Source organism: Ruegeria sp. HKCCA5929, from assembly GCF_013034525.1.
Taxonomy (GTDB): domain Bacteria; phylum Pseudomonadota; class Alphaproteobacteria; order Rhodobacterales; family Rhodobacteraceae; genus Ruegeria.
In genome coordinates, this window is the sequence record NZ_WQGE01000006.1 from 170,147 (window position 1) to 224,867 (window position 54,721).

Here is a 54,721-nt window from a genome sequence, read left to right on the forward strand (position 1 = left end):
GAAAGGTCGGCGGCGCCCAGACATAGATGAAATCGGTCATGCGATAGCCGAAGATCATCAGCAGAATCGACGCGACCAGAGCCAAGGCTACTGCGCCCTTACCACCGTTGCCCATCGCGGCCCGGCGTTCAGGTGCCATGCGTTTGAACAGGTGCGCCGCCCACCACAGCGCCACGCCGAGAATTAGAAGAACAAAGCCCATGCTGGCTTACCCCGCTTGCAAAGCTGAAATCGCCTCTGCTTTTGCCAGAATTTCGCGGGCCGTTGCAACGTGCAGATTTTCAACAATCTTCCCATCCACAACAGCAACACCCTGACCCTGTGCTTCGACTTCTTCAAAAGCCGTAATCTGACGGCGGGCCAAATCGATCTCGTCGTCAGACGGCGCGTAGGCGGCATTTGTGATTTCCACCTGAGCCGGATGAATCAGTGTCTTGCCATCGAAGCCCATATCGCGGCCTTGCGCACATTCAGCGGCCAGACCGTCACCATCTTTGAACGCGTTGTACACGCCATCAACGATGATCAGACCTTCGGCCTTGGCAGCCAGCAGGCACAGACCCAATGACGTCATAAGCGGCAGACGGTCCGGGCGGAAACGGGTTTGCAGCTCTTTCGCCAGATCATTGGTGCCCATGACAAAGCCAGCCATCAGAGGATGAGCGGCAATCTCTGCCGCGTTGAGCATCCCGCGCGGTGTTTCCATCATGGCCCAAATCGGCAGATCTCCGGTGATCGCTGCAAGTGCATCCACGTCGGCCGCCGAGTTTACCTTGGGCAACAGAACAACGTCAGCATCCATGTCACGCACAGCCTCGGCGTCGGCACGACCCCATTTGGTGTCCAATCCGTTGATCCGCACGATCTTGACCCGCGCCCCGTAACCACCAGTGGCCAAGGCTGCCTTGAGCGTTTCGCGCGCGTTGTCCTTCTCATCTGCTGCGACGGCATCCTCCAGATCAAAGATGATCGCATCCACAGGAAGGGTCCGTGCCTTGTCCAGAGCCCGGTCTCTGGAACCTGGGATGTAAAGAACCGAACGATAGGGGCGCTGACGAGGATCCATGGACCACTCCCATTGAAATAAAGTTGCGCGGAATGGGGCATTTTTTGCCGGAAAGTTCAAGGAGAAATTTGCCGCAGCGCAGCAAAAGCGACGCAACGTGCTTTGCCTTAACCGAATTTCGCCACCTCGGCCCCACCCTGAGCAACAGATGGAATCGAAGGGGTACGGGATGGACAAGACACTGTTCAAGATGACGATGGGCTTGGGAATCATGGCGCTGGCGGCACAACAGGTGCAGGCTGCGGGCCAGAACTGCGCACCGCGAGAGGACGTGTTGACACGGCTTCATGAAACTTATGGCGAAACGCGCCGGGGCCTTGGGCTGGCCCGGCAAGGCGCGGTTATGGAGCTGTTCGCTTCGGGCGAAAGCGGCAGTTGGACGATCACGGTGACTCTGCCGAACGGGATCACGTGCTTGGTGACCTCCGGTCAGGCTTATGAGGAAGTCGCGGACGCCTTGCCACCGAATGCCTGATTACGTAAGCGCGTCCCAGATCAGTTTGCTGCCCGTTAAGGTCAACAACACGTAGGCAATTCCAAAGAACAGGCGTTCGGACATCATGAAATGCGCCCGAACGCCAATCCATGCCCCAAGAATAGCAAAAGGTGTCAGCAGCAAATCCGCCAGTGCCGTATGCCATGTGAACAAACCCAAAAATGCGTAAGGCACAAACTTTGTGATGTTGATGACCCAAAAGACCAGCACAGTGCTGGCCTGAAACTCGGTTTTCGACAGTTTTTGTGACAACAGGTATACAGCGGCCGGCGGACCCCCGGCGTGGCTGACAAAGCTGGTAAAACCGGCTACCAGCCCCGCAAACAAACCGGCCGAAGGGGGTAGACGGTTGGCAAAACCGCGCACCCACCCTTTGGTCTGCGCGACGTGCCAGATGACGAAACCAACCGAGATGCCGCCGATCAGTAACCGCAGCAGATCGTCGTCCGTTGCCCGGTAGAGCCATGCACCCAGCGCAACACCCGGTACACCCCCTAAAATCAGCAGCCACGAATCTGCCCAACTCCAACGCTTCCAATAAGGTCCCAGCGTGGCCACATCGATGACCATCAGGATTGGCAGCATCAGCGCCAAAGCCTGTCCGGGTTCCAGGATCAGCGCCAGAATCGACGAAGACGCAAAGGCCACGCCCGAGCCGAAACCGCCCTTTGAGATACCTGCAAATATCACCGCAGGGATCGCCACAGCAAAAAACATCAGGTTCAATTCGAACATGCACCGATCCCGGTTTTGGCTTGTCTCAAAGGCCCTTTAGCGCAATCACACATGGATCCGCAAACGGTATGCGGTTGTATGCCACGTCGCAGAACCCTTGCCTATTGCCGTTTTAGCGACTAGCACGACCGCGATTTCAAAACCGACCGGAGATATTCCAAATGGCCAGACCCAAGATTGCGCTGATCGGCGCGGGGAACATCGGCGGCACGCTTGCGCATCTTGCAGCTGTCAAAGAACTGGGTGACGTAGTCCTGTTTGACATCGCTGACGGACTGCCGCAGGGCAAGGCGCTCGACATTGCCGAGTCCGGCCCATCCGAAGGCTTTGACGCCTCGATGAAGGGCACCAGCGATTATGCCGATATCGCCGGAGCGGATGTATGCATCGTGACCGCTGGCGTGGCCCGCAAGCCAGGCATGAGCCGCGATGACCTGCTGGGCATCAACCTGAAAGTCATGAAGTCGGTGGGTGAAGGCATCGCCGCGCACGCACCCGACGCGTTCGTGATCTGTATCACCAACCCGCTGGACGCGATGGTGTGGGCTCTGCGCGAATTCTCGGGTTCGCCGCACAACAAGGTTTGCGGCATGGCTGGTGTTCTGGACTCGGCGCGCTTCGCACACTTCCTGTCGGAAGAATTCAACGTCTCGATGCGTGACGTCACCGCATTTGTGCTGGGTGGTCACGGCGACACCATGGTGCCTTCGGTACGCTATTCGACAGTTGCCGGCATCCCGCTGCCCGATCTGGTCGAAATGGGCTGGACCACGCAGGAAAAGCTGGACGCCATCGTTCAGCGCACCCGTGACGGTGGCGCGGAAATCGTTGGCCTGCTGAAAACAGGTTCCGCTTATTACGCGCCTGCCACTTCGGCAATCGAAATGGCCGAAGCTTATCTGAAAGACCAGAAACGCGTTCTGCCTTGCGCTGCCTATTGCAGTGGTGAGCTGGGTGTTGATGGTCTGTACGTTGGCGTCCCAACTGTGATCGGTGCAGGTGGTGTTGAACGTATCGTCGACATCAAGCTGAACGAAGACGAGCAGGCCGGTTTCGACAACTCGGTCAACGCCGTGAAAGGCCTGATCGACGCGTGCAAAGGCATCGACAGCTCGCTGGCGTAAAACTGCGTTCAGATTGGAACTTAAGACCGGCCCGTTTTTGGGCCGGTTTTCTTTTGAACTGCGTTGACCCGGGTCGCTCATGTTGGCGCAAACGTCGCAAATCCCTTTTTTGAATGTGATTTTCGGTCCTCGTTCAGATTTTTCGAATCAATTCACCCGCTGGTTATTTTTGTGATCACACCCTAAAAACCCGTGATCACAAATAGCGAAAATCTTCGCTAAAAACCCATTGGACATCAAAAAACCCTTTAAACTTGACCGCTAGACACCCCTATAACGGTTAAACGCAGTCAGACGGGACAATTTCGATGAACATTCACGAATATCAGGCCAAAGCTCTTCTTCGCAGCTATGGCGCTCCGGTCTCCGATGGTCGCGCCGTGCTGCGCGCCGAGGAAGCCAAAACCGCAGCCGGCGAACTGGACGGCCCGCTTTGGGTAGTCAAAGCGCAAATCCACGCAGGCGGACGCGGCAAGGGTTCCTTCAAAGAAACCGACGCCGGTGAAAAAGGCGGCGTGCGTCTGACCAAATCGGTCGAAGAAGCCGCCGAGGAAGCCAAGAAGATGCTGGGCCGCACACTGGTCACGCATCAGACCGGCCCCGCAGGCAAGCAGGTCAACCGCATCTATATCGAAGCCGGTTCGGGCATCGAACGTGAACTGTACCTGGCCCTTCTGGTAGACCGCCAGACCAGCCGCATTTCGTTTGTCTGCTCGACCGAAGGCGGCATGGACATCGAAGAAGTGGCCGCTGCGACGCCCGAGAAAATCCTGTCCTTCTCGGTTGACCCTGCGACTGGGTATCAGCCCTATCACGGTCGCCGCATCGCGTTCTCGCTGGGCCTGCAAGGCGCTCAGGTCAAGCAATGCGTCAAACTGATGAACCAGCTCTACAACGCCTTCGTCGAGAAGGACATGGAGATGCTGGAGATCAACCCGCTGATCGTCTCGGACAGCGGCGACCTGAAAGTGCTGGATGCCAAGGTCGGGTTTGACGGCAACGCCGTTTACCGCCACCCGGATATTGCAGAACTGCGCGACACGACCGAGGAAGACCCCAAGGAACTGGAAGCTTCCAAGTACGACCTTAACTATATCGCGCTGGATGGTGAGATCGGTTGCATGGTCAACGGCGCAGGTCTGGCGATGGCCACCATGGACATCATCAAGCTGTACGGGGCCGAGCCTGCCAACTTCCTCGACGTTGGTGGCGGTGCCACCAAAGAGAAAGTGACCGAGGCGTTCAAGATCATCACCTCGGACCCGCAGGTCAAAGGCATTCTGGTAAACATCTTCGGCGGCATCATGCGCTGTGACGTCATCGCCGAGGGCGTTGTCGCCGCGGTGAAAGAGGTCGGTCTGCAGGTTCCGCTGGTCGTGCGTCTGGAAGGCACGAATGTCGAGAAAGGCAAAGAGATCATCAACACCTCTGGCCTGGACGTGATCGCGGCAGACAACCTGAAAGACGGTGCCGAGAAGATCGTGAAGGCCGTTAAGGGTTAAGCTGCTTGCGGTGGGGTTGGCTTAAAGCCCGCCCCACAGCGCGAACAACTCAGCAAGTGTTTTTTGTTGAGAGGAATCGAAAGAAGCAATCGATCTGATGACCATCCCCATCTTCCTCATAGGTCTTGAACGCGCCATCGGGCGGGCGCGTTTGATGGAGCAGGAGCTGCAAAAAGCAGGCCTGTCGGCGACGCGCGTTAATGCTGTTGATTGCGACGCCGCCACCCGTGAGGATTTCCTGCGCGAATGCAAACCCGAGGGGCCGTGGGGCTATTTCCATACCAAGGATATGGCCTGCACCCTCAGCCATGCCAAAGCGTGGGAAGCATTGATCGCCTCGGGCGCGGAACAGGCGTTGATCCTTGAGGATGACGTGTTCCTGAGCCCGGAACTGGCCGATTGGTTGAATGACCCCTCCTGGTGGCCCGCAGATGCCGATATTGTGCGGTTCGAACGCTGGCGTAGCACCAAGCTCTATGTCGCTCTTGGGCGCAAGCGGTTGATCCATCTGGGGCGCGAGCTGCGCCTGATGCGGTCACGCCATCCCGGAGGCGCGGCATACGCGCTGACACGGCAAGCGGCACAGCATTTTCTGGCGCAGAAACCCTATGATATCACGTTGGACGGGCTGTTGTTCAACCCGTCAGCCTCACCAGCGGCTCGTCAGATCAACATCTATCAGGTGATCCCGGCCATGGTCGAACAGGGCAACGAAGCGCCCGGCGAATACAACATGGGGGCACCGCGCAGTCGGCCCAAAGGCTGGCCATTGGTCCGGCAAAAGATCCGGCGCGGCATTGCTGAAATCAGCAGCGGGCTGCGCACCACGGCCAATCTGGCCTTGGGTCGTGCCACGCTCGAAAAAATACCTTATGCGCCGCAGGTTCTGCCGGCGACTGAACCCAATCAATCCAACACCGCCTAGAGAAAGGGACAAAATGGCAGTCCTCATCGACGAAAACACCAAAGTGATCTGTCAGGGCTTTACCGGCTCGCAGGGCACATTCCACAGTGAACAGGCCATTGCCTATGGCACCAAAATGGTCGGCGGCGTGACCCCTGGCAAAGGCGGGATGGAACATCTGGGCCTGCCCGTGTTCAACTCGGTCCACGAGGCCAAGCATGTGACCGAAGCCAACGCTTCGGTAATCTACGTGCCCCCGCCCTTCGCGGCAGACTCGATCCTCGAAGCGATTGATGCCGAGATGGAGGTGATCGTCTGCATCACCGAAGGCATACCGGTTCTGGACATGATGAAGGTGAAGCGTGCGCTGGAAGGCAGCAAGTCACGCCTGATCGGCCCGAACTGCCCCGGTGTCATCACGCCCGACGCCTGCAAGATCGGTATCATGCCCGGCCACATCCACAAGCGCGGCTCGGTCGGCGTTGTGTCCCGTTCGGGTACCCTGACCTATGAGGCCGTCAAGCAGACCACCGATGTCGGTCTGGGCCAGTCCACCTGCGTGGGCATCGGCGGCGACCCGATCAAAGGCACCGAGCATATCGACGTGCTGGAATGGTTTCTGGCCGATGACGAAACCACATCGATCATCATGATCGGTGAGATCGGTGGCTCGGCCGAGGAAGAAGCGGCGCAGTTCCTGGCGGATGAGGCCAAGAAGGGCCGCAAAAAGCCGACCGCCGGTTTCATCGCAGGCCGCACAGCCCCTCCCGGCCGCCGCATGGGCCATGCGGGCGCGATTGTCGCCGGTGGCAAGGGCGGTGCCGAGGACAAGATCGAAGCCATGCGCTCGGCCGGTATTGTCGTAGCCGAAAGCCCGGCGCAGCTGGGTGAAGCTGTGCTGGAAGCGATTGGCTGATATAGCAGCTTCGGCTGTCTAATTGGGGAGGAACGGAACACATGACCTTTAGTGAGGCTGTCAGAACGTGTTTCTCCAAATTCTTCACTTTTTCGGGCCGTGCATCGCGGCCCGAATACTGGTTCTTTTTCCTGTTCGTCGTGATCTGGGGCTTCATCGCCGGGATCATCGACTGGCAGTTCTTCACGCAGGTCTCGGTCACCGAAAGCGATGAGGTGAAATCCGTCACTGCCACGTCCAGCCAACCGGTCCAGAGCATTGTCGGCCTGATTGTCTTTTTCCCCCATCTGGCCGTCGCATGGCGGCGGATGCATGACACCGGGCGCAGCGGCCTTTACGCCTTACTGCCGATCCTTCTGATCCTTGGGGCCTTTGCGGTCCTGATCTTTGGCATCGGTATTGCCAGCCAGTTCCATGGCGGGACGCTCGACATTTTGTTTACCCGCGCAACATTGCTGATCGTCATTCCGACACTTATCGTTCTTTTTGTGTCGCCCCTCCTGGTTCTGTGGTGGCTGACCCGCCCCAGCCAACCAGGCACCAACCAATACGGTCCCAACCCATATGAGGTAGCCCAATGACCGAACACTCGCCCAACTCTGCCTTTCATGCCTCAAGCTTCATGCAGGGGCACAATGCCGAATATCTGGAGCAGCTTTACGCCCAATACACCAAGAACCCCGGTGCCGTAGACGCGGCCTGGGTTGAGTTCTTCAAGGCTATGGGTGACGCCGCGCCGGATGTGCAGCGCGAGGCCGAAGGGCCGTCTTGGGCGCGGACCGACTGGCCGCCCATGCCTGCCGATGATCTGACAGGCGCATTGACAGGGGAGTGGGCCGAGATTGACGCCAAAGCGGCGGGCAAGAAGATCAAGGACAAGGCCGAAGCAAAGGGCGTTGAGGTTAGCGATGACCAGATCAAACGCGCCGTTCTGGACAGCCTGCGCGCCCTGATGCTGATCCGGGCCTATCGGATCCGGGGCCATCTGGCCGCAGATTTGGACCCGCTGGGGATGCGCGCGGCATCCAATCACCCAGAGCTGGATCCAAAGACCTACGGCTTTACCGACGCCGACATGGACCGGCCGATCTTTATCGACAACGTTCTGGGGCTTCAGGTGGCCTCGATGCGGCAGATCGTCGAAATCGTAAAGCGAACCTATTGCGGCACATTTGCGCTGCAATACATGCATATTTCGAACCCCGAAGAAGCCGCTTGGCTGAAAGAGCGGATCGAAGGTTACGGCAAGGAAATCGCGTTCACCAAGGAAGGCCGCAAGGCGATCCTGAACAAGATGGTTGAGGCCGAGGGTTTTGAGAAATTCCTGCACGTCAAATACATGGGCACCAAACGCTTTGGTCTGGACGGCGGTGAAGCGCTGATCCCTGCAATGGAGCAGATCATCAAGCGCGGTGGTGCTCTTGGCCTCAGCGACATCGTCATCGGGATGCCGCACCGGGGGCGTCTGAACATTCTGGCCAACGTGATGGGCAAACCGTACCGCGCCATCTTCAACGAATTCCAGGGTGGCAGCTTCAAGCCCGAGGATGTGGATGGTTCAGGCGACGTGAAATACCACCTCGGCGCATCCAGCGACCGTGAATTCGATGGCAACTCTGTGCACCTGTCGCTGACCGCCAACCCCTCGCACCTTGAGGCGGTGAACCCGGTGGTTCTGGGCAAGGTTCGCGCCAAACAGGATCAGCTTGGTGACACGGATCGCACCAAAGTCATGGCCATTCTGCTGCATGGCGACGCGGCGTTTGCCGGTCAGGGTGTCGTGGCCGAAGGGTTTGGTCTGTCTGGTCTGCGCGGTCACAAGACCGGCGGCACTATGCATATCGTGGTAAACAACCAAATCGGCTTTACCACTGCGCCGCACTTCTCGCGCTCGAGCCCCTATCCGACGGATATCGCGTTGATGGTTGAAGCGCCGATCTTCCATGTGAACGGGGATGACCCCGAAGCCGTGGTACATGCCGCCAAGGTGGCGACCGAGTTCCGTCAAAAGTTCCACAAGGACGTAGTTCTGGATATCTTCTGCTATCGCCGGTTTGGTCACAACGAGGGCGATGAGCCCATGTTCACCAACCCGATCATGTACAAAAAGATCAAGACGCACAAAACCACGCTGTCTCTGTACACCGAGCGTTTGGTCAAAGACGGCCTGATCCCCGAGGGTGAGATCGAGGACATGAAGGCCGCCTTCCAGGCACACCTGAACGACGAGTTCGAGGCCGGAAAAGACTACAAGCCCAACAAGGCTGACTGGCTGGACGGGCGTTGGTCGCATCTGGACAAGAACAAAGACGAATACATGCGCGGCGAGACAGCGATCACGCCCGAGACTCTGGCCGAGGTTGGCGGCGCGCTGACCCGCGCCCCGGCTGGGTTTGCATTGCATAAGACAGTCGGTCGTCTGCTGGACCACAAGAAGCAGATGTTTGAATCCGGCACGGGCTTTGACTGGGCCACCGGTGAGGCACTGGCCTTCGGATCGCTGTTGACCGAAGGCTACCCGGTGCGTCTGTCAGGCCAGGACGCCACGCGCGGCACGTTCAGCCAACGCCATTCGGGATTCATCCATCAGGAAACCGAAGAACGGTATTACCCGCTGAACAACATTCGCGCAGGTCAGTCGCATTACGAAGTGATTGACTCGATGCTGTCCGAATATGCGGTGCTTGGGTTTGAATACGGTTATTCGCTTGCTGAACCCAATGCCCTGACCCTGTGGGAAGCGCAGTTTGGTGACTTCGCCAACGGCGCGCAGATCATGTTTGACCAGTTCATCAGTTCAGGTGAATCGAAATGGCTGCGGATGTCCGGTCTGGTCACGCTGCTGCCGCACGGGTTCGAAGGCCAAGGCCCCGAACACTCATCCGCGCGTCTGGAACGGTTCCTGCAAATGTGCGGTCAGGACAACTGGATCGTGGCGAACTGTACGACGCCCGCAAACTATTTCCACATCCTGCGCCGTCAGCTGCATCGCACCTTCCGCAAGCCGCTGATCCTTGTGACACCCAAATCGCTGCTGCGCCACAAACTGGCCGTCAGCACCGCCGAGGATTTCACAACCGGTTCCAGCTTCCACCGGGTGCTGTGGGATGACGCGCAAAAAGGGAATTCGGACACCAAGCTGGTAGCGGATGACAAGATCAAGCGGGTCGTCATGTGCTCGGGCAAGGTCTATTTCGATCTGCTGGAAGAACGTGACGCGCGCGGCATCGACGACATCTACCTGATGCGGATCGAACAGTATTACCCCTTCCCTGCACATTCGTTGATCAACGAGCTTGAGCGCTTCAAAGGGGCCGAGATGGTCTGGTGTCAGGAAGAGCCCAAAAACCAGGGTGCCTGGTCCTTCATTGAACCCAACATCGAATGGGTTCTGACCCGGATCGGCGCAAAACACAAACGTCCGGTCTATGCCGGTCGTGCAACATCGGCCTCGCCCGCGACGGGTCTGGCCAGCCAACACAAAGCCCAACAAGAAGCGCTGGTGAACGAAGCGCTGAGCATCAAAGGAAAGTAAGCGATGACGATTGAAGTTCGTGTTCCCACGCTTGGCGAGTCGGTCACCGAAGCCACTGTTGCCACATGGTTCAAAAAACCCGGCGATGCGGTCGCCGTGGATGAGATGCTGTGTGAGTTGGAAACTGACAAGGTCACAGTGGAAGTGCCTTCTCCCTCTGCGGGTGTGATGGCAGAGATTGTAGCCGCCGAAGGCGACACCGTTGGCGTTGATGCTCTGCTTGCGACCATCACGGCTGGCGAAGGCGCAGCTGCTGCCCCGGCTTCAGCACCGGCAGCAGCGGCCCCTGCTGCCGCCCCCGCAGCTGCGGGTGGGTCTGTTGATGTGATGGTTCCTACACTTGGAGAATCCGTCACGGAAGCCACCGTTTCAACTTGGTTCAAACAGGTTGGCGACAGCGTTGCGCAGGACGAAATGCTGTGTGAGCTGGAAACCGACAAAGTCTCGGTCGAGGTTCCGGCCCCGGCTGCGGGTGTTCTCGCTGAAATCGTCGCGCCGGAGGGTGCAACTGTGGATGCAACCGCCAAGCTGGCGGTAATTTCTGGCGCTGCGGCAGGTGCGGCACCTGCACCTGCTCAGGCGGCAGCAGCGGCCCCGGCAACCGCAAGCACCGGCAAGGATGTTGCCAATGCTCCATCTGCTGAAAAAGCGATGGCCGAGGCCGGATTGTCAGCAGATCAGGTCACTGGCACCGGTCGCGATGGTCGCATCATGAAGGAGGACGTGGCAAAAGCAGTCGCTACGGCTGCGGCTCCGACGCCAGCACCAGCCCCAGCCGCTCAGGCTCCGCGTGCGCCGGTTGCGGCTGAAGACGAGGCCCGCGAAGAACGCGTGCGCATGACCCGTCTGCGTCAGACCATCGCCAAGCGTCTTAAGGATGCGCAAAACACGGCCGCGATCCTGACCACCTATAACGAGGTGGACATGACCGAGGTGATGGCCCTTCGGAACCAGTACAAGGACCAGTTCGAGAAGAAACATGGCGTGCGTCTTGGTTTCATGTCGTTCTTCACCAAGGCCTGCTGCCATGCGCTGAAAGAAGTGCCCGAGGTGAATGCCGAGATTGACGGCAATGACATCGTCTACAAGAACTTCGTCCACATGGGCGTCGCCGCTGGCACACCGCAAGGTCTGGTGGTGCCGGTCATCCGCGATGCGGACAGCATGTCCTTTGCCGCGATCGAAAAAGCCATTGCCGAAAAGGGCAAGCGCGCCCGCGACGGTAAACTGTCCATGGCTGAAATGCAGGGCGGCACGTTCACCATTTCGAACGGTGGTGTCTATGGCTCGCTTATGTCCTCGCCGATCCTGAACCCACCGCAGTCCGGCATTCTGGGGATGCACAAAATTCAGGATCGTCCGATGGTCATCAACGGTGAGATCAAGATCCGCCCGATGATGTATCTGGCGCTGTCCTATGACCACCGGATTGTCGATGGTAAAGGCGCGGTGACCTTCCTTGTTCGCGTGAAAGAGGCGCTGGAAGACCCACGCCGCCTGCTGATGGATTTGTAACCATGGCGACACATGTACTCTGGCAGGCCGATGTGGCCGATTTCGACGTCTGGCTGAAAGTCTTCAAGGAAGATCGAAAGATGCGTGAGGCCGCGGGTATTCGCGACCTCCACATCTGGCGCGACCCTGAGCAGAAAGATCATGCCGTGGCATTGTTCGAAATCACCGATTTGGAGCGCGCGCAGAACTTTATCGAGTCAGAAGAGCTCGCCATGCACCATGAACGTGGGGGCGTGGCCCATATTCACACAAAAGTTCTGACACCCGTCTGAACATGATGGCGGAGCATCAGGGGTGACACACCTTTTGCATACGCTCCGCCACAGAACTCATACGTACTCAACACGGCGTCTTGCAATGAATGCAGAACTGACAGCACTGACCATGGCCGCCCTTCTACAGGTTCTGCAGTTTGTTCTTATGGCAGTCCCTGCAAATCTGGAATTGGGTCCGGGCAAAACCATGTCACCCCGTGACAGGGCCAGATTCGGCGGGACGCTAGAAGATCAACTCTCGGATGGGACAGCGCGGCTCTACCGTGCCCTCAACAACCATTTCGAAGGCTTGATCCTGTTTGCCATAGCTTGTGTCGTCGTCACCGTTTCAGGCAAGGAAAACGCACTGACGGCCACCTGCGCCTGGACCTATCTTGCCGCGCGCGTGCTGTATGTTCCTGCATATTATTTCGGTTGGAAACCGTGGCGCAGCGTCATTTGGTTCTTCGGGTTTCTGGCCACAACCCTCATGCTTTTGGTGGTTTTGCTATGAGACCGCCAACCCATATCCTGTTCAGAGGTTCCTGCCCTGCAACAGCCCGAATTCTCAAGGAGATCTTCCATGGCAAACTATGACGTTATCGTAATCGGCGCCGGTCCCGGCGGCTATGTCTGCGCCATCCGCTGCGCTCAGCTTGGTCTGAAAACCGCCGTGGTCGAAGGGCGCGATACGCTGGGCGGCACCTGTCTGAACGTGGGCTGTATCCCGTCTAAGGCGTTGCTGCACGCCTCGCACCAGCTGCACGAGGCCGAGCATAACTTTGCCAAGATGGGTCTTAAGGGCAAAGCACCTTCGGTCGACTGGAAACAGATGCAGGCCTACAAGGACGAGGTGATCGAGGGCAACACCAAGGGCATCGAATTCCTGTTCAAGAAGAACAAGATCGACTGGCTGAAAGGCTGGGGATCGATCCCTGCCGCTGGTCAGGTCAAGGTTGGCGATGAGGTTCACGAAACTAAGAACATCATCATTGCGTCTGGGTCCGAACCCTCTTCGCTGCCGGGTGTCGAAGTAGACGAGAAAGTCGTTGTGACCTCAACCGGCGCACTGTCGCTAGGCAAGATTCCGAAAAAAATGGTTGTCATCGGCGCGGGTGTGATCGGTCTTGAGCTGGGCTCGGTCTACAGCCGACTGGGGGCTGAGGTGACTGTGATCGAGTTCCTCAAGGAAATCACACCAGGCATGGACCCCGAAGTGCAAAAGACGTTCCAGCGCATATTGAAAAAGCAGGGCCTGAACTTTGTGATGGGTGCTGCGGTGCAAAAGACCGAAGCGACCAAAACCAAAGCCAAGGTCACCTACAAACTGCTCAAGGATGACAGCGAGCACGTGATCGACGCCGATACCGTTCTGGTCGCCACTGGGCGCAAGCCGTATTCCGACGGTTTGGGACTGGACGCCTTGGGTGTTGAGATGACCCAACGCGGCCAGATCAAGGTGGGTTCCGACTGGCAAACCAACGTGCCGGGCATCTATGCCATTGGCGACGTCACCGAAGGCCCGATGCTGGCGCACAAAGCTGAAGACGAAGGCATGGCCGCAGCCGAACAGGTTGCGGGCAAACATGGGCATGTGAACTATGGCGTTATTCCAGGCGTAATCTACACCTGGCCTGAAGTCGCAAATGTGGGTGAGACCGAAGCAACGCTGAAGGAACAAGGGCGCGCCTACAAAGTCGGCAAGTTCATGTTCATGGGCAATGGCCGCGCCAAGGCCAACTTTGCCTCGGACGGGTTCGTGAAGATCCTCGCCGACAAGGAAACAGACCGCATTCTTGGCGCTCACATCATTGGCCCGGCTGCGGGTGATCTGATTCATGAGGTCTGCGTTGCGATGGAGTTCGGCGCTTCGGCAGAAGATTTGGCCCTGACCTGTCACGCGCACCCAACCTATTCAGAGGCCGTGCGCGAAGCCGCACTGGCCTGCGGTGACGGACCAATCCACTCCTGATCCGATACTTGTGAAACCGGAGTATTGCGAGGCTCTGCCTCGCGCTCCGAGGTATTTTGAGCCAGATGAAGCGGGGGATCCCGACTTTGTCTGGCTCATAGTTTTCCAGAACAGGTGTGGCAGGGCAGAACCGCTGTTACCACATGGTTTTCCGGGCGCGCCCATGCCATTCCGCATCATAATGTGCGCCACCTTCGTCGTCGCCGGATGCCTCGGCAAGCAGCTCGCCCACGGTTGGAAGCTGCGCGCTTTCATCCTCGCTGGTCCAGGTTCGAGCCCGCATCAAAGCGCGCGCGCATTGGCTGTAAATTTCGCTGATCTCAATCAGAATAACGGTCGCCGGGCTCTTGCCATGTTTTTCAAACCGGGCGCGTAGCTCTTCGTCAGCCGTGAGTTTTGCGGTTCCGTTCAATCGAATGACTGTGTTCGATCCGGGTACGAAAAACATCAATGAAACACGTGGGTCGCGCACGATGTTCCGCAGGGAATCCAAACGGTTGTTGCCACGCCAATCTGGCATGGCCAGTGTTCGCGGGTCCAATTCCAGCACAACCGGGCCATCATCGCCACGCGGGCTGCCGTCCACGCCTTCCGGACCGACGGTACTGAGCACACAAAGGCGCGATGCCATAATCCATTTGCGATACAATGGTGTCAGATGACGAACGACCTTACGCAAAGATGGTGCGCCGGGTTTCCCATAGTGGGTTTCCAGCGTTGCAATGTCGTCAATGGTGTCCATCAGGATCAAACCCCACTTCGCGCATCAGTTCATTCGAGCGTGTTTCAATCACATCTTCCAATCGACCAAGAAAATCTTCCCGCTCAACCCCGGGTTCAATTGGCTCAAGAAAATCCACGATCGCGAGGCCGGGTTTGCGCATGACCCCGGTCCGGGGCCAAAACACTCCGGCATTTGTAGCCACTGGCACACAGGGAACTCCGAGACCTTCATAAAGAACGGCTGTACCGATCTTGTACGGTTTCTTAACCCCTGGTGCGACGCGCGTGCCTTGAGGGTAGATCACCAGTTGCCCAGGTTCTGAAAACTCTTTCGCCACGTCCTTAACCATCTTCGCAACCGCTGCGCCGCGCTTGCCGCGATTGACCGGAATACAGCCAAGCCGACGGGCATACATTCCGATGACCGGTGTAAACAGGAGTTCACGCTTCATGATGAACTTCCCATGGGGAATAGCGCTGAAGATCATGATGATATCAAGGAACGACTGATGCTTGGCACCCACGACCACTTCATTGGTTGGCGCGGTGCCCCGAACCTCGCACCGAATACCCACCATCCAACTGGCCAGCCACATGGTGCTGTGTGCGTACGTTTTACACGCCCTCAGAGCCCCGAGTTTCGAGAACAGGGCGTAAGGCAGAAATACAATGCCAAGGATCAGCATCCAGGCGTAGATCACGATCATAAAGACCAAAGAGCGCACCCACTGAACGGCTTTGAACATCAGGAAAGTTCCTTCAACTTGCGTCGGGCCGCAGCCCAGGTGGCGAAAAAGGCGACAGCCGCGCCAAGAATGGGGATGAGAATTGGCAGCAGCCAATCGGTGCCCTGAAAGCCCACCCCGCTGAGAAAGCCGCCGGCATCCGAGGCTTCGGGCAGCAACAAAACGCCCGTCATACCCAGCAAGGTCCCAACAAAGGCGCCGAAAAAGGCGCGATAGGTAAAGCGCCGGACAAAAGCCCCGGCGATAAATCTGTCGCGTGCGCCAACCAGACGCAACACCTCGATGATCTGAGCATTCGCCGCCAGAGACGCATTTGCCGCAAGCGTGATCATGGCGGCGGTCGCCCCCCCGATCAGCAGGATCGAGATCCACCCCAAACGCCGTAGCGACATAGCCGCCTCGACAAGAGGTTCACGCCAACGCGTATGATCATCCAGCACCGCGCCCGGCACTTCGGCTCCCAGACGCAAACGCAGACCCGCCACATCCATTCCCGGTTCACCTTCGGTGATTTCGATGAGCTGCGGGATGGGCAAACTATCCAAAGGCAGGTCCGGTCCGAACCACGGCGACAAAAGCGCGGCCTGTTCCTCGGCACTTAAGGCGCGAGCAGACGCGACGCCAGGTGTCTGGCTGAGCACCGACAAGGCTGCTTCAGTCTGCGCAGCAAGCTGCTCTGCGGGGGCATTGATCCTCAAGGTGGCCGCTCCCGCCAGTTCCGAGGCCCAACGGTTGGCGATCCGGCCAGACGCAAGCGCCAACGCCAGTGCAAACACCACCAGAAATGCCATCGCCCCGGCAACAAACAAAGTCAGATGAGCGGTGTATCCGGTTGGCGGAACGACACGGTTCGCCCGCGAATCGCCACGCAGCAGGGTGTTTACCTCAGCTCTGGTCATAGGTCGGCCCCCGCCAGATGCAGCTTGCGCTGAGAGATGCGCAATACGCGTGCCTGAACCTGGCTTTTGGCCGCGCGGATCAGGCTCATGTCATGGGTTGCAATCAAGACCGTCTTGCCCATGCGGTTCAACTCGATCAGCAGGCGTAGCAGACGTTGGGACATTTCCCAATCCACATTGCCAGTGGGCTCGTCCGCCAAGACAACATCAGGCGACAGGATGACAGCGCGGGCCAAGGCAGCGCGCTGACGTTCGCCTCCGGACAATTCAGGCGGGTGTGCTTCGAGCCGCGCGCCAAGCCCCACCCAACTGAGCAATTCGTTCAGATTGTCCTGTTCTGACGTTTCAGATCGCCCGGACACCATCAGCGGCAAAGCCACGTTTTCCGCAAGCGTCATATGGTCCAAGAACTGACAATCCTGATGTACGACACCGACACGACGACGCAGCACAGCCAGTTGATCCCGGTCAAGTGAGGAAATGTCCTGATCAAATACGCTCAGACGCCCCGAGGTTGGCAGCAGGGCCCCATAACACAGTTTCAGCAGCGTTGTTTTGCCCGCCCCGGACGGGCCGGTCAGAAAATGAAACGACCCCGGCTGCAATTGAACCGAGACGTCGCTCAGCAACTCGCCGCCACCATAGGTGTAGCTGACATTTTCCAGCTCGATCACACGTGCCCCCTTTATTTGCCGCTCTTCTTGCCCGAGCAGGGTGGCGGATTCAATGGCTCTACCGAGTCCAATTGGTGACACTTGGCCCATGAAACCGAAAACGCCCTTTGCTGACGGGTCTTAACGGAATATCATCCCTGAAAAAACTATTATCGGCCCATCGCCCGGCCGGGGAGGCAGCATGCGTCTTACATGTCCGAATTGCGGTGCGCAGTACGAAGTTCCTGACGAGGTTATCCCCGAGGAAGGTCGTGACGTGCAGTGTTCCAACTGCGATCAGACCTGGTTTCAGCCGAAGCACCCTGAAGGATCTGTAACCGCGCCAGTCGAAGACGCCGAAGCGCCGGAACAGGAACAGGAACAGGAACAGGAACAGGTTGAAGCGGCGGATCAGCCGACAGAAGAGCCTGAGACCACAGAAGCGGTCACCTCTGACGTTGCGGACACTTCGGCATCTACGGGCAACGTCGATCCGTCAGTTGCCAATATTCTTAAAGAAGAAGCCGAGCGTGAGGCGGAGTTGCGTGCGCAGGAAGGCAGCAACCTGGAAAGCCAGCCCGATTTGGGATTGGATCAACCGCCAGAGCCCAAGGTCAAGCCCAAGCGACCAGCCGCCTCGGAGACCGCTGTTGACGCTGGTCAAAAAGATGCGCTTCCGGATGTCGAGGCGATCAATTCCAGTATGCGCACGGATGAGACAGAAGACGCAGGACCCGCCCCGCGCAAATCAGGCGGATTCCTGCGCGGATTTGCGCTGATGCTGATCATCGGTGTGGTTCTGTATCTGATCTACGGCAACGCGCAGCAGATAGGTGAAGCCGTGCCACAGGCCGACCCACTGCTCAGCTCGTATGTGTCGCTGGTAGATCAGGCACGGATCTGGCTTGAAGCTCAGGCTGGCGCTCAGAACTGAAGTTAAAACCGCTCCAACAGACGCTTGAGGTATTCCAACTCAATCTCGGGGCGGTCCGTTTCTCCGGTCCGGCGGCGGATTTCATCCAGTAACTCGCGCGCCCGGCGATAAACGTCTTCGCCCTGCAGCAGGTTTTCGTCGGTTGAGATCGAACCACCGGCCCCCGGGTTGCGGCCCAGAGGATCGCGATTTTTGGCTTGCGCCTCGCCTTCCTGTGTACCCTGACCCGGCTGGTTTTGCTGGTTCTGGGCCATGGCCTCTCCCAATGAGCGCATCCCCTCGCGCAGCGCTTCCATGGCTTCGGACTGCCTATCAATGGCTTCGGCCAGATCATCCCCGCGCAGGGCCTGTTCTGCCTCGTCCATGGCGCGACCGGCGCGGCCAAGCGCATCCCGGGCCGCGTCACCTTCAGGTGTACCGGCGCCGGGCAGATTTTGCTGCTGGCGGTTCAGTTCATTGCGCAGGGCCTGCTGACGGTCCGCCAGTGATCCCTGCCCCTGCTCGCCCTCTCCGGCCTGATCCGAGCCTTGGCCCTGACCACCCTGACCTTCGTGGCTTTGACCCCGGCCGAGCCCGCCATTGCGGCCTTCATTGCCCTGACTTTCACCGGATTGCGCACCGGGGTTGAACTGTTCCTGCAAGTCGCGGAACGCCTGATCGCTCAGACCTTGCTGTTCGCGCAGGGTTTCAGCCAGACCTTCCATCGCCTGCTGCCCTTCGGATTGTTGGCCTTGCCCCTGGCCCTGGGTCACGCGCATGTTTTCCATCATCTGCTGGAACTCTTCCAGCGCCTGCTGGGCCTCGGCCATCCGACCTTGCTCCATCAGCTCCTGAATGCGGTCCATCATGCGCTGCAGGTCGTCCTGCGTCATCTGCAGGGATTCACCGCTCTGTCCGGGCTGGTTTTCGCCTTCCTGACCATTCTGCTGAGCAAGACGTTGTAGCTGCTGCAGGTAATCTTGCGTCGCTTCGCGCAATTCTTGCATAAGCTCGGCGATTTCTTCGTCGCTGGCCCCGTTTTGCATCGCTTCGGTCAAACGCTCTTGTGCGCGCCGCATACGTTCCAATGCGTCCGCCAAGGTGCCATCCTCGATCAACACGGCAAGCTCCCACAGGGCTTGCGCGATCTCTTCCTGCTGCTCCGGGTTCAGCGCTCCGTAGGTCTGGAAGGCTTCCAGCCGCCGTAAGGCCACCCGCAAGCGCAGGTAAGCAGTGTCCGACCGAAACAGATCCTCTGGCAGATGAGAGACAGCCCGCAACAGCTGCGCCACGCGCGGCGTATTGGACCGCGACCATAGCAGATCACGCCGCTGTTCGATCACCGCTGCCGCCAGCGGGTCAAAGAATCGACGGGCTGGCAAGGCAGTCATAAAAGGCTCGGACGCCGACTGCTGATCTGCCGCATCCACGGCCATCAATGTGATCTTCACTGGCAAATGGGCCCAGGGGTGCTGTGAAAAATCTTCGATCAGATCTTCGCTGAAATCCGCACGGTCACCGGTGATCGGCATTGGCAATTCGATCTCAATCACCTCTCGCGGCTCAGGCTTGATCGTCAGGCCATGACGGCGATCCACCGCCGCCAGATCCAGTTCGATCCGGGCTGATCCCGAGACTACGCCATAATCGTCGCTGGCGACATAGGGCAGCTTCATTTGCCCGCCCGCCTCGGCTTTGGCAGATCCGGCAACGGCGATCTTTGGTGTTGCATCGTCGATGACCTGCACGGCCCATTCGCGGCCTGCAGGGCCATCAATGCGCATTTGGCCTGAACGTTCAGCCACGAACTCCTGTTCGGGATCGATTGCAGCCTCAGTCCCCAAAGTCGAACTGTTCTCGGTCAGGCTATGTGCGCCGACCTCACCATACATCCGCAAGGTAATGCGGCTGCCTTTGGGGACTGACAGCTCTGTATCGGCTTGATCCGCAAGATACAGCGTTGGCAGGCCGGTGTATCTAGGGGGTTCAACCCAACCTTCCCAGGTCGGGCCTTGTCCCGCATTTGCGGTTCCCGGCGCCATATCGGCCACCGAACCTACGCGCCATAATGAGCCGAAGAGAACCGCCACCACAAAAGCCAACAGCGCTGCATAGCGCAACGCGTAAGGATCACGCGACGCCAGCCGCAAGTCAGGTTTGGCGGGTGCAGCAGTTGCGGCGCGCTGCGCCATCCGGTGTTTGTGGGCCTGCCACAGTGCGACCGAGTCCTGATCTGTGGACCCAATCGCTTGATCATCCATCAAGGCTTGTATCGGGCGACCGGGCAGCGTCTCATCCAACCGCATGAGCGCATCTGCACGAGACGGCAGGCTAACTCTTTTCAGCCCCCAAACACCCGCCACAACGATCGAAATCAACGACAGCGCGCCCGCGCCCCAAACGACCTCAACGGCAAATTGGTCTTGCAGACCCAGCATCAGCGCCGCAAGCAGGACCATCAGGATCGAGAACAGCGGCCAGAACGCACGCAATACCTGTTCAGCCACCATGCCCATGTGGGTCAACCACAAGGACAGGCGCGGAATGGGCAGGTTTGATCTGTTGGTCACGGCGGGCCTCCGGGGTTGGGCCCGCGCGGTTATCGCATCAGAGCCACGAAGGTATGGTATCGCGGTTTATGATTTCGTCAAAGCTTGGCCGTTCACGAATGACTGCAAATTGATCACCATTCACCAAAACTTCGGGGATCAGCGGGCGGGTGTTGTATTCGCTGGCCATAACCGCTCCGTACGCGCCTGCGCTGCGGAAGGCGATCAGATCCCCTGATCTCAAAGGCGGCATATTGCGCTGCTTGGCAAAGGTATCACCCGATTCGCACACGGGGCCCACGATGTCATAGGGTTGCTGCTCAACCCCAGCTGCCGGTTCCTGTACCGCAACGATGTCGTGATGCGCCTCGTACATCGCCGGGCGGATCAGATCGTTCATGGCCCCGTCCAGGATCAGGAAATCCCGACCTTCGCCAGACTTCACGTAAATCACCTTGCTGACCATCAACCCAGCATTGCCCGCGATCAGGCGGCCCGGTTCTATCTCGATCTCACAATCTAGATGTCCGAGTGTCTTCTTGATCAGTGCGCCATATTCCACCGGCAACGGCGGCGCGTCATTCGAACGGGTGTAGGGGATGCCCAACCCGCCGCCAAGATCGAGGCGGCGGATGTTGTGACCTTCAGCGCGCAACTGTTCGGTCAGTTCGGCAACCTTGGAATAGGCCAACTCGAACGGCTCAAGTTCGGTCAATTGCGAACCGATATGGACGTCGATGCCGATCACCTCCAGCCCCGGCAGGCTGGCGGCATGTGCATAGACCTCGGAGGCGCGCGCAATCGGAATGCCGAACTTGTTTTCGGACTTGCCGGTCGCGATCTTGGCGTGGGTCTTGGCATCCACGTCAGGGTTCACCCGAACAGTGATCGGCGCAACAACGCCCAGCTCTAGTGCGACCGCGTTGATCACGTCCATCTCTGGCTCGGATTCGACGTTGAACTGGCGGATTCCACCTGTCAGCGCGGTGCGAATCTCGTCCGCCGTTTTGCCAACACCCGAAAAGACGATCTTGTTGCCTGGAACGCCTGCAGCTTTGGCGCGCAAATACTCCCCGCCCGAGACCACATCCATACCTGCACCCGCTTGCGCCAGTGTCTTCAAAATGGCCTGGTTGCTGGCCGCTTTCATCGCGTAGCAAACCAGATGATCAGTGCCGTCCAGCGCATCATCAAACAGCTTGAAGTGCCGCAGCAGTGTCGCCGTCGAATAGACGTAAAAAGGGGTTCCGACCGCTGCAGCGATTTCGGAAACAGGGACATCCTCGGCGAAAAGCGCGCCGTCGCGGTAGAGAAAATGATCCATACCCGCGCGCTTAGACCAGAAGGCGACTGCGGATCAATGGATTCCGCACTCAGCGTCCTTGTTAATTTGAGGTGGAAACACCCACACGGCCGTAGCCAGAGATTGAAATACCGCTGCCAGATTGCTTGGGTTCTGCCGAAGGTTCGGGGCGTCGCGCGGATGAGGGTTCACATGCCGCCAGCGCCGCAAATGCCAAAATCAGTCCAACTGTTCTCATGTCAGTGTCTTTTCGTTGAGAGGATCGACGCGTTTTTGCACGCGCCCTAATTGGGGTATTGGGCCCGAGTGTACAATGCAAAAGGGTTCAGAACCCCAGATAAATACCCAGCGGCCCACGGCTAAGGCCAACACCCCCTGCAACATAAGTCCCGCTGGTACCGACCCCAATCGTCGCGCTGGCCGTTGGTTGAACTGCTGTGGGCTGCGACGGCTCACCATCGGCCCCGCATCCGGCCAGTATCAGGCCGGATACCACGATCGCCACCACACGAACAGCTGTCATCACACCATCGCCTTCCATCGTTCGATCTGGGCACGCACCTGATCGGGGGCCGTGCCGCCGTAAGACTGGCGCGAGTTTACCGAGTTTTGCACGGTAAGAACAGAATAGACGTCATCGGTGATTTCCGCGTGAACCGATTGCATGTCCTCCAGCGTCAGGTCAGGCAGATCGCAGCCTTTGCTTTCGGCCATGGCCACCAGCGACCCGGTTACACGGTGCGCATCTCGGAACGGCAGGCCCAGAACCCTTACCAGCCAGTCGGCCAAATCGGTCGCAGTCGAGAATCCAGACCCGGCAGCAGCAGCCAGGCTATCTTGATTGGCGGTCATATCCTTGACCATGCCCTCCATCGCCGCCAGAGCCAGCATCCAATTGTCCGCAGCGTCAAAGACCTGTTCTTTGTCTTCCTGCATGTCCTTGGAATAGGCCAGCGGTAGGCCCTTCATCACCATCATCAGCGCGGTGCTGGCCCCATAGATACGCCCCACCTTGGCGCGGATCAGCTCGGCCGCGTCGGGGTTCTTCTTCTGCGGCATGATCGATGAGCCGGTCGAGAAGCGGTCGGACAGTGTCACAAAACGGAATTGGGCCGAGGACCAGATCACAAGTTCCTCGGCAAAACGAGACAGGTGGACGGCGCAGATCGACGCGGTCGACAAGAACTCCAACGCGAAATCCCGGTCGCTGACAGCATCCAACGAGTTTGCGGCAGGGCGGTCGAAGCCCAGCGCTTCGGCCGTCATGTGGCGGTCAATTGGGAACGACGTTCCGGCCAGTGCCGCAGCACCCAGCGGAGATTCATTCATGCGCGCACGGGCGTCGCGAACGCGGGACAGGTCCCGGCCAAACATTTCGACATAGGCCATCATATGGTGGCCCCATGTTACCGGCTGCGCGGTTTGCAGGTGCGTGAAACCGGGCATCACCCAATCGGCCCCGGCCTGGGCCTGCGCCAAAAGCGCGCGGATCAGGGCCAAAAGGCCCGATTCCGCCGCGTCCAACTGATCCCGCACCCAAAGTTTGAAATCGGTCGCCACCTGATCATTGCGCGAACGACCCGTGTGCAAACGGCCAGCGGGCTCGCCAATTACCTCTTTCAGGCGTGCCTCGACATTCATGTGAATGTCTTCCAGCGCCGTCGAAAACTGAAATTCCCCGTTCTGGATTTCTGACAAAACGGTGAGCAGCCCTTCCCGAATAGCCTCGGCGTCACTATCACTTATGACGCCTGTGGCAGCCAGCATGGCGGCATGGGCGCGCGAGCCTGCGATGTCCTGGGCTGCCATCCGCTGATCGAACCCGATCGAGGCATTGATTGCCTCCATGATCGCGTCTGGACCGGCGGCAAAGCGGCCGCCCCACATCTGGTTCGAGGATTGATCGGTCATGTAAGAAAACCCGGAGTTGATATGCGCCTATTTCGTCTGATCCCCCTTTATATGGCCCTTGCGCTGGGTGCAAACGCCGCTTTAGCGACCGATGCGGAAACGCTTGCCCCCCTGCGGGAAAACAGCCTGAAACGCCTGATCCTGCACAAGGAACCGAAACCCGCCAAATCCATCGAATTCCAGTTGGAAGATGATGGCGGTGTCGGTACGCTTGCGGACTACGAGGGCAAGTATGTGCTGCTGAACTTCTGGGCCACATGGTGCGCGCCGTGCCGCAAGGAAATGCCTCAGATCGCGGAGCTTCAGGAAGAGTTCGGAGGCGACAAGTTTCAGGTCCTGACACTGGCCACCGGTCGCAACTCTCCTGCCGGGATCACCAAGTTCTTTGAAGAAAATGGCATCGAAAACCTCCCGCGTCATCAGGACCCAAGCTCGGCTGCTGCACGGGAATTCGGCGTGATCGCGCTGCCCATTACAGTCATCCTGGACCCTGAAGGTCAGGAAATTGCCCGCCTGATTGGCGATGCTGAATGGAATTCGGACAGCGCCAAAGCAATTATTTCGACGCTTGTGGAAGCCAATAGCTGACGCCTGCGCAGCTTTCCCCTGTTTGTGCTACACTTAAACCGGCCCAAATGGGTCGGTTTTCGTTTGTAACCTTGTGGGAAGGAGGCTGCGATGAAACCGGTGGTTCTTTTGATTGGGAAGCTGCCAAACGTGATCGGCGATGAGGCCAGACAACTGGATCACTTGCCGATTCAATGGCTGGGCGCGCATGATACCGACGAAGTTCGAAAGCAGTTGGATGCCGAACCTCGGATCACCTGCGCCATTTTGGGGGCAGGTCTGGATGACACGATTCGCGGAGAGATGGTTGGCATCATTGCCGCCCGTCGTCCGGATATATGCATTCACCTTAAGGATCGGGCATCAGGCCCTGATGGGCTGGTGCCCTTTGTCCAACGTGTTGTTCAGTACGAAGTTCTGGAACGTCTGGAACGTACCTGACGCAACGCCACCTTTGACAGCCCCAACGCGTCTTTGCAGGGTGTCCGCAGGAGGATGGGATGCCGTTGGAAATACTATTGGTTCTGGTGGTCGGAGGAATCGCCGGAATCACATTGCTTTTGCATCTGACGGGCCGTTCAGAGCCTTTTGTGCTGACACCCGAAACCGCACGCGCGCAATGGCTGCGGCATGCACCGGACGACACCATCATTGATGTTACGATCTCGAATGACCGCCACGCGGCACTGGTGCGTACCGAAACCGGCGCAGGGCTGCTGTGGTCCTTCGGTGCCGACACTGTGGCCCGGCACTTGCTGGATTTCGATTGGATCGAACACCCCGAAGGCTTTGAAATCCAGTTTCACGACTTCGGCACCCCCGGCACTCTTATCCACCTGGACGAAATAGAGCGCGCCCACTGGCGTCACCTGATGGAGCCCGAATGACCGACCAGATCAGTTTCCCCGATGCCGTTCAGTGGGCGGTTCCCTTTTTTGTGGCCGCGATTTTGGCGGAATTCTTGTGGATCGCCGTCAAAGGCAAAGGCGGGAGATACGAAACGCGTGATGCAGTAACCTCGCTCATCATGGGCGCAGGTAATATCGCGTCCGGGTTTCTGCTGGGCTTCATTGCCTATGGCTTTTTCATGTGGCTGTGGCAGATCACACCGCTGGATCTCGGCACGTCGATCCCGGTGATCATTCTGTGCTTTGTGCTGGACGATTTCCGCTACTACTGGGTGCACCGTTTTGGCCACCGCATCCGCTGGGTTTGGGCAAACCACGTCAATCACCACAGCTCACAGCATTACAACCTGACCACCGCTTTGCGGCAGCCGTGGACTTATACTTTCACGCTGATGATGGTCGTGCGCGCACCATTGATCCTGATCGGGTTCCATCCGGCCATGGTCCTGTTTGTCGGTGGATTGAACCTGATCTATCAGTTCTGGATTCACACCGAGGCCATCGGAAAGATGCCCCGCTGGTTCGAAGCCATTATGAACACGCCCAGCCATCACCGCGCGCATCACGGCCGGAATGCGCGCTATCTGGATTGCAATTATGCAGGCGTCTTCATCATCTGGGACAAGATGTTCGGAACCTTTGTCCCAGAGCAGGAAAACGACCGTGTCGATTTCGGACTTGTTCACAATATCGGCACATTCAACCCGTTGCGCGTCGCCTTTCACGAATGGGTCGGCATCTGGCGTGACGCGACCCAGCCCGGTCTGACACTACGTCAACGGCTTGGGTATTGCTTTGCCCCGCCGGGATACAGCCACGATGGCAGCCGCGACAGCTCGGAACAGATCAAAGCCAAACACCTGGTCCGCCATCCGGAAGATAGCGGAACGCCCGGGTTTGAGCGTTTCGACGAAAAACTGCCCACTGGACAGGCAGAGCGGGTCTGACACCAGCGAGCGCACACCCTTCGCTCTTGAAATTCAGGCTTTGGGGGCCATATCGACACTCATCTGTAGTCAAAGAGTGAACGAGGGTCGGCATGAACCGTTTGGCAGTCATTTCAACCTATGTCGGTTTGTCCGGCCTTTTGCTCGCGATGATTACAGCGTTGAACAGCACTGCACCGGCATGGATCGCCTTGGGCTTTGCTTTGATGGTTACAGGCGTAGTAGGAGCGGTGCTGAGCGCAGCGTCGTCCCTTGCCCGCGCATGGAGCGTCTCTCGATAAATCCTGAATCTGCTGGCTCCTTAACCGCAGATTCATCTGTTTACCCCGAAACTGTGTCGAAACACCTGCCCCGGACATACCGTCTGTCACGGGCTGATGGGAATCGGCGCTATGGGAAACAAGAAACAACTTAATGTGCCCGATGGGTCAGAAAGCCCTCTGAACGCTGCGGTGTCGACTCGCGATCGTTCTATTGTGCAGATGGCAACCGAAGCGGTGAAGCACAAACAGTGCAAGCTGGCATTTCAACCGGTCGTGCAGGCAAACGCCCCCAATAGTGTTGCGTTTTATGAAGGGTTCATTCGTGTGCTGGACGAAACAGGGCGGGTTATTCCCGCCCGAGAGTTCATGCCGCAACTCGAAAACACCCCGATTGGCCGGGATCTGGATTGCGTTGCGCTGGAATTTGGGTTGCGCACACTGGTGAGAAACCCCGGGATTAGGCTTTCGATCAATATGTCCGCCCGCTCGATCGGGTATTCTAGGTGGTCGGCGACCCTGGATCGGTTCTTAAAGCGTGACGCCGCACTGGGCGAGCGGCTAATCCTAGAAATTTCGGAAAGTTCAGCCATGCAAGTGCCGGAACTGGTCATCGATTTCATGGACCGCTTGCAGGATCGCGGCATTGCCTTTGCATTGGACGATTTCGGTGCCAGTAATTTTTGCTTTCGCCATTTTCGCGAGTTCTTGTTCGATGCCGCCAAGATTGATGGGCAGTTTGTCAGGGGGATCAGCAACAACCCCGACAATCAGACACTGGTGCGCGCTCTGATCGCTGTCGCCCGTGAATTTGAAATTCTGATCACCGCCGAATCGGTTGAAACACAAGACGACGCCGCGTTTTTGTCGTCCAGCGGCGTGGATTGCCTGCAAGGCTACCTGTTTGGCGCGCCAAGTGTCGCTGCCCCCTGGAAACAGGAAAGCGTTTCAAAAACAGGAAGTTGACCTTGGGTCAGTCGGCAAAAATCGTGCATTTTCAACGCTGAGACAAGCTGTCCGTTGCTGCAAGTGCAGCATTACGCTATTGCATGAGTACTTGAGCGGGGAACACGGGGCGCTCTTGTTTCGGGGGGCTCCTCTCGACCTGCGCCGTCAGAACTTCCGCTGGCCCATGACGGTAAAGGACTGATCATATGACCAACGTAGTAATCGCATCCGCCGCACGTACAGGTGTCGGCAGCTTCAGTGGTTCGTTTGCGAACACCCCAGCACATGATCTGGGCGCCGCCGTCCTGGAAGCTGTTGTCGAACGTGCCGGCGTGGACAAAGGCGAGGTTAGCGAAACCATCATGGGTCAGGTTCTGACAGCCGCCCAAGGACAGAACCCTGCACGCCAGGCGCACATCAATGCCGGTTTGCCGCAGGAAAGCGCAGCCTGGGGCATCAACCAAGTGTGTGGATCGGGTCTGCGCGCTGTCGCGCTGGGTGCCCAGCACATCCAGCTGGGTGACGCCGAGATCGTTGCCGCAGGTGGCCAGGAAAACATGACCCTTTCGCCCCACGCCGCCGCTTTGCGTGCAGGCCACAAGATGGGTGACATGAAGTACATCGACACCATGATCCGCGACGGTCTGTGGGATGCCTTCAACGGCTATCACATGGGTCAAACGGCCGAGAACGTTGCCGAAAAATGGCAGATCAGCCGCGACATGCAGGATGAATTTGCTGTTGCTTCACAGAACAAGGCCGAAGCCGCCCAGAAGGCAGGCAAGTTCGCGGATGAGATCGTGCCCTTCACCATCAAAACCCGCAAGGGCGACATCGTGATGGACAAGGACGAATACATCCGCCACGGCGCAACCATGGAAGCCATGGCCAAACTGCGCCCGGCCTTCACCAAGGATGGTTCGGTCACTGCGGCGAACGCTTCCGGCCTGAATGACGGTGCGGCGGCGACCCTGCTGATGTCCGCTGAAAATGCCGAGAAACGCGGGATCGAGCCTTTGGCCCGCATTGCGTCCTACGCAACTGCCGGTCTGGACCCGTCGATCATGGGTGTGGGTCCGATCTACGCCTCGCGCAAGGCGCTGGAAAAGGCAGGCTGGTCGGTTGACGATCTGGATCTGGTTGAGGCCAACGAAGCCTTTGCTGCGCAAGCCTGCGCCGTGAACAAGGACATGGGCTGGGATCCGTCGATCGTAAACGTCAACGGCGGCGCTATCGCCATTGGCCACCCGATCGGCGCGTCGGGCTGCCGTGTCCTGAACACGCTTCTGTTCGAAATGAAGCGCAGGGATGCCAAGAAGGGTCTGGCGACCCTCTGCATCGGTGGCGGCATGGGTGTCGCGCTATGTGTGGAGCGCGACTAAGTGCACTGAAACCTAAATATCAAAGGGCGTCCGTCGGACGCCCTTTTTTGTTACAAAAGGCTCATACCCCTTGGATGCGACGATATTGCCACCCGAAAAAATCAGATCCACGACGAAACAATATTGCGCGCGATCACCTCTCAGAGTAACAGCATTACCAAGACGACTAAAATTGAAGGAGTCATAAATGGCACGTACAGCACTCGTCACCGGCGGTTCCCGCGGCATTGGCGCAGCAATTTCCAAGGCGCTCAAAGCCGAAGGATACAATGTTGCCGCCACCTATGCAGGCAATGACGAAGCCGCCGCGAAATTCACCGAAGAAACCGGTATCAAGACCTATAAGTGGAACGTCGCCGACTATGACGAATCCAAAGCTGGCATCGAAAAAGTCGAAGCCGAGGTTGGCCCCATCGACATCGTTGTCGCCAACGCGGGTATCACGCGTGACGCGCCGTTCCACAAAATGACACCCGATCAGTGGAAAGACGTGATCGACACCAACCTGACCGGTGTGTTCAACACCGTACACCCCGTCTGGCCTGGCATGCGCGAGCGTAAGTTCGGTCGCGTGATCGTCATCAGCTCGATCAACGGTCAGAAAGGTCAGTTTGCTCAGGTGAACTATGCCGCGACCAAAGCTGGAGACCTGGGCATCGTAAAGTCCCTGGCGCAGGAAGGTGCGCGCGCGGGTATCACAGCCAACGCGATCTGCCCCGGCTACATCGCAACTGAAATGGTCATGGCCGTACCGGAAAAGGTCCGCGAATCCATCATCGGCCAGATCCCGGCAGGTCGTTTGGGTGAGCCCGAAGAAATCGCACGCTGTGTGGCGTTCCTGGCCTCGGACGATTCCCAATTCATCAATGGCTCGACCATCTCGGCCAACGGTGCGCAGTTCTTCGTCTGATCCATTTATCAGAAGAAAAAACGGGCCGGTCCTTTTGGACCGGCCCTTTTTTATCCCGTAAGATCACGCGCGCTGCGATCAGCGGGAACCGAAAATACGTTTCCAAAACTGCCAAACCACACGGCTGCGTTCTTGGTGGGCGCGCAGGATCGCCATCTGGGCGGCGGGATTTGTCGTCATCTCGATCATGGCTGTCTCCTATTCAAATCAGTTTTGTTTGACCTGAGATGAATATGAGGGTTACGTGGTAAAGCTACAAACGAGCTTTCTTGGGTGTTCAGTTAAGATTTACTTCACTATGAGCGACTATCTTCCCCCGCTTACCGCGCTCCGTGCGTTTGACGCCGCGGCCCGGCATATGTCTTTCGCAAAAGCCGCGGCGGAGCTGCATGTGACGCCAGCGGCCCTGTCCTTTCAGATCAAGTCGCTTGAGGAACATCTGGGCCGACCGTTGTTTCGCCGCCTGAATCGGGCCGTAGAGCTGACAGAGGCCGGGCGCGCTCTGGCACCCGGTGCTGCCGAAGGCTTTGCTACATTGCAAGCCGCGTGGCGCGCCGTGCGCAGGCAGGAAGATGACACCAGCCTGACTGTGACCGCCGGTCCCGCACTAACAGCCAAATGGCTGGCACCGCGGCTTTACGAGTTTGCCCGCGCACACCCTGAGATCGATCTGAAGTTCTCGGCTACTCTGCGCAATATGGACCTTGAGCGGGACGATGTGGATGTCGCCATCCGCTTTGGCAATTCCGCGGACGAAGGGCTGTATTCCGTCCCTGTGCGAAAGGAATGGCTAACCCCGGTCATGACACCGGAACTGGCAGAACAATTCGCCACTCCGGAAAGCCTACGGCACGCCCCGTTGATCCATGACGATTCGATCAATTTCCTGACCCCGCCCTGCGACTGGCCTGCTTGGTTCCGTGCAGTAGGGATCGATTTCACCCCGACCCATGGCGCGCATTTTTCGAATGCCGATCACGCGATTGATGCCGCCGTCGCAGGAGTTGGTGTGGCGCTTGGACGACGCGCCATGATTCTCAAGGACTTGACCGAAAGCCGTTTGGTCGCGCCGTTCAAAGTGGCTTTGGAAACACAGGGGCGGTTCCGGTTTCTTTGCCTTCCAGGGGCCGAGAAGAAACCTCAGATCGCGGCGTTTCGCGATTGGTTTCTGACCGAGATTGAAAAAACCGCGCATATATCGGATGAGTTCAAGATCATACCGATTGAAGAGGTTTCCAACCGATGACCAAAATGCGCGCAACGGCCATCGGTTTTGTGGCCGTCTTGCTGTGGGCTTTGCTGGCTTTGTTCACGGTCGGCTCTGCTCCCACGCCGCCCTTATTGCTGAACACAATTTGCTTTACGATTGGTGGCACGCTTGGATTGATCTGGGCCGCTGCCACGGGCGGGTTGAGCAGTTTGAAACGCGTTCCCTGGACCACCTACTTGTTTGGAGCCTTGGGTTTGTTCGGGTATCACGCCCTTTACTTCTCCGCCCTGCGCATGGCCCCAGCCGCCGAGGCTGGGCTGATCGCCTATCTCTGGCCTTTGCTCATCGTGCTCATGTCGGGATTGCTGCCGGGCGAACATCTACGTGTTGGGCATATGATTGGTGCCTGTCTTGGATTTGCAGGGGCCGCCGTAATTATCGGAGGTGGCGGCGGCGCAGGCTTTCAAGCCCAACACTTGCCCGGATATGCATTGGCCCTGCTCTGCGCTCTGACATGGTCAGGCTATTCCGTTCTGTCTCGTAAGCTGGGCGACACGCCCACCAGTTCGGTCGCAGTGTTTTGCCTAGCAGCCGCACTGGCATCTGGCCTGCTGCATGTGGCTTTGGAAGACACAGTGTTTCCGGTCACGCCCCTTGGCTGGGCCTCGGTTCTGGCGCTTGGCCTTGGGCCTGTCGGGCTTGCATTCTATGTGTGGGACATCGGGGTCAAGCAAGGCGACATTCAAATGCTGGGAACCTCGTCTTACGCGGCCCCTTTGTTGTCAACGCTGGCTTTGGTTGTGGCCGGGATCGCCGCCCCATCCTGGGGGCTTGCGATCGCGGCCTTGTTGATCACCGGCGGGGCCCTGATCGCGGCCCGCGCCAGCCTGAAATCTTAGGCAGACAGGCGTTCGATCTCTTCCTTCAGTTTAAGCTTTTGTTTCTTCAACTGAGCAATATGGAGATCATCAATGCCCGGCGAGCGTTGGGCTTGTTCCACTTCGAGACCGAGAGATTCGTGCTTTTTCTTCAGTTCCGTCAGATGTGCGCTCACGCTCATTGCGATCCTCCTTGTTTACGTGTCTGTAGTTCACGTAAGAAGTTGAGCACATCGTTTCCACCCTGTCACGCCGCACAAGCACAGAATCTGTAATAAATCCGACAAAATCGGCTGGTCATTGCCGATTGACGTCAGAACCGGGGCAATGGGGCGGCTTGCCGAAGCACCGCAGAAACCTGCTCGGTATAGCTTTCACCATCCGTTTCATGGCGTTCACCCTTGTGCAGAATCAAAGGTGCGTGGAGGCGAAATGCCGCACGACCGCCTTTGCGCGCCCGTAAAATCACCAGTTCGGCCTCACGACCTGTACGCGCACAAAGGGGCAACACTTCAACCGACCCCAGCCCGCCCGTGCAGGCCACTATCATATCCGGCAGGCGATCTGCCTTTTGGATCATATGCAGATACCCTTGCGGAGCCAGACGTTTGGCCGCCACTGAAATCCAGTCCTGCAAAGGTGTGTCTTCTCCCAACGCGATGCTGCGGCCGGTGTCGTTGGCGCGACTATGTGCTCCGGCCCGGTAATAGGGGGGATTGGCAATGACGTGATCGAACTGACGCTGCCGAATGGCTGTTGGCAAAGCTGTCAGGTCTGCCTCGACCAAATCCAGATCTACACCGTTCATTTCTGCGTTCCGACGCGCCAAATCTGCATAGGCGGGCTGTAACTCGACCCCGGTCAGCTTAAGACCCGGCACCCGAGCGGACAGGCACAGAATAGCGGCCCCCGCGCCACAGCCCAGCTCTAACACCGACTGGCCGGTCCGGGCAGGCACTGACGCGGCCAGAAAAACGGGGTCTACACCAGCGCGATAACCGGCTTCGGGTTGCAGCAGTCGAACCCGGCCACCCAGGAAATCGTTACGGGTCAGTTCTTTGTCTTCAAAGCGGGTCATCGGCCCAGCGGAATCTCGTTATCGCGCATCACACGTTCGGCGCGAGTCAGATCTTCGGACCGCACCATCAGGCGGCGCGGAAAGATTCCGATACCACCTTCGAGGATGCTCATATTTACGTCCATCTGAAAGCAGTCTATATCCTCGCCTTCAAGAAGAGCGGATGCAAAGGCCAGGATTGTCGGATCGGTACTGCGCAATAGTTCTTTCATGGGGATGGATGTAAGGGCAAGGCGAGGCGGAAGTCGAGCCTTGTATCAGGAGTGTGATGACCGTCGACATGATTTCAAAACCGCATGAGCGCCTCGCCGAATTGTTGGCGGGCGAGATGGAGGCCGTAAACGGCCTGATCCGCACGCGGATGGCGTCGGACCATGCGCCACGAATCCCAGAGGTGACGCAACATCTTGTGGAAGCGGGCGGAAAGCGACTGCGTCCGATGCTGACATTGGCGGCGGCGCGCTTTTTTGGGTATACCGGTGATCACCATGTGCGGCTTGCGGCCACGGTCGAATTTATCCATACCGCGACGCTGCTGCATGACGATGTGGTAGACGAAAGCGCCCAACGGCGCGGTCGTCCCACTGCAAATTTGCTGTGGGACAACAAATCCAGCGTTCTGGTCGGCGATTACCTGTTTTCACGCAGCTTCCAGCTGATGGTCGAAACCGGCTCGCTGCGGGTGCTGGACATTCTGGCCAACGCCTCGGCCACGATTGCCGAAGGCGAAGTGCTGCAGATGACAGCAGCTACCGATCTGCGTACGGATGAGAGCGTCTATCTGCAGGTTGTGCGCGGCAAAACAGCCGCCCTGTTTTCCGCCGCTACTGAGGTCGGTGGCGTGATCGCTGGCGCTTCGGAAGAACAGGTCAAAGCTCTGTTCGACTATGGCGACTCGTTGGGCATTGCATTCCAGATTGCAGACGACCTGCTGGACTATCAGGGCGACAGCAAAGCAACCGGAAAGAACGTTGGCGATGATTTCCGCGAACGCAAACTGACACTTCCGGTGATCAAAGCCGTGGCCCAAGCGACACCGGACGAGCGCGCATTCTGGGAGCGTACGATTGAAAAAGGCCGTCAACAGGAGGGCGATCTGGATCATGCGCTGCGTTTGATGGGCAAATACGCTACGCTGGAAGAGACCCGGCAAGACGCCTTGGGTTGGGCGAACAAGGCCAAGGCGTCGCTGGATGTGTTGCCGGATCACGAAATTCGCAGCCTGCTGCGTGAACTGGCAGACTACGTGGTCTCGCGACTCAATTAAGCTGAGTGGCGCGGCACCACCAATCAGGATGCGCTGCGCCGATCTCATAGGCTGCGAAATGCGCGTCTTTCATCGTCGGATACAGCGCAAAGCAGGTTGACCCTGACCCCGACATACGCGCGATGAGGGCGCGATTTGTCGTTTGCAGTGTGTCCAGAACCTGTTCAATCTCGTGCGCAGCGCCCATGGCTGGTACTTCCAAGTCGTTACGCTGATCACTTAGCCACAAGGCGCAGTCGGTGGCGTTTTTAAACTCAGGGATATGCTCAGGCATCCGCGGATTGTCTCTGCTGGCCAGTGCCTTGAAAACGGCCCCCGTTGGCACATGCACATTCGGGTTGACCAACAAAGCGGGCAAGTGCGGAAGGTTTACAGCACCCAGTTGATCACCAATGCCCTGCATTCTGATCGCTCGGCCTTCCTGACAGACGGGCACATCTGCCCCAAGTGACAGGGGCAGATCCGGCGGAGCGTCATAACCCTGCCCAGCCAAAGCCCCAAGCGTGGCCGCAGCATCTGACGAGCCGCCCCCAATGCCCGCTCCGTGGGGCAAGGACTTGCTGAGATCGATATGCCCGGTCCAACCCACACCTTCGGCAGCTTTCCACACCAGATTGCGGCTGTCCGCAGGGACGCCATCGGCAAACTCGCCGCGCACATCCATGGACAATGCAGGGCCGGGTTTGAACGTCAGTTGATCGCCCAAATCAGCAAAAACCACCAATGAATCCAACAGGTGATAGCCATCTGTCCGGAGGCCGGTCACATGTAGAGTCAGGTTAATCTTAGCTGGCGCAAACGCCTTAATTTCCATTAGCGACCTTCAAAGGCTCTGCACCTTCTTCGGCCAAAACGGCATCCAGCCCAACTTCGATCTTGCGGCGAATGCGCTCTGGGTCTGCTTCGCCATCCGTATCTTCGGGATCAATGAAGGACAGCGCCCGTTTCCACTGGAATTCAGCCTCGCGCGCACGGCCTACGGCCCAGTAGACATCGCCAAGATGGTCGTTCACCACCGGATCGACAGGCATCAGCTCAACGGCGCGCTCCATCTGCTCAACCGCTTCGTCATAGCGACCCAGACGGAACAGGACCCAGCCCAAGCTGTCGACGATGTAGCCGCTGTCCGGGCGGGCCGCGACGGCGCGCTGGATCATGTCCAGTGCCTCGTCCAGCTTCTCTTTACGCTCGACAAGCGAATAGCCCAGATAGTTCAGAACCTGCGGCTGATCAGGGTTCAGCTCAAGTGCGCGTCGGAAGTCAGCTTCGGCCTGATCCCACTGCTTCAGCCGCTCATGGCTGATGCCACGGGCATAGTGCAAGAACCAGTTGCCGCCTGCTGCGTTGTCCGTCAGCCCGATTGCCGTGTCATATGACGTCACTGCCGCCTGATAGTTTTCCTGACGTCGCTGCAGATCGGCCAAAGCCACGTGCACACCCGGAAGGTCAGGGTCTTGTGCTGCAAGGTTTTGCAACACCTCAACGGCGGCATCGGTTTTGCCTGAGCGGTCCAGTACTTCGGCCCGGCCCAGTTCGGCCGCGTGATGATCGTTGCTGTCTGCTGGAACCATACGATAGGCCGCAACCGCCAGATCATATTGCTCCAGTTGATCCAGAAGATCGGCGCTCAACAGAATGGCATCCACGTGGTCAGGGCGTAGAAAACTGGCCAATCGTGTATAGAGCAGAACGTAGTCCGGCGACGCCTCAGAGTTCAGCGCGGCACCAACGGTAAAGAAAATCTCGGCCATGCCATCCCGCGCCGAGCGGGCATGGGTGAAGGGGAGTGTTTCACCCGCCTCCAGCTGGCTGGTGTAGGTTTCGATGGTCGGGTCGCTACCAGCAACAAATACGTCCTCAAGAAACTGAAGGGCGTCTTCGTTCTGATCCAGCTGGGACAGCACTTCGGCTCGCGCCAAAGCCGCCCGACGCGTAAAACGCGCCACCGCACCGTCATTGTCTGCAAAGATGGCCTCGGCCCCTTCAAAATCGCCGATCGAGGCCAATGCCATGGCCTTGTGATACAACGCAAACTCTTTCAGGCCGTCTTGCGTGGCCACAGTATCGAACTGCTGCATCGCCTTGGTCATTTCACCCTGGCCCAAATGGGCCCAGGCGACCATCAACCCGTCCACCAGCGGTCCGACGCCCTGAGTTTCCGGATTGCGCGTTAAAAGGACGTCATACTTGCCATCTGCAACCAAATTGGCCGCAATCGCCATGCGCGCGGCCTGGCTGGGCAGGTTCGCTTCTTCGATCTGCTCAGCAACAGGTAAGGCACGTTCAATCTCGCCAAGCGCAAGGCGTGCCACCACAACGCTTTCCAAAAGCAACGGGTTCTGTGAATCGAACTTCAGCGCCTGTGCATAGTACCGCTCGGCAGCGGTATAATCACTTTCGTAAATTGCCTGCCGCCCGGCCAGATACGACCCTGCGCCCGAGTCTGAGAATGCCGGGACTGCGACCGACGACATGAGCAGCACGGACAGAGCCGCGCGACGAACCAGGGAAACCACCGAAATCCTGCCTTGCTATCGTTGACTGACAAACAAGCTAGGGCTTTGGCTGGCAAGAGGCAATGGCAGAGCCTTCACGACCCTGCCAGTGCCCAGTTTTTTGCTTACATGTTGGGATAGTTCGGACCGTCCCCACCCTGCGGCGTAGTCCAAGTGATGTTTTGGCTTGGGTCCTTGATGTCGCAGGTTTTGCAGTGCACGCAGTTTTGGAAGTTGATGACGAATCGCGGGCCCGCCGTTTCATCCTCGACCACCTCGTAAACGCCAGCCGGGCAATAGCGCTGCGCTGGTTCGTCAAACTTGGGCAGGTTGACCTTGACCGGCACTTCGGGGTCGGCCAGGCGCAGGTGGCAGGGCTGGCTTTCCTCGTGATTGGTCGCCGCGAAAGACACGTTGGTCAAGCGATCAAATGACAGCACACCGTCGGGCTTCGGGTAGTCGATGGGCTGGTGCTTGCTTGCATCTTCGGTCGAGTCTGCATCGTTCTTGCCGTGTCCGACCGTCCCGAACAGCGAGAAGCCCAGCGTGTTGGTCCACATGTCCAGACCGCCCAGCATCAGTGATGCGGTCAGACCCCATTTCGACCAGATCGGTTTTACGTTGCGGACCTTCTTCAAGTCGCTGCCAATGGGACCATCGCGCACTTCGGTCTCGTATGCGGCCAGCTCATCACCCGAACGCTCGGCCTTGATGGCGTCGAACGCGGCCTCTGCCGCAGCCTTACCTGACAGCATCGCGTTATGGTTGCCCTTGATGCGCGGCACGTTGACCATGCCCGCCGAGCAACCCAGAAGCGCCACACCCGGTGCCACCAGCTTAGGCATCGACTGATAGCCGCCCTCGGTGATCGCACGCGCACCATAGGCCACGCGCTTGCCGCCTTTCAGCAGGTCGGCCACCATTGGATGGTGCTTGAAGCGCTGGAATTCCATGTAGGGATACAGGTGCGGGTTCTTGTAGTTCAGGTGAACCACGAAACCGACATAGACCTGATTGTTTTCAAGATGATAGATGAACGACCCACCACCCGCGTTGCTGCCCAGCGGCCAACCCATTGTGTGCGTGACCGAACCTTCTTTGTGCTTGGCCGGGTCGATCTCCCAGATCTCTTTCATGCCAACGCCGTATTTCTGCACTTCTTTGCCAGCTTGCAGGTCGTATTTGGCGATAACTTCTTTGGACAGCGAGCCGCGCACGCCTTCCGACAGGAAGACATATTTACCATGCAGCTCCATGCCCGGCTCAGTGTTAGGCCCGTACGAGCCGTCAGCTTCCAGGCCAAAGACACCGGCGACAACGCCTTTGACTTCGCCATTTTCGCCATAGACCAGTTCAGAACACGCCATGCCCGGGAAAATCTCAACGCCAAGCTCTTCTGCCTGTTCCGCCATCCAGCGGCAGACATTGCCCATCGAGACAATGTAGTTGCCGTGGTTGTTCATCAGCGGCGGCATCGGGAAGTTGGGGATACGCAGCTTGCCAGCTTCGCCCAGCATGTAGAAGTTATCTTCGTGCACAGGCACGTTCAGCGGTGCGCCCTTTTCTTTCCAATTAGGGATCAGCGCGTCCAGACCGCAGGGGTCAAGCACCGCACCAGACAGGATATGCGCGCCAACTTCCGAGCCTTTTTCCAGAACCACGACGTTCAGGTCGGCATCCAGCTGTTTCAGACGGATGGCCGCCGACAGGCCCGCGGGGCCTGCACCCACGATCACCACGTCGTATTCCATCGCTTCGCGTTCAATCTCGGCCATCGCGGGCTCCTTAGCTAACTTTCCGAATTGGCGCTTTCTACATGCGGTCGGCGCAATTTTGTTTCACGGCTGATTACATGGTTGCAAAGACCTTGGTCAATCGAAACACGGCGTAACAATGCCGCTATTCGACACTTCAAGCCTCTGGTGTGTCCCCCATCAGATACCTGGGGCCGCTACCATTGGATTTTACCCGGTCATCGGCGTTGTAAAGCGCACATTTTGGCAGGCTGAGACACCCACACCCGATGCACCCATCCAGATTGTCGCGCAACCGCGCCAGCGTATCGATTCGCTGATCCAGATGAGCGCGCAACTGCACGCTTATGGCCTTCCAATCCTGCGGCGTTGGGGTGCGGTTTCCAGGCAGACCTGACAGCACCTCGCGGATTTCGGGCAGAGTCAGACCAAATTGCTGTGCAATCATCACAAAGCTCAACCGTCGAATATCTGCGCGCTGATAGCGCCGCTGTCCGCCCGAGTTGCGCCATGGCGAGATCAATCCCTGCGCCTCATAATAACGGATAGCTGACACCGCCAGCCCGGTACGCCGGGCCAATGCGCCGATTGCCAGCCCTTCTGAAACAGCCATCACATCCTCAAAAAAAATACCTTGACCTAAAGTTAGGTTTAGAAATTAGCTTGAGTCGGGACAAGCCTAAAAACAGGAGATCCCATGATGGCAACGCTTGAACACACCAACTTCACTGTCCGCGACCCGCAGGCTTCAGCCGCATGGATGGAACAGGTCTTTGGCTGGAAAACCCGCTGGGAAGGCCCGGCCACCTTGGGTGGCTACACTGTCCATGTGGGCAGTAAGCATACATATCTGGCGCTGTACGCGCCGCGAGACCCCAAACCCATGGCCAATAGCAGCTATGACGTTGTTGGCGGCCTCAATCATGTGGGCGTTCTGGTTGAAGATATCGATGCGACCGAAGCCAAAGTTCGAAAAACAGGGTTTGAGCCTCATAACCACGCGGATTACGATCCGGGGCGCAGGTTTTACTTCCGCGACGACAACGGCATCGAATTTGAGGTTGTGCAATATGATTGAGATGATGTGGCTTTGCACCCCTTCGCAGCGATGGCACAGATCCCGGCACCCTGATCATCGCCACAGACCGCAGCCAAAATCCACACGACGGCGCGAAGTCGCGAATTGATCGCTGCAACTGCTGTCCCCTCTTGCAATTCACGCAGTATTTGGGTCAGGTAACTGCCAACCCTACATTCGCCCCGACGCTTCCGTGCGGCGGGGCGACTCAATTTATACGTGGACGTAGAGAGTATGGAAAAGATTCCGATGACGCCTACGGGCAATGCCGCGCTTGCGGCTGAGCTGAAGAACCTCAAATCCGTTGAACGCCCGGCGATCATCGAAGCGATTGCCTCGGCACGCGAATTGGGCGACCTGAAGGAAAACGCCGAGTATCACTCGGCCCGTGAAAAGCAGGGTTTCATCGAAGGTCGCATCAAAGAGCTGGAAGGCATTCTGTCGCTGGCCGACGTCATTGATCCGGCAAAGCTGTCTGGGGCAGTGAAGTTCGGTGCAAAGGTGACCCTGGTCGACGAAGACACTGATGAAGAGAAAACCTGGCAGATCGTTGGCGAGTACGAAGCCAATATTGAAGCCGGCCTGCTGAACATCAAGTCCCCCATCGCCCGTGCCCTGATTGGCAAGGACGAAGGCGACAGTGTTGAAGTGCGCACACCCGGCGGCGTGCGTTCCTATGAAATTCTGAGTATCGAGTACGCCTGACCGGAGCGCATGTAATGTCGGGGCCCAAACCTGACCCGGAAACTGAAAAACCGACCTCGCTGGGCATCTATGATCGCCCAAAGACACCGGCTTTGACTGAAATTGAGATTGCCGCACTGGTGCTCAGCCTGATCTGGCTGGTGGTGTCGGTTGTCTTTCTGGTGCTTCCGGAACAGGGTCAAAACGGTGGGTTCATCGTTACCTTTCTGGCGGTGTTTATGCCCGTGGCCATGATCTGGGTCGCGGCTACGGCAATGCGTGCCAGCCGGGTCATGCGCGAAGAAAGCGCGCGGCTGCAAACGGCGATTGATGCCATCCGGCAGGCCTATGTGGCGCAGCAGCAGCGGGCCTCGAGCACCTATGAGCCAGCTGTGAGCAAAAAGCTGGACGAAATCGCAGCGGCCACCCGGAAAACGGAAAATGCGCTGGCGACGTTTTCAACCAAGCGCACCAGTCCGACCGCCAGTGCGACGCAGGCCTCTGCCCCTGGCGACCAAACCTCGCTCGAGCTGGGAACGCCTGCGGAAGACATCGCGCCGCCGCTCAGCACAGCCATTTTCATCCGGGCTCTGAACTTCCCGGAAACGCAGGATGATACCGAAGGGTTCAACGCCCTGCGCGTCGCGCTGAAAGACCGCAAGACAGCGCAGCTTGTGCAAGCCTCGCAGGACGTTCTGACGCTGCTCAGCCAGGAAGGCATCTATATGGATGACCTGCGTCCCGACATGGCCCGGCCAGAAATCTGGCGCCAATTCGCCCAAGGCACACGCGGTCGCGCTGTGGCCGCGTTAGGAGGCGTCCGCGACAGGTCCTCACTGGCGCTGACAGCAGCACGGATGAAACAGGACCCGATTTTCCGCGACGCTGCCCATCATTTTCTTCGTCGTTTTGACAAGATGATGGCCGAGTTCGAACCCACCGCAAGCGACGCGGAACTCAGCGCGTTGGGTGAAACGCGTACTGCAAGGGCCTTTATGTTGCTGGGTCGCGTAGCAGGAACCTTCGACTAGGAATGTGCCACCGGCCAGGACATCTTGGTCGCGCTGCTAAAGCCGAAGAGGTATTTGAGAGGCCCGATTTTTTCCTCACCCACTGGCCGAAACCCTTCGCGCTCGTACAATGCCCGGGCGCGCGGGTTGGTATCGATCACATCCAGCTGAACCTCGGACATGCCCTGATCGCGGGCCTCTTGTTTAATGGCATTCAAAAGGGCCGTACCCACGCCTCTGCCACGGGCATCAGCAGCGACAAATATGCCATCCATCTGAAACACTCCCGGTTTCAGTTCACGTTCCAGAAGGCTTAATATGCAGGCGCGCCACACGGCCCCGAACCAGCCATAGGTTCCGGCGAGATCAGACATCCTGCCACCAGCCAAACCGCCGTCGCGCGTTTTGAACCCCGCCAGCCCCAACATATGACCCGCGTCATCGCGCGCGACGAGCGCGAAATTCGGGTTCAAAGCGATTTCAAAGAAGGCCAAACCCTTTTCATCTGGCCCCATGACCTTATGCAGCTTGGCCGAAAACGCCTGCCAGAACAGCGCTGCTGCCTGCGCGCGTTCGTGATCAGCGAAGCCGGATGAAATCGCGATGCTCAAATACCAAAGCTCCCAAACGGTATGAAACGCACGGTATCGCCCGGTTTGATCTGCCGCGCGCCATCTTCGATTTCGACCAGCCCTTCGGCCCAGCTGAGGCCGCTGATCCGGCCCGAGCCTTCCGAATGAAACACTTCGACCCGTCCATCGCGCATCCGGGCGCGCAAGTATTCACGGCGGCCCGGTTTTTTGCGTTTCTCAAACGCGGCAGGAACGTCAAATCCTTGCGGTTCCGTCCAGCCTTCGCCTGACATCAAGCCCAGCGCAGGACGCGCAAAGATCAACGTGCAGACCATGGCAGCAACCGGGTTGCCCGGCAGGCCAAACACCGGCACGCCTGACCACAAACCCAAAGCCAGCGGGCGCCCCGGCTTTAACGCGATCCGCCAGTGCTGCATCGCCCCCGCCTCTTGCAACAAGGCGGACACGTGATCTTCATCGCCTGCTGATGCGCCTCCGCTGGTCAGGATCACATCAGCCTGTGCTGAGGCTTGATCCAACCGGTCCCTCAAAGCATTCCGATCATCTGCAACACGCCCCATGTCAACTGGCACAAATCCCATGCGTTCGATCAACGAAAGCAGCATCGGGCGGTTGGCATCGAAAATCTGTCCCGGACCTGCGCTTTCTCCGGGTTCGATCAACTCATCACCGGTCGAGACCACCGCCACACGCAACGGCTGACGCACATTCACCTTCGCGATACCCACAGCAGACAGCAACGCGAGATCGGCAGGAGTTAACTGACGCCCGGCGGGCAAAGCCACATCACCTGCCATCACATCTTCACCCGCGCGCCGCGTGTTCGCGCTTTTTTTCAGCGGGCCGCGGAAGGCAATATGGCCGCCTTGGACCGTGACATCCTCTTCCAGAATAACCGTATCCACACCATCAGGCAGTGCCGCGCCTGTCAGAACACGCAAGGCCCGACCTTCGGGGACTGAATCGTCAAACGGTATTCCCGCCGCCGCGCGCCCATCCACCAGCGGCATGACCTGCGTGCCATCCGGTGCGGGGCCCGCAAACCCGAACCCATCCACTGCCGTGTTGGGCTGGGGAGGGTTTGAGCGTTGGGCGATTACGTCTTCGGCCACAATGCGGCCACTTGCCTTGGACAGCTCAAGCGTTTCCACTGACGTGATCGGATGCAATCTGTCGCGCAGATAGGCCAACGCCTCGTCTACAGGTGTCCACTCCACCCCGGCAGGCAACGCGAAACAATCGTTTCGCAATGGCGGCGGGGCTATGTTCGGCTTGTCCTGAGCTACACCCAATATCCAACCTTCCTCTGCCGCTGAGACATTCAATTGCGCATCCAACTCCTGCTCTGTCAAACGTGACAGAGTCAAGGCGACCTGTTCGACCTGCCAGGCATCCTTGATCCTTCCCTGAGGAGGTTTGCCTAAGTTGAGCGAGGGCCAGATTTCCACAAAAGCAACTGGCTTATCCAGTGTTTCAAACGGCCAGACCGCGATCTTTCCTGCGAAAAGGTGGCGGAGGCGGTTCAGAACCGGAAGCCCCATCATCACCTGCCCGCCAACAGCCCCCGCACCTGCCATCTGCCAGCAGGTAAAGCTGCCCCTGGCCAAGGTTTCTACATCGCGGCGGTCCGGGAAAGGATTGGAATAGTCCGCTTTTCTGCGTGGCAGACCGTCGATGTCACGACGCAAACCGTTCATCCAGAACGGGCCTTTTCCGCCAAACTTCAGGTTGATCCGGCCTGCCAGATCAAATCGGTTATTCGCCTTGGGCGTATCCTCAATATGCCGTTCGAACCAGTCCCACAAAACCAGAGGGTCGTCCGAGCCCGTCACCGCCCGGGCAAACCCTGCCGGATAGCCAAACGGGAAATCGAACCCCAGAAACAGGCGGCGACCGGCCTCAAGCTCGGTACGGATCAGGGCCTCAAGCCACTGTTCGGCGACCTCCCTGTTGCGCAGGTACTCGGGTTCTAAAAAACGCCCTTCACGCACAATGCTGGCCCAAATCGCATCTTTGCGCGGGGTCGGCCCGGTGTCGTTTCCACCAGACCAATCCACCATGGCAAAGGTCTGGAACAGGATCACAAACCGACCTCTTTGAGGATGAAGTCGGCAATCCCGGCAGTGTCGTCCAAGTCGAAAACCGGGCGGTCCAGATCTAGCGGAGTGTCGCTGGCCACGGCCCGAATAGTCTTGTTCTTTGGGGCCATCAGCGCATGGCCCGCCTCAACGCGGAAAGCTTCGATCTTGGGATGGTCTTCGCGCTTGAAACCTTCAATCAGCACCAGATCAACCGGTGAAAGCCGGGCCAAAAGATCGGCCAAAGGGGGCTCTGGCGTGCCGCGCAGCTCTTGCATCACGGCAATGCGCTGACCTGAGGCAAGCAGAACTTCACTGGCCCCTGCCATGCGGTGGCGGTGACTGTCGGTGCCGGGTTGATCCACATCGACACTGTGATGCGCATGTTTGACAGTCGACACCGTAACGCCCCTGCCTGTGATCTCGGCCACCAGCCGTTCCATCAGTCCGGTTTTGCCAGCATTCTTCCAGCCGGTGACGCCAAAGACCCTCATGCCTGCTCCAACAATGTTCGGGCGCGATCCAGATCTTCCGGCGTGTTGACGTTGAAGAACGGGTCAAACAGGTCGGCGTCGAACAAAGCCTCGCGCCCATCATGTTTATCGGTCCACAGCACCACCTTGCGCAGCCCGTCCGTCAGCGCCACCCGCAGATCGTCGCGCAGCGCGACAGGCCAGAGGCCAAAGGTTGGATGCCGGTTAACCCGCTTGCCACCGCCGGATTTCAGCGCCTCGTCCCCGGTGCGCGGGGTAGTGGCCAGAACCAGAGGGTGCACCTGCCCCGCTGCCGCATCTTGCAACCGCACCACTAAATCGCGTGGGAAGAACGGCGTGTCAGCAGCAGCGGTCACAATGCTGTCCGCGCCTTGCTCTGCCGCCCAGTCGAGCCCGGCCAAAACCCCAGCCAAAGGCCCCGCAAACCCTTCGATTGTGTCAGGAAGCACAGGCAGGTTCAGGTCGGAAAACCGCTCGGGGTCGCCGTTGGCGTTCAGAGCCAGCCCACTGACCTGTGGGGACAAACGGTCAATCACATGTGAGAGCAAGCTTTGCCCATTGATCTGCAATAGCCCCTTGTCACCGCCACCCATCCGGGTCGCCTGTCCACCTGCGAGGATAATGCCGAGGGGTTTGGTCATGATTGGTCCTCGATGTCAGGCCATCTTTTGAACTTGGTCATAGGCAAAAGAACAGAAACGAGAAAGACAACCAAAAGAACCAAATAAGAAACTCTTGGTGAAATTGATAAAGAAGCGTCAAGCCATTGCGCAATGTGCACCGATCCAAAAGTTAGAACTATGAACGTTCCAGGAGCTACAAAGCACCAGAACACCAAGCGATACATCCGCGCTGATAGTTCTACTGTTGGAGTGTGGGCAATTGCTTTTGGCAACCCTCGTATCGCTAGGCGCTGAAGGTCTTGCTGTTGCAGTTGGTAGTCTAGCCCAACGGACTGCCATCCAGGCATCCATACGGCAAGGGTTTCCCAGCCACTTACGAACCTGCGGCTTTTCCAGCCCAAAACACTGAGCGTGTCTTCATCAAGCACGCCCATGCCATCGACCAGCGTTTTTTTACAGAGTTCATAGCGACGATGGGCGCGGAGCATCAGCCAAAGCAACCCGATAGAAATCACAAACGGCGGGATCAAGAGAAAGAAATACATCGCGCTCATCCCGCACTCTTCCGACGATGCTTCTTGTCTTCGACCGCAACGGTTGACGGATCCACGTCGCGCAGCAGGCGGTCCTCGCCCGACAGGCAGACAAAGCGCTGTCCGCGCATCCGGCCAATCAGGGTCAGCCCAACCTCGCGCGCGATCTCGACGCCCCAAGCGGTGAAACCCGAACGAGACGCTAATACAGGGATACCCATCATAGCCGTTTTGATCACCATCTCGGATGTCAGGCGACCTGTAGTGTAAAGGATCTTGTCCGCCGCACCCTCTTCTTCGGACAACATCCAACCGGCGATCTTGTCGACGGCGTTGTGGCGGCCCACATCCTCCATATAGACCAGCGGGCGGTTTTCCTTACACAGGACCGTGCCATGGATTGCCCCCGCCTCAAGATACAGCGACGGCGTGCGGTTGATTTTTGAGGCGAGATCGTAGAGCCATGAGGTCCGCACCTGAACCTGTGGTAACTGCACGTCCTCAAGCCCCTCCATCATGTCGCCAAACACCGTTCCGACGGCGCAGCCGCTGGTCCGGGTCTTTTTCTTCAGCTTGTCTTCGTATGATGTCTCGCGCGCTGTTCGCACAACAACGGTCTCAAGATCGTCGTCATACTCCACACGGGTAATCTGATCATCCGCAAGCAGCATCCCCTGATTGCGCAGGAAGCCCAGCGCCAGATATTCGGGATAGTCACCAATCGTCATCGCCGTCACGATTTCCTGAGAATTGAGGAAGATCGTCAACGGGCGTTCCTCGACCACCGAGATCTGGCTGACCTCGCCGTTCTGGTCCACACCCTCAACCGCACGGGTCAGGCGAGGGGCGCCGGGATCGGGCGCGATAAGATAGTCCGACAGGTCGAATTCCGTGGCCAATTGCAACCCCTTCTCAAGACAGTTACTGCTGCATGCGTCACCATAGGATTTAGCCATGGCCACTGCCACATCCAAGTCGTACTTCTGGAAAGGTTTTCGGGACGGGACGCCCTTTGTCTTTGTCGCCGTCCCCTTTGGTCTGTTGTTCGGCGTTTTCGCGACCGAAGCCGGGTTGGATATTGTTCAAACCATCGCCTTTTCGGCGACCGTTTTTGCCGGAGCCGCCCAGTTCACGGCGCTGCAACTTTTACAGGATCAAACCCCAACAATAATCGTGTTGATCTCGGCGCTGGCCGTGAACCTGAGGGTCGCGATGTATTCCGCGTCGCTCACGCCCTATCTGGGTGCGGCCCCCCTGTGGCAGCGCGCCTGTGCCGCCTATCTGATCGTTGATCAGTCTTATGCCTGTTCGATTGTGCGGTTCGAGAAAGAGCCTGACCTGACAATCCCCCAGCGCATGGCATATTTTTTCGGCTCGGTTACACCGATCACGCCGCTTTGGATCTTGGCGACCATCATCGGCGCTGTCCTTGGGGCACAAATCCCGGAAAGCTGGGCGCTGGATTTTGCTCTTCCGATTACTTTTCTGGCCATGGTCGGGCCGATGATGCGCACCCTGGCGCATGTGATTGCGGCCCTGGTCGCCATAGTCGTCGCGCTGCTGACAGTGGGTGTGCCGTACAATCTGGGTCTGTTGATTGCCGGGATGGCCGGGATGATGGCCGGTGCACAAGCCGAACTGATGCTGGAACGGAGGTCGCCGTCATGACCCAGATCGACCCGACCACCATGTGGATCATTATTGTGGGCCTGGCGGTGGGCAGTTACGCACTGCGCTTTACCTTTATCGGGCTTGTGGGCGATCGCCCTATGCCGCCCTGGCTGCTGCGTCACCTGCGCTACACGGCCGTCGCCATTCTTCCCGCCCTGATAGCGCCTCTGGTCGTTTGGCCCTCGGCCACCGAAGGACAACCGGACCTGCCCCGCATGTCAGCGGCAGCCGTTGCATTGGTTGTGGGGGTGATCAGCAAAAACGTTCTGGCGGCCATCTTTTCGGGGGCCGCCACGCTGTATGGGCTGCTGTATCTATTGGGATAAAGCAGCGTCCAACTGATTGAGGCGCGCGTTGTTGGCGGCTAGACCTTTTTGCAGGTCGGCGTCATCGTTCTCGCGATATTCTTCGGTCATTACGCCCGGCAGTTGTGCAAATTGCTCGGACAGTTTGACCGGGTAGAAGGTTACGTCAATTTGCTCGAACCCTGGCACCTGCTTCAACAGTTGCGCGGTTGAATTGGTACAGAACGCGCCAGCAACCGGGCCGGATTGTTTGGCCAGTTGCAAGGCAATTTCAGCCTGCTGCGGGGTCACCTGAATTGTCTGAATGCGGGCATAGTGCGTCTCGCGGGCGTGCGAACTGCGGTAGGCGCGCTCGACCGCCGGGGTAATGCCATAAAGAACGTCGTCCTTTATCGGAACCACGTCCGCACGAAACGAACCGGCTGGATCAAAGATCACCCGTTCGCTGCCCGAAATCATCAAGGATGTATGCGCACCCGAACCAGTGCGCGTGTTGATCATCGTGTACAGTGTCAGCGTCGATGGACCCTGCGCGCTGTAGGATCGCGCAACAATTTCTGCCCTATCCGCTTGCGGGCGATTCGAGCTTGCGCAGCCAGCCACAGTTGCTGCCAACAGGCAGGCAATCAAAATCCTGAGCAACGTTGCCCCCGAAATGCTTAGGAGGCGAAAACCGCCAGGAACAGACACAGGAAAGCAATCGCAACCACACACCATGTGGTGGCCTTGATGAAACCGTTGAAAGTTTTGGTTTGGACGGTGATGTCCATTTCGCCGTGCTTGTGTTCAGCCATGAGTCTCAGAATCCCAGTTCGCGTGTTTGATCTGTTGGATAATAGAAAACCAAACGCCTGTCACCACGTCATTCGCGCGCAGGGTGTGCTTACCTGAGGATCGAACACCCTGGATACCCAAACCCCCACCGCCACGGCAGGCCACTGCATGGCCCACCGCCAAATCGCACGGCACCATACATCGCATCCGCTGTAATCGCGTGCACGTCGCGAATCTGCTTGGGCGTCATGTCGTAACGGTCGGCGTAATCTTCAGCATAGCGATTTCCGTGTTCCACCACACAAGCATGCAAGGCATCATCCGCTGCAAGACGCGCATCATAGCTTTCCTCTGCCGTCACCGCGCCGCCCGCGTTGTGATAGGCTTGGTCATGGGTCACGCAACAGTATTCCCACGGTGGGTGCTCTTCATACAGCTCACCAACTTGCGGAAATTGCTTGGCGACCCAGCGCCAACTGGCTGACAAACCGCCCGAACAGCCATCTGTTTCAAAAGCAATCAATGCGGCGTCCAAGCTTTGATCCACCAGCGCGCGGTGCGACGGCATCTCAAAACTGCGCATCAGATCCTGAGACAAGGCTGGCAGCGGCAGCAATGATGCGAACAATGCTAAATTAAGGGCTTTCATCGCGCATTGCCTCGGTATCGACCTGCAATCCAAACGTTGTTGCAAGCCACAGCAACAGCCGCTCGCCCGGCCCCATTTCAGCGCGCACGCGCAAGACCTCGTTGGCCATTGCGGGGCGGTCGGTGATTAGCCCGTCCACACCCATCGAGGCCATTTTGGACATCTGCAACGGATCATTCACCGTCCAGACGTAAATATCCTTGCCCGCATCCTGCACCTTGCGGATCAAACCCGGTGTCACCATCCCTGCATTGACCGCGACGAATTCGCCTTCCAGGCCCGAAAGGTCCCCAACGGCAGTGGCCGCCAACACGCCGGACCGCCAGTCGGGGCGCAACTTTTTCATCTTTTGCACCGCCGGATACTTCAGGGACATGGTGGCAATGTCGTCCTGCATCCCCAGTTCTTCCACCAGATTGATCACCCGATTTTCCAGATCGACATCGTGACCATAGTATTTCAGCTCAATCAGGACCTTGGACTTGCCCTTGGCCGCTTCCAAAACCTCGCGCAGGGTCGGCGTGCGTTCCGAGGCATATTCCGGCCCGAACCAACTGCCAATATCGATGTCGGCCACGTCCTTCATAGTGGCGTCCCAGACCTTCAGGTTGACGCCCGCCAGCTTCATGAAATCGCTGTCATGGGCCACGATGACCACATCATCGGCCGTTTCCTGCACGTCAATCTCGACCCAATCCGCGCCATCCTCGATCGCCTTCAACACCGCAGCCATGGTGTTTTCAGGCCGTATGGCCGCTGCACCCCGGTGACCGATCACCTCGGCGTGATCCGGAGCCTGCACACGTTCCAGCAGGCCCTGCCCGAACCAAAGGCCAATACCCAATGCGGCCAGCGCCGCTGCGACGGTTACAAATACGGGCGCGCGGATTTTCCTGGGTTCAGGGTGAGCAATTTCCTTGGCCTCTGAATCAAAAAACCCGTCCAGCAAAACAGCAAGTGCGCCCAACGCCGTCGCCGCCAGAACCAACCCCGCCAAAGACCAAAGCCCTGCGATGATGAGACTAAAGATCAGCGCAAGCCTTAGGCTGCCGCCTTCCTGTATCGGCACCAGCGCAAACAAAAGGCTGGCCACCCCTGCGATCAAAGCCGCAATGACAAGCCGCGTCGCCAGCCACAGGGCAAGTTCGATCTTTAATCGCCCACGCTGGCCTTCCATCCTCTGCTCGCTTTGCGAGAAAGCCACTCGAGGTGACGCATCTTCAAACAGCACCAGATGCAGGGCCAGTGCCCAACCGGATAGACGTCGGATCAAAACCCAAGCCAGCGCCAGAACCACCAATCCAATCAGGACCACCGCCACCTGAAAGGCGGGCGGATGGAAAGTCAGGTAGTAGTTGATGTCATATTCCGTCAGCGTCCACCACGCGATCAGCCCCGCAACGGCCACAAATGGCAGGGCAAGCAGCAGCACGCGCAAAATAAACCGAACCGCAAACCCAAACAGCGCCGGAAAGCGGGACAGGTTCAGCGCCAGCGCCGCGCTGCCCGCGCGCCAAGGGTCGCTTTCGCCCATGCGCAAAGACCCGGCCATAACCGAGAACACAAAGACTTCGGCCAGCAAAAACAGGCTGAGAACCGCGATACCCGCGATAAACCCTGCCGGAGACAACAGGAACATTGCAATGTCCTGATCCGTCAGCGCCGTCTGATCCGACAGCGAAACCGCCAAGTTGACCGCCACCGCGACACCTGGCGCGATCAGCGCCACCAGCAGCAGACGCACAGCAATATAGATCGGGACAAAGACCATACGTCGGGCCCAGGCCCCGGCATAGGCATGTGAAACGGCTTGAAAAAATCTGCTCACGCGGCGGCCTCCGAAATGATGCACTCATTCAAAGGCGCGCAAGCGTGAATTGCAAGTCAGCTGTCTTCCAGATCAGCAGCCAGACGGAAACCGATGCGGTTTGCGGGCTTGTCTTCGACCGATTTGGGCAACGCACGCAGCATTACGTTCAACTGGCTGACGTGCTGCACCAATTGCGTGCGAGCCCCTGCCCCGTCCGAGCCATAGAACGTGATCATATCGGGGTCGAAATATCCCATACCTTCGATCCGCATCACACCAGCATCCCCACCGGTAAAGCCCATTGCGACCTCGTGGTCGCCATCCAGTGTTTTTTCAAAGTTCTGGATATACATGATCAGTCGTTCATAAGCCCATTGCGCGGGGCTTTTGTTTTCCACCGGCTTGTTCAAAGGCTCAGGAAGGGTTTTAGTGCCGGACTCGGCTTTTGGATCGGCGTGAACCTCATGGCAACGTGGCAAGGCGGCGGCTTCGGCGGCCTCGGCCGAGGTTTCAATCTGGTCCTGCATTCTTCTCTACCCTTTGCGCTGATACAGCCAAGCCCCGTCCGCACGCTGCGTTCGGGTCACAGCGTCAATGTGGTAGAGATGATTCATATGTGCAACCGCCTCGACCAGCGCGAGCCCATATTCACCTTCGCGGATTGTGCGTTTGAATAGCGGCAGAAAACAATCGGCGGCGGATTTCGGTTCGTCCAGATGGTCCAGCAAACGCTCCAACGCACTGTGGTGGTTATCGATCAGCTGTTTCATGCGCAAAGGCAGCCCGGCAAAGGGCAGTTTGTGCCCTCCCAGAACAAGATGATCAGGTTGGGCCAGTGCTTGAAGTCGCTCGCACGCTTCCATCCAGGCCGAAACCGGGTCGGCCATGGGCTCGGTTGCATAGACACCCAGATTGGGGCTGATCGAGCTGAGGATCTGATCGCCACTAAGAACCAGATTGTCATCGCGGCTCCAGAACGTGGCGTGTTCCGGGGCGTGGCCGTTGCCCATATGCACATCCCAGTCGCGCCCGCCCATGCGGAACACGTCACCCTGCTGTATGCGCGTAAAGCCCAGCGGCATGGGATAGACCGTGTCGGCAAAATTGAATGGACGATCCTGCATTCTTGCGTTCAGCACTTCGGGTGACATGCCAGCACTACGATAGAAATCAAGCGTCTCCTGCGGCCATGTCTCTTGCACATCCAGCGTCAGCATCCGCGCAAACAACCATGAGGTTCTGCTGGTCACCAGCTCAGCCCCGTGTTCCGACTGAAGCCACCCGGCGTTGCCCACGTGATCGGGGTGATGATGCGTGACAACCACGCGTTTTATCGGTTTGCCCACCAAAGGGCCATCCATCAGGGTGTGCCAGATGCGCCGTGTCTTGTTCGAGGACAGGCCGGTGTCAATTACCGTCCAGCCATCACCATCGTCCAGAGCATAGATATTGACGTGATCCAGAGCCATTGGCAGCGGCAGGCGCATCCAAAGAACCCCCTCGGCGATCTGGATGGCTTCACCTGTCGCGGGCGGTTCGGCCCACGGATATCTGATTCCCAATACGCGATCTCCGTCCATCAGGCTGCCAACTCGTCCACGCTCAGCGCAAAAAGATCATCCGCCCCACCCTGAACACGGGCCAAAAGACCAGAATGTTCGGGAAGCAAAGCGTTGATATAGTATCGCGCCAACTTGGCCCGTGGTCCATCAGGGTCAGCCAGAGCTGCGGTCAGGTGGTAATGCCCGCCCAGCACGCGGGCAAAAGCCTGCAAATACGCCGCCGCACCTGCAAAGCGGTCGTTCATATTGTCCTGCGCCACAAGCCATTCGGTCGCCTCGCGCAGTGTTTCAGTGGCCTCCCAGACCGGGCCCGCCAAATCGGGCATAGTGGAGCGGGCGCGCTCAGCCTGATCCTCAATCTCATCCAGAAGGTTCGAGGCTGCCTCGCCCCCATCCATCATCTTGCGTGCGACAAGATCCATCGCCTGAATTCCGTTTGTACCTTCGTAAATCGCAGTCACCCGGACATCGCGATAGAACTGCGCGGCACCGGTTTCTTCGATATACCCCATGCCGCCATGCACCTGAACACCGGTTTCGGCCACGCGTATGCCTGTTTGCGTTCCAAACGCTTTGCCAATCGGCGTCAACAGGGCCGCGCGCGCAACCCAGTCTGCGTCTCCGGAGGCCTCGGCCATGTCTATCGCGGCAGCATTGGACACCAAAATGGCACGCGCCGCGAAAACATCAGCCCGCATGTCCATCAGCATGCGACGCACATCCGCATGGTCGATGATTGCACCTGACGGCGTTTTGCCCTGCTTGCGATCCTGCGCATAAGCCAGCGCATGTTGATAAGCGCCTTCCGCAACGCCGACGCCCTGTCCGCCCACGCCCAGACGCGCGTTGTTCATCATGGTAAACATTGCGGCCATGCCACCATGCTCTTGTCCAACAAGCCAGCCTTTGGCTCCATCATACTGCATCACACAGGTGGGTGAGCCGTGCAGGCCCATTTTGTGTTCCAGAGATACCACATGCAGGTCATTGGCTACGCCAGGGTTCCCGTTTGCATCCGGCAGGTGCTTTGGCACCAAGAACAGGGATATTCCTTTTGTGCCGGGCACACCATCCGGCAAACGGGCCAGCACCAAGTGGCAGATATTCCCGGCAAAGTCGTTGTCACCCCACGAGATGTAAATCTTTTGCCCTGTGATCGCATACGTCCCATCACCGTTCGGCTCAGCCTTGGTGGTCAATGCGCCCACATCCGAACCAGCCTGTGGTTCGGTCAGGTTCATTGTTCCCGACCACTCACCCGACATCAATTTGGGCAAATAAAGGGCTTTAAGCTCTTCACTGGCGTGATGTTCCAACGCCTCGATCTGGCCCTGGCTCATCAGCGGAGCGACCTGCAAGGACAGGCACGCTGCGCTCATCATTTCGTTTACGGCTGTTGCGATGGTTATCGGCAAGCCCATTCCACCGTGTTCGGGATCACCGCTCATGCCAATCCAACCCCCCTCGGCGATCGCCTTCCAGCCCGCTGCAAATCCCTCGGGGCTTTTGACCAGGCCGTTTTCAAGACGCGCAGGATCCAGATCACCGGTGCGCTGCAACGGGGCCATGACCTCTTCACACATCTTTCCGGCTTCGGTCAGGATTGCGGTCACGACATCGATGCTGGCCTCGGCGAACTTTTCCGTCGCAGCGATCTGGTCGAACCCGACCACATGGTCCAGCAAAAACTGATAGTCTGAGATTGGGGCGCGATAGGGCATGACAACTCTCGAACGTCTAGAGGATCAGAATACGTCGACGGGCTTGGAATCAGGGACAAGCGCCGGTAAGCGTATGGGTCTTGATCGATTACCTACTGTTCCTCATGTTTCAGGCAACCAAAACGCGGCGTCACCAGATATGATCTCATCCGGCACTCAGGAACTGACGGCTGATCCCGACGGCATCGCGCGGGCGGCAGATTTGTTGCGTCAGGGCCTTCTTGTCGCCCTGCCCACCGAAACGGTTTATGGGCTAGGCGGAGACGCCCGAAACGGAGAGGCCGTCGCGTCGATTTACGAAGCCAAGGGGCGGCCCAGCTTCAACCCGCTGATCGCCCATGTCGCCTCGGTCAGCGCGGCGCAGAGGTTTGTGCAATGGTCCGATCAGGCCGAACAACTGGCGCGCGCCTTCTGGCCCGGTCCGCTTACTCTGGTTTTACCGCTGCGCGAGGGGCACGGAATATCCTCGCTTGTGACGGCCGGTTTGGACACGCTGGCGGTTCGGGTGCCTGCGCATCCCACCGCGCGCGCCTTGTTGACAGCATTCGACGGGCCGATTGCGGCGCCTTCGGCAAACCCGTCAGGGCAGATCAGCCCCACAACAGCAGATCACGTATGGTCGGGTCTGGGCGGCAGGATCGCCGCAATTCTGGACGCCGGGCCGTGCGGCGTTGGCGTGGAATCCACAATCGTCGGCCTGGCCGGACAGCCCACATTACTACGACCCGGCGGCGTCGCGCTGGAACAGATCGAACAGGAACTGGGGGTACATCTGCACCTGCATCAATCCGGTGATCTGCTTACCGCTCCGGGGCA

General features: G+C 58.2%; 61 protein-coding genes (2 of these 61 cut by a window edge). 29 read left to right on the forward strand and 32 right to left on the reverse strand.

The window, feature by feature from the left end; all coding sequences use genetic code 11:
* Both GOV90_RS15465 and GOV90_RS15470 read right to left on the reverse strand, forming a co-directional pair.
* A protein-coding gene (locus GOV90_RS15465; RefSeq protein WP_171093671.1) for an NnrU family protein crosses the window boundary here: on the reverse strand, positions 1-202 show its beginning. It extends 353 nt beyond the left edge of the window; the window shows 202 of its 555 coding nt (coding positions 1-202); its start codon is at positions 200-202; its stop codon lies beyond the left edge, outside the window.
* A gap of 6 nt (positions 203-208) precedes the next feature.
* Positions 209-1,066, reverse strand: coding sequence for a CoA ester lyase (locus GOV90_RS15470; RefSeq protein WP_171093673.1), 858 nt, complete (start codon positions 1,064-1,066; stop codon positions 209-211).
* 169 nt (positions 1,067-1,235) lie between these two features.
* Between GOV90_RS15470 and GOV90_RS15475 the strand changes: the two genes are divergently transcribed.
* A complete protein-coding gene (locus GOV90_RS15475) occupies positions 1,236-1,541 on the forward strand; it encodes a hypothetical protein (RefSeq protein WP_171093675.1) in 306 nt (101 codons plus the stop codon).
* On the opposite strand, the gene GOV90_RS15480 is transcribed toward GOV90_RS15475, so the two are convergent.
* Positions 1,542-2,297, reverse strand: coding sequence for a sulfite exporter TauE/SafE family protein (locus GOV90_RS15480; RefSeq protein ID WP_171093677.1), 756 nt, complete (start codon positions 2,295-2,297; stop codon positions 1,542-1,544). It abuts the gene before it with no gap.
* A 161-nt stretch (positions 2,298-2,458) separates the two neighbouring features.
* On the opposite strand from GOV90_RS15480, the gene mdh reads away from it, so the two are divergent.
* The 10 genes from mdh to lpdA all read left to right on the forward strand — a co-directional run bounded on the left by mdh (position 2,459) and on the right by lpdA (position 14,019).
* Positions 2,459-3,421 carry a malate dehydrogenase gene (gene mdh, locus GOV90_RS15485; RefSeq protein ID WP_171172869.1) on the forward strand — a complete coding sequence of 321 codons (963 nt, stop codon included), beginning with the start codon at positions 2,459-2,461 and terminating at the stop codon, positions 3,419-3,421.
* Between the two features lie 308 nt (positions 3,422-3,729).
* Positions 3,730-4,923 carry an ADP-forming succinate--CoA ligase subunit beta gene (sucC, locus tag GOV90_RS15490; RefSeq protein WP_171093682.1) on the forward strand — a complete coding sequence of 398 codons (1,194 nt, stop codon included), beginning with the start codon at positions 3,730-3,732 and terminating at the stop codon, positions 4,921-4,923.
* Between the two features lie 97 nt (positions 4,924-5,020).
* A complete protein-coding gene (locus GOV90_RS15495; protein WP_171093684.1) occupies positions 5,021-5,848 on the forward strand; it encodes a glycosyltransferase family 25 protein in 828 nt (275 codons plus the stop codon).
* A 13-nt stretch (positions 5,849-5,861) separates the two neighbouring features.
* Complete coding sequence (gene sucD, locus GOV90_RS15500; RefSeq protein WP_171093685.1) at positions 5,862-6,743, forward strand: succinate--CoA ligase subunit alpha; 882 nt, start codon at positions 5,862-5,864, stop codon at positions 6,741-6,743.
* A gap of 41 nt (positions 6,744-6,784) precedes the next feature.
* Complete coding sequence (locus GOV90_RS15505; RefSeq protein WP_171093687.1) at positions 6,785-7,324, forward strand: DUF805 domain-containing protein; 540 nt, start codon at positions 6,785-6,787, stop codon at positions 7,322-7,324.
* A complete protein-coding gene (locus tag GOV90_RS15510) occupies positions 7,321-10,278 on the forward strand; it encodes a 2-oxoglutarate dehydrogenase E1 component (RefSeq protein WP_171093689.1) in 2,958 nt (985 codons plus the stop codon). The genes GOV90_RS15505 and GOV90_RS15510 overlap by 4 nt, the downstream gene beginning before the upstream one ends.
* 3 nt (positions 10,279-10,281) lie before the next feature.
* Positions 10,282-11,793, forward strand: coding sequence for a 2-oxoglutarate dehydrogenase complex dihydrolipoyllysine-residue succinyltransferase (gene odhB, locus GOV90_RS15515; RefSeq protein WP_171093692.1), 1,512 nt, complete (start codon positions 10,282-10,284; stop codon positions 11,791-11,793).
* Between the two features lie 2 nt (positions 11,794-11,795).
* Positions 11,796-12,065, forward strand: coding sequence for a hypothetical protein (locus GOV90_RS15520; RefSeq protein ID WP_171093694.1), 270 nt, complete (start codon positions 11,796-11,798; stop codon positions 12,063-12,065).
* 85 nt (positions 12,066-12,150) lie between these two features.
* Positions 12,151-12,561 (forward strand): MAPEG family protein, encoded by a 411-nt coding sequence (locus GOV90_RS15525; protein WP_171093696.1) that lies wholly within the window; start codon positions 12,151-12,153, stop codon positions 12,559-12,561.
* 69 nt (positions 12,562-12,630) lie between these two features.
* Positions 12,631-14,019 carry a dihydrolipoyl dehydrogenase gene (gene lpdA, locus GOV90_RS15530; protein ID WP_171093697.1) on the forward strand — a complete coding sequence of 463 codons (1,389 nt, stop codon included), beginning with the start codon at positions 12,631-12,633 and terminating at the stop codon, positions 14,017-14,019.
* Between the two features lie 136 nt (positions 14,020-14,155).
* Here the strand turns inward: lpdA and GOV90_RS15535 are convergent, their stop codons facing one another.
* The 4 genes from GOV90_RS15535 to GOV90_RS15550 are packed head-to-tail and all read right to left on the reverse strand — an operon-like array spanning position 14,156 to position 17,061.
* Complete coding sequence (locus GOV90_RS15535) at positions 14,156-14,761, reverse strand: pyridoxamine 5'-phosphate oxidase family protein (RefSeq protein WP_171093699.1); 606 nt, start codon at positions 14,759-14,761, stop codon at positions 14,156-14,158.
* On the reverse strand, positions 14,748-15,488 hold the full coding sequence (locus GOV90_RS15540) for a 1-acyl-sn-glycerol-3-phosphate acyltransferase (RefSeq protein WP_171093701.1): 741 nt from the start codon (positions 15,486-15,488) through the stop codon (positions 14,748-14,750). Before GOV90_RS15540 ends, GOV90_RS15535 begins: the two co-directional genes overlap by 14 nt.
* Complete coding sequence (locus tag GOV90_RS15545) at positions 15,488-16,387, reverse strand: ABC transporter permease (RefSeq protein ID WP_171093703.1); 900 nt, start codon at positions 16,385-16,387, stop codon at positions 15,488-15,490. The genes GOV90_RS15540 and GOV90_RS15545 overlap by 1 nt, the downstream gene beginning before the upstream one ends.
* Positions 16,384-17,061: an ATP-binding cassette domain-containing protein gene (locus GOV90_RS15550; protein WP_171093705.1), complete on the reverse strand. Its 678-nt coding sequence runs from the start codon at positions 17,059-17,061 to the stop codon at positions 16,384-16,386. Before GOV90_RS15550 ends, GOV90_RS15545 begins: the two co-directional genes overlap by 4 nt.
* Before the next feature lie 181 nt (positions 17,062-17,242).
* Between GOV90_RS15550 and GOV90_RS15555 the strand changes: the two genes are divergently transcribed.
* On the forward strand, positions 17,243-17,974 hold the full coding sequence (locus GOV90_RS15555) for a zinc-ribbon domain-containing protein (protein ID WP_171093707.1): 732 nt from the start codon (positions 17,243-17,245) through the stop codon (positions 17,972-17,974).
* 2 nt (positions 17,975-17,976) lie between these two features.
* Here GOV90_RS15555 and GOV90_RS15560 read toward each other — a convergent pair whose 3' ends face one another.
* The 5 genes from GOV90_RS15560 to argH form a co-directional block, all read right to left on the reverse strand.
* Entirely contained in the window at positions 17,977-20,469 is a 2,493-nt protein-coding gene (locus GOV90_RS15560) for a TIGR02302 family protein (protein ID WP_171105556.1), read from the reverse strand.
* 91 nt (positions 20,470-20,560) lie between these two features.
* On the reverse strand, positions 20,561-21,826 hold the full coding sequence (gene lysA, locus GOV90_RS15565; RefSeq protein WP_171093708.1) for a diaminopimelate decarboxylase: 1,266 nt from the start codon (positions 21,824-21,826) through the stop codon (positions 20,561-20,563).
* A gap of 61 nt (positions 21,827-21,887) precedes the next feature.
* Positions 21,888-22,043, reverse strand: a complete 156-nt coding sequence (locus GOV90_RS15570) for a hypothetical protein (RefSeq protein WP_171093710.1) — start codon at positions 22,041-22,043, stop codon at positions 21,888-21,890.
* Between the two features lie 87 nt (positions 22,044-22,130).
* Positions 22,131-22,328: an argininosuccinate lyase gene (locus GOV90_RS15575; protein WP_171093711.1), complete on the reverse strand. Its 198-nt coding sequence runs from the start codon at positions 22,326-22,328 to the stop codon at positions 22,131-22,133.
* Positions 22,328-23,716: an argininosuccinate lyase gene (gene argH / locus GOV90_RS15580; RefSeq protein ID WP_171093713.1), complete on the reverse strand. Its 1,389-nt coding sequence runs from the start codon at positions 23,714-23,716 to the stop codon at positions 22,328-22,330. The genes GOV90_RS15575 and argH overlap by 1 nt, the downstream gene beginning before the upstream one ends.
* A gap of 21 nt (positions 23,717-23,737) precedes the next feature.
* Between argH and GOV90_RS15585 the strand changes: the two genes are divergently transcribed.
* The 10 genes from GOV90_RS15585 (at position 23,738) to GOV90_RS15630 (ending at position 31,747) form a co-directional block, all read left to right on the forward strand.
* Entirely contained in the window at positions 23,738-24,304 is a 567-nt protein-coding gene (locus tag GOV90_RS15585) for a TlpA disulfide reductase family protein (protein WP_171093715.1), read from the forward strand.
* A gap of 90 nt (positions 24,305-24,394) precedes the next feature.
* Positions 24,395-24,724, forward strand: a complete 330-nt coding sequence (locus GOV90_RS15590) for a hypothetical protein (RefSeq protein WP_171093717.1) — start codon at positions 24,395-24,397, stop codon at positions 24,722-24,724.
* A gap of 59 nt (positions 24,725-24,783) precedes the next feature.
* The gene (locus tag GOV90_RS15595) at positions 24,784-25,170 is read left to right on the forward strand and encodes a hypothetical protein (RefSeq protein WP_171093718.1); all 387 of its coding nucleotides are present in this window, start codon (positions 24,784-24,786) and stop codon (positions 25,168-25,170) included.
* On the forward strand, positions 25,167-26,138 hold the full coding sequence (locus tag GOV90_RS15600) for a sterol desaturase family protein (protein ID WP_171093720.1): 972 nt from the start codon (positions 25,167-25,169) through the stop codon (positions 26,136-26,138). The genes GOV90_RS15595 and GOV90_RS15600 overlap by 4 nt, the downstream gene beginning before the upstream one ends.
* Positions 26,139-26,230: 92 nt before the next feature.
* Positions 26,231-26,419 (forward strand): hypothetical protein, encoded by a 189-nt coding sequence (locus GOV90_RS15605; RefSeq protein WP_171093722.1) that lies wholly within the window; start codon positions 26,231-26,233, stop codon positions 26,417-26,419.
* 111 nt (positions 26,420-26,530) lie between these two features.
* A complete protein-coding gene (locus GOV90_RS15610; protein WP_171093724.1) occupies positions 26,531-27,364 on the forward strand; it encodes an EAL domain-containing protein in 834 nt (277 codons plus the stop codon).
* A 188-nt stretch (positions 27,365-27,552) separates the two neighbouring features.
* On the forward strand, positions 27,553-28,728 hold the full coding sequence (locus tag GOV90_RS15615) for an acetyl-CoA C-acetyltransferase (protein ID WP_171093726.1): 1,176 nt from the start codon (positions 27,553-27,555) through the stop codon (positions 28,726-28,728).
* A gap of 187 nt (positions 28,729-28,915) precedes the next feature.
* Positions 28,916-29,638 (forward strand): acetoacetyl-CoA reductase, encoded by a 723-nt coding sequence (phbB, locus tag GOV90_RS15620; RefSeq protein ID WP_171093728.1) that lies wholly within the window; start codon positions 28,916-28,918, stop codon positions 29,636-29,638.
* Between the two features lie 298 nt (positions 29,639-29,936).
* Positions 29,937-30,884: a transcriptional regulator GcvA gene (locus GOV90_RS15625; protein WP_171093730.1), complete on the forward strand. Its 948-nt coding sequence runs from the start codon at positions 29,937-29,939 to the stop codon at positions 30,882-30,884.
* On the forward strand, positions 30,881-31,747 hold the full coding sequence (locus GOV90_RS15630; protein ID WP_171093732.1) for a DMT family transporter: 867 nt from the start codon (positions 30,881-30,883) through the stop codon (positions 31,745-31,747). Before GOV90_RS15625 ends, GOV90_RS15630 begins: the two co-directional genes overlap by 4 nt.
* On the opposite strand, the gene GOV90_RS15635 is transcribed toward GOV90_RS15630, so the two are convergent.
* The 3 genes from GOV90_RS15635 to GOV90_RS15645 all read right to left on the reverse strand — a co-directional run bounded on the left by GOV90_RS15635 (position 31,744) and on the right by GOV90_RS15645 (position 33,016).
* Positions 31,744-31,908: a YdcH family protein gene (locus GOV90_RS15635; RefSeq protein WP_083445267.1), complete on the reverse strand. Its 165-nt coding sequence runs from the start codon at positions 31,906-31,908 to the stop codon at positions 31,744-31,746. The two genes, GOV90_RS15630 and GOV90_RS15635, sit on opposite strands and share 4 nt — an antisense overlap.
* A 131-nt stretch (positions 31,909-32,039) precedes the next feature.
* Positions 32,040-32,804, reverse strand: coding sequence for a tRNA1(Val) (adenine(37)-N6)-methyltransferase (locus GOV90_RS15640; protein WP_171093734.1), 765 nt, complete (start codon positions 32,802-32,804; stop codon positions 32,040-32,042).
* On the reverse strand, positions 32,801-33,016 hold the full coding sequence (locus tag GOV90_RS15645) for a DUF2007 domain-containing protein (protein WP_152456800.1): 216 nt from the start codon (positions 33,014-33,016) through the stop codon (positions 32,801-32,803). The genes GOV90_RS15640 and GOV90_RS15645 overlap by 4 nt, the downstream gene beginning before the upstream one ends.
* A 56-nt stretch (positions 33,017-33,072) precedes the next feature.
* Here GOV90_RS15645 and GOV90_RS15650 point away from each other — a divergent pair, with 56 nt between their 5' ends.
* On the forward strand, positions 33,073-34,071 hold the full coding sequence (locus GOV90_RS15650) for a polyprenyl synthetase family protein (RefSeq protein WP_171093736.1): 999 nt from the start codon (positions 33,073-33,075) through the stop codon (positions 34,069-34,071).
* Here GOV90_RS15650 and GOV90_RS15655 read toward each other — a convergent pair.
* The 4 genes from GOV90_RS15655 to soxR all read right to left on the reverse strand — a co-directional run bounded on the left by GOV90_RS15655 (position 34,064) and on the right by soxR (position 38,933).
* A complete protein-coding gene (locus GOV90_RS15655) occupies positions 34,064-34,885 on the reverse strand; it encodes a 4-(cytidine 5'-diphospho)-2-C-methyl-D-erythritol kinase (protein ID WP_171093738.1) in 822 nt (273 codons plus the stop codon). The two genes, GOV90_RS15650 and GOV90_RS15655, sit on opposite strands and share 8 nt — an antisense overlap.
* The gene (locus GOV90_RS15660) at positions 34,875-36,545 is read right to left on the reverse strand and encodes a tetratricopeptide repeat protein (RefSeq protein ID WP_171093921.1); all 1,671 of its coding nucleotides are present in this window, start codon (positions 36,543-36,545) and stop codon (positions 34,875-34,877) included. The genes GOV90_RS15655 and GOV90_RS15660 overlap by 11 nt, the downstream gene beginning before the upstream one ends.
* 146 nt (positions 36,546-36,691) lie before the next feature.
* Entirely contained in the window at positions 36,692-38,341 is a 1,650-nt protein-coding gene (locus GOV90_RS15665; RefSeq protein WP_171093740.1) for an electron transfer flavoprotein-ubiquinone oxidoreductase, read from the reverse strand.
* A 136-nt stretch (positions 38,342-38,477) separates the two neighbouring features.
* Entirely contained in the window at positions 38,478-38,933 is a 456-nt protein-coding gene (gene soxR, locus GOV90_RS15670) for a redox-sensitive transcriptional activator SoxR (RefSeq protein ID WP_171093742.1), read from the reverse strand.
* A gap of 84 nt (positions 38,934-39,017) precedes the next feature.
* On the opposite strand from soxR, the gene GOV90_RS15675 reads away from it, so the two are divergent.
* The 3 genes from GOV90_RS15675 to GOV90_RS15685 all read left to right on the forward strand — a co-directional run bounded on the left by GOV90_RS15675 (position 39,018) and on the right by GOV90_RS15685 (position 41,113).
* Positions 39,018-39,398, forward strand: coding sequence for a VOC family protein (locus GOV90_RS15675; protein ID WP_171093744.1), 381 nt, complete (start codon positions 39,018-39,020; stop codon positions 39,396-39,398).
* Between the two features lie 234 nt (positions 39,399-39,632).
* Positions 39,633-40,103, forward strand: coding sequence for a transcription elongation factor GreA (gene greA, locus GOV90_RS15680; RefSeq protein ID WP_171093746.1), 471 nt, complete (start codon positions 39,633-39,635; stop codon positions 40,101-40,103).
* A gap of 14 nt (positions 40,104-40,117) precedes the next feature.
* Positions 40,118-41,113, forward strand: a complete 996-nt coding sequence (locus GOV90_RS15685; RefSeq protein ID WP_171093748.1) for a hypothetical protein — start codon at positions 40,118-40,120, stop codon at positions 41,111-41,113.
* Here the strand turns inward: GOV90_RS15685 and GOV90_RS15690 are convergent.
* The 6 genes from GOV90_RS15690 to GOV90_RS15715 are packed head-to-tail and all read right to left on the reverse strand — an operon-like array spanning position 41,110 to position 46,369.
* Positions 41,110-41,703, reverse strand: coding sequence for a GNAT family N-acetyltransferase (locus GOV90_RS15690; protein WP_253284747.1), 594 nt, complete (start codon positions 41,701-41,703; stop codon positions 41,110-41,112). The genes GOV90_RS15685 and GOV90_RS15690 overlap by 4 nt on opposite strands.
* On the reverse strand, positions 41,700-43,745 hold the full coding sequence (glp, locus tag GOV90_RS15695; protein ID WP_171093925.1) for a gephyrin-like molybdotransferase Glp: 2,046 nt from the start codon (positions 43,743-43,745) through the stop codon (positions 41,700-41,702). The genes GOV90_RS15690 and glp overlap by 4 nt, the downstream gene beginning before the upstream one ends.
* A gap of 20 nt (positions 43,746-43,765) precedes the next feature.
* Positions 43,766-44,257 (reverse strand): molybdopterin-guanine dinucleotide biosynthesis protein B, encoded by a 492-nt coding sequence (mobB, locus tag GOV90_RS15700; RefSeq protein ID WP_171093751.1) that lies wholly within the window; start codon positions 44,255-44,257, stop codon positions 43,766-43,768.
* A complete protein-coding gene (gene mobA / locus GOV90_RS15705) occupies positions 44,254-44,898 on the reverse strand; it encodes a molybdenum cofactor guanylyltransferase MobA (RefSeq protein WP_171093753.1) in 645 nt (214 codons plus the stop codon). Before mobA ends, mobB begins: the two co-directional genes overlap by 4 nt.
* Entirely contained in the window at positions 44,895-45,434 is a 540-nt protein-coding gene (locus GOV90_RS15710; protein WP_171093755.1) for a hypothetical protein, read from the reverse strand. The genes mobA and GOV90_RS15710 overlap by 4 nt, the downstream gene beginning before the upstream one ends.
* Positions 45,431-46,369 carry a formate dehydrogenase accessory sulfurtransferase FdhD gene (locus GOV90_RS15715; protein ID WP_253284746.1) on the reverse strand — a complete coding sequence of 313 codons (939 nt, stop codon included), beginning with the start codon at positions 46,367-46,369 and terminating at the stop codon, positions 45,431-45,433. Before GOV90_RS15715 ends, GOV90_RS15710 begins: the two co-directional genes overlap by 4 nt.
* Here GOV90_RS15715 and GOV90_RS15720 point away from each other — a divergent pair.
* Entirely contained in the window at positions 46,368-47,081 is a 714-nt protein-coding gene (locus tag GOV90_RS15720; protein ID WP_171093757.1) for an AzlC family ABC transporter permease, read from the forward strand. The genes GOV90_RS15715 and GOV90_RS15720 overlap by 2 nt on opposite strands.
* Entirely contained in the window at positions 47,078-47,410 is a 333-nt protein-coding gene (locus tag GOV90_RS15725; protein ID WP_171093759.1) for an AzlD domain-containing protein, read from the forward strand. The genes GOV90_RS15720 and GOV90_RS15725 overlap by 4 nt, the downstream gene beginning before the upstream one ends.
* Here GOV90_RS15725 and GOV90_RS15730 read toward each other — a convergent pair.
* The 7 genes from GOV90_RS15730 to GOV90_RS15760 all read right to left on the reverse strand — a co-directional run bounded on the left by GOV90_RS15730 (position 47,399) and on the right by GOV90_RS15760 (position 53,905).
* A complete protein-coding gene (locus tag GOV90_RS15730; protein ID WP_171093761.1) occupies positions 47,399-48,031 on the reverse strand; it encodes a hypothetical protein in 633 nt (210 codons plus the stop codon). The genes GOV90_RS15725 and GOV90_RS15730 overlap by 12 nt on opposite strands.
* A 17-nt stretch (positions 48,032-48,048) precedes the next feature.
* Positions 48,049-48,183 carry an aa3-type cytochrome c oxidase subunit IV gene (locus GOV90_RS15735; protein WP_050604020.1) on the reverse strand — a complete coding sequence of 45 codons (135 nt, stop codon included), beginning with the start codon at positions 48,181-48,183 and terminating at the stop codon, positions 48,049-48,051.
* Between the two features lie 89 nt (positions 48,184-48,272).
* Entirely contained in the window at positions 48,273-48,812 is a 540-nt protein-coding gene (locus GOV90_RS15740; RefSeq protein WP_171093763.1) for a hypothetical protein, read from the reverse strand.
* Positions 48,799-50,640, reverse strand: a complete 1,842-nt coding sequence (locus tag GOV90_RS15745; protein ID WP_256367962.1) for a glycerophosphodiester phosphodiesterase — start codon at positions 50,638-50,640, stop codon at positions 48,799-48,801. The genes GOV90_RS15740 and GOV90_RS15745 overlap by 14 nt, the downstream gene beginning before the upstream one ends.
* Before the next feature lie 56 nt (positions 50,641-50,696).
* A complete protein-coding gene (locus tag GOV90_RS15750; protein WP_171093764.1) occupies positions 50,697-51,149 on the reverse strand; it encodes a DUF6173 family protein in 453 nt (150 codons plus the stop codon).
* A 6-nt stretch (positions 51,150-51,155) separates the two neighbouring features.
* Positions 51,156-52,202 (reverse strand): MBL fold metallo-hydrolase, encoded by a 1,047-nt coding sequence (locus tag GOV90_RS15755; RefSeq protein WP_171093766.1) that lies wholly within the window; start codon positions 52,200-52,202, stop codon positions 51,156-51,158.
* Entirely contained in the window at positions 52,202-53,905 is a 1,704-nt protein-coding gene (locus GOV90_RS15760) for an acyl-CoA dehydrogenase (RefSeq protein ID WP_171093768.1), read from the reverse strand. Before GOV90_RS15760 ends, GOV90_RS15755 begins: the two co-directional genes overlap by 1 nt.
* Positions 53,906-54,044: 139 nt before the next feature.
* On the opposite strand from GOV90_RS15760, the gene GOV90_RS15765 reads away from it, so the two are divergent.
* Positions 54,045-54,721, forward strand: partial view of an L-threonylcarbamoyladenylate synthase gene (locus tag GOV90_RS15765; protein WP_171093931.1) — the 5' portion only. It continues 274 nt past the right edge of the window; the window shows 677 of its 951 coding nt (coding positions 1-677); the start codon lies at positions 54,045-54,047; the stop codon falls past the right edge of the window.

What these genes read in the sequence shown, in the direction of transcription:
- GOV90_RS15555 (WP_171093707.1), top strand. Translation starts at nt 17,243, where the DNA reads ATGCGTCTTACATGTCCGAATTGCGGTGCGCAGTACGAAGTTCCTGAC.
- GOV90_RS15740 (WP_171093763.1), bottom strand. Translation starts at nt 48,812, where the DNA reads ATGAAAGCCCTTAATTTAGCATTGTTCGCATCATTGCTGCCGCTGCCA.
- GOV90_RS15480 (WP_171093677.1), bottom strand. Translation starts at nt 2,297, where the DNA reads ATGTTCGAATTGAACCTGATGTTTTTTGCTGTGGCGATCCCTGCGGTG.
- GOV90_RS15615 (WP_171093726.1), top strand. Translation starts at nt 27,553, where the DNA reads ATGACCAACGTAGTAATCGCATCCGCCGCACGTACAGGTGTCGGCAGC.
- GOV90_RS15545 (WP_171093703.1), bottom strand. Translation starts at nt 16,387, where the DNA reads ATGACCAGAGCTGAGGTAAACACCCTGCTGCGTGGCGATTCGCGGGCG.
- GOV90_RS15585 (WP_171093715.1), top strand. Translation starts at nt 23,738, where the DNA reads ATGCGCCTATTTCGTCTGATCCCCCTTTATATGGCCCTTGCGCTGGGT.
- GOV90_RS15510 (WP_171093689.1), top strand. Translation starts at nt 7,321, where the DNA reads ATGACCGAACACTCGCCCAACTCTGCCTTTCATGCCTCAAGCTTCATG.
- GOV90_RS15560 (WP_171105556.1), bottom strand. Translation starts at nt 20,469, where the DNA reads ATGGGCATGGTGGCTGAACAGGTATTGCGTGCGTTCTGGCCGCTGTTC.
- GOV90_RS15595 (WP_171093718.1), top strand. Translation starts at nt 24,784, where the DNA reads ATGCCGTTGGAAATACTATTGGTTCTGGTGGTCGGAGGAATCGCCGGA.
- GOV90_RS15575 (WP_171093711.1), bottom strand. Translation starts at nt 22,328, where the DNA reads ATGACAGCTGTTCGTGTGGTGGCGATCGTGGTATCCGGCCTGATACTG.
- GOV90_RS15605 (WP_171093722.1), top strand. Translation starts at nt 26,231, where the DNA reads ATGAACCGTTTGGCAGTCATTTCAACCTATGTCGGTTTGTCCGGCCTT.
- GOV90_RS15570 (WP_171093710.1), bottom strand. Translation starts at nt 22,043, where the DNA reads ATGAGAACAGTTGGACTGATTTTGGCATTTGCGGCGCTGGCGGCATGT.
- GOV90_RS15475 (WP_171093675.1), top strand. Translation starts at nt 1,236, where the DNA reads ATGGACAAGACACTGTTCAAGATGACGATGGGCTTGGGAATCATGGCG.
- GOV90_RS15590 (WP_171093717.1), top strand. Translation starts at nt 24,395, where the DNA reads ATGAAACCGGTGGTTCTTTTGATTGGGAAGCTGCCAAACGTGATCGGC.
- GOV90_RS15645 (WP_152456800.1), bottom strand. Translation starts at nt 33,016, where the DNA reads ATGAAAGAACTATTGCGCAGTACCGATCCGACAATCCTGGCCTTTGCA.
- glp (WP_171093925.1), bottom strand. Translation starts at nt 43,745, where the DNA reads ATGGTGGATTGGTCTGGTGGAAACGACACCGGGCCGACCCCGCGCAAA.
- GOV90_RS15600 (WP_171093720.1), top strand. Translation starts at nt 25,167, where the DNA reads ATGACCGACCAGATCAGTTTCCCCGATGCCGTTCAGTGGGCGGTTCCC.
- sucD (WP_171093685.1), top strand. Translation starts at nt 5,862, where the DNA reads ATGGCAGTCCTCATCGACGAAAACACCAAAGTGATCTGTCAGGGCTTT.
- GOV90_RS15760 (WP_171093768.1), bottom strand. Translation starts at nt 53,905, where the DNA reads ATGCCCTATCGCGCCCCAATCTCAGACTATCAGTTTTTGCTGGACCAT.
- GOV90_RS15470 (WP_171093673.1), bottom strand. Translation starts at nt 1,066, where the DNA reads ATGGATCCTCGTCAGCGCCCCTATCGTTCGGTTCTTTACATCCCAGGT.
- GOV90_RS15610 (WP_171093724.1), top strand. Translation starts at nt 26,531, where the DNA reads ATGGGAAACAAGAAACAACTTAATGTGCCCGATGGGTCAGAAAGCCCT.
- GOV90_RS15675 (WP_171093744.1), top strand. Translation starts at nt 39,018, where the DNA reads ATGATGGCAACGCTTGAACACACCAACTTCACTGTCCGCGACCCGCAG.
- GOV90_RS15540 (WP_171093701.1), bottom strand. Translation starts at nt 15,488, where the DNA reads ATGTTCAAAGCCGTTCAGTGGGTGCGCTCTTTGGTCTTTATGATCGTG.
- GOV90_RS15755 (WP_171093766.1), bottom strand. Translation starts at nt 52,202, where the DNA reads ATGGACGGAGATCGCGTATTGGGAATCAGATATCCGTGGGCCGAACCG.
- GOV90_RS15650 (WP_171093736.1), top strand. Translation starts at nt 33,073, where the DNA reads ATGACCGTCGACATGATTTCAAAACCGCATGAGCGCCTCGCCGAATTG.
- GOV90_RS15720 (WP_171093757.1), top strand. Translation starts at nt 46,368, where the DNA reads ATGGCCACTGCCACATCCAAGTCGTACTTCTGGAAAGGTTTTCGGGAC.
- soxR (WP_171093742.1), bottom strand. Translation starts at nt 38,933, where the DNA reads ATGGCTGTTTCAGAAGGGCTGGCAATCGGCGCATTGGCCCGGCGTACC.
- lpdA (WP_171093697.1), top strand. Translation starts at nt 12,631, where the DNA reads ATGGCAAACTATGACGTTATCGTAATCGGCGCCGGTCCCGGCGGCTAT.
- GOV90_RS15685 (WP_171093748.1), top strand. Translation starts at nt 40,118, where the DNA reads ATGTCGGGGCCCAAACCTGACCCGGAAACTGAAAAACCGACCTCGCTG.
- GOV90_RS15660 (WP_171093921.1), bottom strand. Translation starts at nt 36,545, where the DNA reads ATGTCGTCGGTCGCAGTCCCGGCATTCTCAGACTCGGGCGCAGGGTCG.
- GOV90_RS15655 (WP_171093738.1), bottom strand. Translation starts at nt 34,885, where the DNA reads ATGGAAATTAAGGCGTTTGCGCCAGCTAAGATTAACCTGACTCTACAT.
- GOV90_RS15635 (WP_083445267.1), bottom strand. Translation starts at nt 31,908, where the DNA reads ATGAGCGTGAGCGCACATCTGACGGAACTGAAGAAAAAGCACGAATCT.
- mobA (WP_171093753.1), bottom strand. Translation starts at nt 44,898, where the DNA reads ATGACCAAACCCCTCGGCATTATCCTCGCAGGTGGACAGGCGACCCGG.
- GOV90_RS15725 (WP_171093759.1), top strand. Translation starts at nt 47,078, where the DNA reads ATGACCCAGATCGACCCGACCACCATGTGGATCATTATTGTGGGCCTG.
- mdh (WP_171172869.1), top strand. Translation starts at nt 2,459, where the DNA reads ATGGCCAGACCCAAGATTGCGCTGATCGGCGCGGGGAACATCGGCGGC.
- argH (WP_171093713.1), bottom strand. Translation starts at nt 23,716, where the DNA reads ATGACCGATCAATCCTCGAACCAGATGTGGGGCGGCCGCTTTGCCGCC.
- GOV90_RS15625 (WP_171093730.1), top strand. Translation starts at nt 29,937, where the DNA reads ATGAGCGACTATCTTCCCCCGCTTACCGCGCTCCGTGCGTTTGACGCC.
- sucC (WP_171093682.1), top strand. Translation starts at nt 3,730, where the DNA reads ATGAACATTCACGAATATCAGGCCAAAGCTCTTCTTCGCAGCTATGGC.
- GOV90_RS15525 (WP_171093696.1), top strand. Translation starts at nt 12,151, where the DNA reads ATGAATGCAGAACTGACAGCACTGACCATGGCCGCCCTTCTACAGGTT.
- GOV90_RS15520 (WP_171093694.1), top strand. Translation starts at nt 11,796, where the DNA reads ATGGCGACACATGTACTCTGGCAGGCCGATGTGGCCGATTTCGACGTC.
- mobB (WP_171093751.1), bottom strand. Translation starts at nt 44,257, where the DNA reads ATGAGGGTCTTTGGCGTCACCGGCTGGAAGAATGCTGGCAAAACCGGA.
- GOV90_RS15735 (WP_050604020.1), bottom strand. Translation starts at nt 48,183, where the DNA reads ATGGCTGAACACAAGCACGGCGAAATGGACATCACCGTCCAAACCAAA.
- GOV90_RS15505 (WP_171093687.1), top strand. Translation starts at nt 6,785, where the DNA reads ATGACCTTTAGTGAGGCTGTCAGAACGTGTTTCTCCAAATTCTTCACT.
- GOV90_RS15495 (WP_171093684.1), top strand. Translation starts at nt 5,021, where the DNA reads ATGACCATCCCCATCTTCCTCATAGGTCTTGAACGCGCCATCGGGCGG.
- lysA (WP_171093708.1), bottom strand. Translation starts at nt 21,826, where the DNA reads ATGGATCATTTTCTCTACCGCGACGGCGCGCTTTTCGCCGAGGATGTC.
- GOV90_RS15630 (WP_171093732.1), top strand. Translation starts at nt 30,881, where the DNA reads ATGACCAAAATGCGCGCAACGGCCATCGGTTTTGTGGCCGTCTTGCTG.
- odhB (WP_171093692.1), top strand. Translation starts at nt 10,282, where the DNA reads ATGACGATTGAAGTTCGTGTTCCCACGCTTGGCGAGTCGGTCACCGAA.
- GOV90_RS15715 (WP_253284746.1), bottom strand. Translation starts at nt 46,369, where the DNA reads ATGGCTAAATCCTATGGTGACGCATGCAGCAGTAACTGTCTTGAGAAG.
- phbB (WP_171093728.1), top strand. Translation starts at nt 28,916, where the DNA reads ATGGCACGTACAGCACTCGTCACCGGCGGTTCCCGCGGCATTGGCGCA.
- GOV90_RS15750 (WP_171093764.1), bottom strand. Translation starts at nt 51,149, where the DNA reads ATGCAGGACCAGATTGAAACCTCGGCCGAGGCCGCCGAAGCCGCCGCC.
- GOV90_RS15665 (WP_171093740.1), bottom strand. Translation starts at nt 38,341, where the DNA reads ATGGCCGAGATTGAACGCGAAGCGATGGAATACGACGTGGTGATCGTG.
- GOV90_RS15710 (WP_171093755.1), bottom strand. Translation starts at nt 45,434, where the DNA reads ATGAGCGCGATGTATTTCTTTCTCTTGATCCCGCCGTTTGTGATTTCT.
- GOV90_RS15535 (WP_171093699.1), bottom strand. Translation starts at nt 14,761, where the DNA reads ATGGACACCATTGACGACATTGCAACGCTGGAAACCCACTATGGGAAA.
- greA (WP_171093746.1), top strand. Translation starts at nt 39,633, where the DNA reads ATGGAAAAGATTCCGATGACGCCTACGGGCAATGCCGCGCTTGCGGCT.
- GOV90_RS15640 (WP_171093734.1), bottom strand. Translation starts at nt 32,804, where the DNA reads ATGACCCGCTTTGAAGACAAAGAACTGACCCGTAACGATTTCCTGGGT.